Here is a 57,671-nt window from a genome sequence, read left to right as displayed (position 1 = left end):
ACCACGGCGTCGAGCCGGCCGTGCAGGTCGATGACCTCCGGGCTCCCGGCACGCTGGTGCAGCCGGTCGACGTTCTGGGTGACCAGCGTGTGCACCGGCCCGGCATGCCCAAGTTCGGCGAGCGCATGGTGGGCGGCGTTGGGCCGGGCGCTCTTGAACTTCGGCCAGCCGACGTGGCCGCGCGCCCAGTAGCGCCGGTACACCGCCGGATCACCGGTGAGCGCCTGGAAGGTGACCGGTGCGGGCCGCTTCCACTGGCCGGCCGCGTCGCGGTAGTCGGGAATCCCGGAACCCGTGCTGCAGCCGGCCCCGGTCAGCACGAACACGCGCTCGTACCGTGCCAGCCATTCGGCCAGCAGGGCGGCGTCGGCCCGGCTCTGTTCCCTCGTCGGTGTGGGCATGGACATGATGCAATGCTAGTCGTTGTGCGCGGTGGCAGGGCTCACCACATAAAGCCAACGCACAGGGTCACCACAAAAAAAACCGCCCGGATTCCTCCGGGCGGTTTTCGCTTCACGGCGTGATCGCGGGGATCAGTTCGACGGGTCGACCAGTCCGCGCTTTTCCAGCAGCGGCTGGATGTCCGGCTCGCCGCCGGAGAAGTCGCGGAACAGATCCAGCGCTTCCTTCGTGCCGCCGCGCGAGAGCAGGGTGGCGCGGAAGCGGTCGCCGTTCTCGCGGGTCAGGCCGCCGTTGTCCTCGATCCACTTGACCGTGTTGGCGTCCAGCACCTCCGACCAGATGTAGGCGTAGTAGCCGGCCGAGTAGCCGCCCATGATGTGGCTGAAGTAGGGCAGCTTGTAGCGCGGCGGCACCGGGGCGAAGTCGATGCCGGCGGCGGCAAGCGCGGCGGCCTCGAACTCCTGCACCTGGTCGGCCGAGGGGATGTCGCCGGTCGCGGCCTGGTGCAGCGCCTGGTCGATGATCGCGGCGCCCAGGTACTCGGTTGTGGCGAAACCCTGGTTGAACTTGGCCGTGGCGACGACCTTGTCCAGCAGTTCCTGCGGCATCGCCTCGCCGGTCTCGTGGTGCTTGGCGTAGTTGGCCAGGATCGACGGCCAGTCGGCCCACATCTCGTTGACCTGCGAGGGGAACTCGACGAAGTCGCGCGGTACGCTGGTGCCCGAGAAGTACGGGTACTCCACGTCCGAGAACATGCCGTGCAGCGCATGGCCGAACTCGTGGAACATGGTGGTGACCTCGTCCCAGGTCAGCAGGGTCGGCTCACCCGCCGGCGGCTTGGTGATGTTCTGGTGGTTGGCCACCACCGGCTTGGTGTCCTCCAGGTGCGACTGCGAGACGTACGAGTTCATCCATGCGCCGCCGCGCTTGGAGTCACGCGCGTACGGGTCGAAGATGAAGATCGCCAGCTGCGAGCCGTCGTGGTCGAACACGTCGTACACCCAGGTGTCGGCGTGGTACTTGGGCAGGTCGGTGCGCTCCTGGAAGGTGATGCCGTACAGCTCGGTGGCGGCGTGGAGCACGCCGTTTTCCAGCACGTTCATCATCTCGAAGTAGGGCTTGAGCTGGGACTCGTCGAAGTCGTACTCGGCCTGGCGCACCTTCTCGGTGTAGAACGACCAGTCCCAGGGCTCGAGCTGGAAGCCGGCTTCGCCCTTGGCGGCCTGCTCCTGGTCGATCATCGCCTGCAGCTTCTCCGCCTCGCGCCTGGCGTTGGCGACCGCGGCGGGGGCCAGCTGGCCGAGCATGTCGTTGACCGCCTCGGGGGTGCCGGCGGTGGACTGCTCGAGGCTGTAGGTGGCGTGGTTCGGGTAGCCGAGCATGCGGGCACGCTCGTCGCGCAGGGTCACCACCTGCGACAGGATTTCCCGGTTGTCCCACTCGTTGCCGCGCGCGCCGCGGATCACCGAGGCCTCGTGGACGCGCTGGCGCACGTCGCGGTTGGTCAGCGAGGAGTTCGGCGGCTGGCCGGTGGTGTTGAGCAGGGTGATGGCGTACTTGCCTTCGTGGCCGCGCGAGGCGGCGGCGTCGGCCGCGGCACTGATCTGCGCCGGGGTCAACCCATCCAGCTCCTCGGCGGTGTCGACGATGACCGCCGAATCATTGACCTCGGCCAGCACGTTCTGGCTGAACTGCGTGCCCAGGTTGGCCAGCTCGGCGTTGATTTCCTTCATCCGTGCTTTCTGGTCGTCCGACAGGGCGGCGCCGGAGCGGACGAAATCGGTGTAGTAGCGCTCGACCAGGCGCACGCCTTCGGCGTCCAGGCCCAGCGAGTCGCGCTGGTTGTAGAGCGCTTCGATGCGGGAGAACAGGGCCGGGTTGAGCGAGATCGCGTCGCGGTGGGCGGCGAACTTCGCCGAGTAGTCGGCCTGCAGCTGGCGGCGGGCGTCGTTGGTATCGGTGCCGACCAGGTTGAAGAACACGCGGGTGGCGCGGCCCAGGGTCTCGCCCGAGGTTTCAAGCGCCAGGATGGTGTTCTCGAAGGTCGGGTCTTCGGCGTTGTTGGCGATCGCGTCGATCTCGGCCAGCTGTTCGGCCATGCCGGCGTCGAACGCCGGGGCGAAGTGCTCGTCCTGGATCCGATCGAAGTGCGGGTACTGCAGGGGCAGCTCGCTCTTCACCGCGAACGGATTGTCCTGGTTGAATTCGGCCACCTGCTGCTCGTTCTGCCCGCTGGCGTCGCTGGTGGTGGCACTGTCGGCACTGCAGGCGCTGACGCCGAGTCCGAGGGCGGCGGCAAGCGCCAGGGTAAGGCCGGTCTTCTTCATGTGGTGCACATCCTGCGAAATGGACAACCCTTCCATTTTAGCGCAGCGGCGGCGGCTTCGTCCCGTGACCTATGGCACGGGCCCGTTGCCGCGGGGCGCGTACCCGGCGCGCCCCGGATTGGCGGAACGCCGGTTCAGCGCACGATGGTGACCGGGATTTCGCTCTGGGCGATGACTTTGCTCGACACCGAGCCCAGCAGCATGCCCTTGACCCCGCCGCGGCCGTGCGAGCCGAGCACGATCAGGTCCACGCGCTCCTTCTTGGCCACCGACAGGATGGTCGGCGCGATCTCGCCGACTTCGCCGCGCTCGTCGAGTTCGAGTTTGGCCCGCGAGAGCGAGCGCCGGGCGTCCTTGAGGCAGCGCTGCAGCGACTCTTCGTGCAGCTGGCGGGTGGCCGCGGCGCCGATGCGTGTTTCCACGCCCGGGAACGGCGGCGGATCGACCGCCAGCAGCGTCACCTTTGCGGGCTTGGCCAGCTCGCGGTTGAGGCTGATGACGAACTTCACGGCGCGCAGGCTGATCTCGCTGCCGTCCACGGCGACCAGGATCTTCATGTTGGGGAACCCCGCTTGTCTTGATGCGCGCAGTATAGCGGCGGCCCCGCGGGCCGCGCGCGCTACTTCTCCACGAAGGCGCGTTCGAACACGTACTCGCCGGGCACCCCGATGCGCGGCGCGGCGGTGAAGCCGCGTGCGTCCAGCAGGCTGCGGAAGTCGGCCAGCACCTGTGGGCTGCCGCAGATCATGGCGCGGTCGTGCTGCGGATCCAGCGGCTCCAGGCCCAGGGTTTCCATCATCTGCCCGCTGTCCATGAGCGTGGTCAGGCGGCCGCGGTGGTCGCGGCCGTTGAACTCGAACGGCTCGCGGGTCACCGAGGGGAAGTAATGCAGCTTGTCGGCGATCACCTCGCCCAGCAGCTCGTGGCGCGGCAGCTCGTTGACGATGTAGTCGCGGTAGGCCAGGTCGGCGGCGTGGCGCACGCCGTGGCACAGCACCACCCGCTCGAACCGCTCCCAGGTCTCCGGATCCTTGACCACCGCCAGGTACGGCGCCAGGCCGGTGCCGGTGCCGATCAGGTACAGGTTGCGGCCCGGGTGCAGGTCGTGGATGAGCAGGGTGCCGGTGGGCTTGCGCCCGATCAGCACCTGGTCGCCGGGCTTGATGTCCTTGAGCCTGGAGGTCAGCGGGCCGTTGGGCACCTTGATGCTGAAGAACTCCAGCTGCTCCTCCCAGTTGGCGCTGGCGATCGAATACGCGCGCATCAGCGGCTTCGTGCCGCTGCCGTCGGCGCGGGGCAGATCCAGCCCGAGCATGACGAACTGGCCGTTCTCGAAACGGAAGCCGTCGTCGCGGGTGGTGGTGAAGCTGAAATAGTCGTCCGTCCAGTGGCGGACATCCAGCACGGTCTCAGTGCCGTAGGGGGAGCTCATGCGGTACCGGCTTGTCTGACGCGGGGCCGACCATTCTATCCGTTCAGCGCGGGGCGTTCTCCTCCCGGGGCCTGGGTTTGCGGTCGCTGGCCAGGGCCCGGAACACGATTGCCAGCCCGATCCCGGCCGCCACCGTGAACAGCGCCAGGGCGATGGCCGGGTAGCCGAATAGCCGCGGCCCGCCCTCCACGCCCATCATCAGTGCCGCGCCCACGATCAGCGCCGCGGTTACCAGCCCGGCGGTGATGCGGTTGGCGATCTTGTGCAGGCTTTCCAGCAGGTGCGACTCCTCCAGCCCGGCCACCCGCACCTGCATGCGGTTGTCGGCCAGCAGCGACAGCACGTCGCCGACCTTGCGCGGCGCCTCGCGCACCAGAGCCTGCAGCTCCATCGCCTCGCTGGCCAGGTTGGCCAGCGAGAACGACTGCCGCAGGCGCGCGCTCATCACGTTCTGCAGGTGGCTTTCCACCACCTGCTTCACGTCCAGCTCCGGATCCAGCGCCCGCGCCACCTGCTCCAGGTTCAGCAGTGCCTTGCCCAGCAGGCTCAGCTCGGCCTGGGTGCGCAGCCCGCAGGCGGTGGACAGGCGCACCACGTCCAGCACCAGCCGGCCCTCCGACATCGACAGCGCGTCCGAGTGCGCGGCGTAGCGGGCCACCAGCTGGGAGATCTCGCGCACGTAGCGGGGCTCGTCGAAGTCCTCCAGCCGGGTGCCCATGGCGATCGCCTCGGCCGCCGCCTCCTCGCCGCGCCCGTCAACGGCCGCGAACAGCAGCTTGAGCAGGCGGTCGCGCTGGCGCGGCGGCACGTGCGCCACCATGCCCAGGTCGAACAGCGCCAGGCGGCCGTCGTCGGTCACCAGCAGGTTGCCCGGGTGCGGGTCGGCGTGGATCTCGCCGTGCACGAACACCTGATCCAGGTAGGCGCGCACCAGCGCCGATGCCAGCCCGCCCAGATCCTCCTCGGTTCGGCGCAGCCCGGAGATGTCGGTGGCCTTGGTGCCGTGCAGCAGCTCCATGGTCAGCAGCCGCGGCCGGGTCAGATCCCAGACCGGCCTGGGCACGAACACCTCCGGGTATTCGGCGAAGTGGGTGCCGAACCGATCCAGGTTCTGCGCCTCCATCCGGTAGTCCAGTTCGGCCAGCAGCGCGCGCCGGAACTCGCCCACCCAGTCGGCGAACTGCAGCCGGCGCCCCAGGTCGGTCATGCGATCGGCGCGCTCGGCCAGCCCGGCCAGCAGCGCCAGATCTTCGCGGATCAGCGCCTCGATGCCCGGCCGCTGCACCTTCAGCGCCACCTCGCGGCCATCGCGCAGCACCGCCCGATGCACCTGGGCCAGCGAGGCGCAGCCCAGCGGCTGCTCGTCGATGGAAACGAACACCCGCTCCGGCTCGACCCCCAGCTCCTCTTCAATCACCGCGTGCACGGCGTCCCAGTCCTCGGGGGCCACGTCGTCCTGCATGCGCTCCAGCGCCTCCAGGTACTCGGCGGGCACCATGTCCGGCCGCGTCGACAGCCACTGGCCGATCTTGACGAAGGTGGGGCCCAGCGCCTCCAGGTCTTCGACGAAGCGTTCCGGCCGGTCGTCGCCGGACTCCTTCGGCAGATCCACGTCCAGCGCCGACTCGTCCAGTTCAAACGAGAACACCCCCGCATTGCGGTACTTGAGCAGGAAACCGAGGATCTGCGCCTTGCGGGCCAGCCCCCCGGCGGGCTTCTTCGATTCCGGGCTTGCGCTGCTGGACATGCCGTTGACTCCCCTTCGACGACCATGGATGGACGAAGACGAGCATGCCGGGGCCGATGTGTCGACGCTGTGGAGCACCGGCCACTCCACCCCCACCGCGAACGTGAGGGCCCGGTGGGGCGTGCCCCAAAGCGGGACTGTTGGCGACATGGATGTCGCCAACAAGCCTACATGGACGTATTCACGGCGTGTCCCGCTTTGGGGCACGCCCCGCCGGGCCGCCCGCGCTACCGGTAGCCGGCGGCCTGGAGCTCGAACAGCTCCGCATACCGCCCGCCCGCCGCCATCAGCTCCTCGTGCGTCCCCGAGGCCTCAAGCTGCCCCTGTTCCATCACCAATATCCGGTCCGCCATCCGCACGCTCGAGAACCGGTGCGAGATCAGCACCGCCGTGCGCTGCTCCGACAGCTCCTTGAAGCGCTGGAACACCTCGAACTCGCTGCGCGCGTCCAGCGCCGCGGTCGGCTCGTCCAGGATCATCACCTGCGCATCGCGCATGTAGGCCCGGGCGATCGCGATCTTCTGCCACTGTCCGCCGGACAGGTCCACGCCGGTGCGGAAGCGCCGGCCGATCAGCTGGTCGTAGCCGCCTGGCAGTTCGTCGATCACTTCGTCGGCCATCGCCCGCCGCGCCGCCTCGCGGATCCGCGCCTGGTCGTCCATCGCGTCGATCTGGCCCACCCCGATGTTCTCGCCCGCGGTGAGGTGGTAGCGCACGAAGTCCTGGAAGATCACCCCCACGTTGGCGCGCACCTCGTCCAGGTCGTAGTCGCGCAGGTCGCGGCCGTCGAGCAGGATCCGGCCCTCGTCGGGGTCGTACAGCCGCGCCAGCAGCTTGACCAGGGTGGTCTTGCCGGCGCCGTTCTCGCCCACCAGCGCCAGCACCTCGCCCGCGCGCAGTTCGAAATCCAGGTTCCGCAGCGCCCAGCGCTCCGCGTCCGGATAGCGGAAGCCCACGTTCTCGAATACGAAGCCCTCGCGCACCGGCTTCGGGAATGGAATCGGGTTCTTGGGCGAGCGGATCTCCGGCTCGATCGCGAAGAACGAGAACAGGTCGTCCAGGTACAGCGCCTGGCTGGCCACCTGCGAAAAGCCCACCAGCAGCCCCTCCAGCAACTGGCGCAGGCGCCGGAAGCTGCCGGCCAGGAAGGTCAGGTCGCCGATGGTGAAGTCGCCGCGCACCGTGCGCCAGGCGATGTAGGCGTAGGCGATGTAGTAGCCCAGCGTGCCCAGCGCCGCCAGCAGCGTGCCCCAGAACGCGCGGCGGCGGGCGAGGGCGCGGTTGGCCCGGTAGAAGCCTTCGGCCAGGGTCCGGTAGCGCTCCACCAGGAACCGGTGGAGGTTGAAGATTTTGACCTCCTTGGCGCTCTCCACGCTGGCCCCGGTCTGGCGCACGTACTCCAGCTGGCGGCGCTCGGGGGTCCACTGGAAGTTGAGCGAATAGCCCAGCGCGTTGAAGTGCGACTCGCCGATGAAGGCCGGGATCAGCGCCACCGCCAGCAGCAGGATCAGCCACGGCGCGTACACCAGCAGGCCGATGGCGAAGCTGACCACGGTGATCGCGTCCTGCAGCTGGCCGAACAGCTGGGTCATCAGGTTGCTGCGGCCCATGGTCTGGCGGCGGGCGCGGTCCAGCTTGTCCTGCAGCTCCGGGTCCTCGAAGTCCTCCAGGTCCAGCGTGGCCGCGTGCTCCATCAGGCGGATGCTGGTGGCGTTGGTGAACAGTTCCGACAGCAGCGACTCGGCGTAGCTGACCAGCCGTCCGATCAGGTCGGACAGGATCGCCAGCGCGAACTCCGCCACCAGCAGCCACATCAGCGGCTGCAGCAGCCCGCCGCGCCAGGCGCCGCCCAGCGAATCGAACGTCACGCCCAGCCCGACCAGCCGAACCACCTCGTCGATGATCAGCTTGCCGATGTAGAGCATCACCACCGGCAGGAACGCGCGCACCAGGCGCAGGCCCAGGCTGGTGATGCTCAGCGCCGGGCTGGCGGCCCAGATCTGGCGCAGGAACGGCGGCACGTTGCGCATCGCGTTGAAGCGATCGCGCAGGCTGGGATTGGGACGCGGGCCGGAGGCGGTGGCGGGAGGCGCTGCAGGCATCGGCCGATTGTGCACCAAACCCGTGGAAGCGCCGGGAGGAGCGGGCCCCGCGGGCACTGATCTGTAAGGGCACCGGGCCGGCCGGTATACTGGCCGATGCCGCGCGCTTTGCTGCGTGGAGAAATTACCGCTGGATCAGCTGGTTATGGGCTGATCCTCACCTTGTTTCTATCCGAATGCGCGGCATCCGGCACCGCCGGCCGCCGCCCGAGGCATACCGACCGCCGCATGCGCCTGTCCACCATCAAGCTGTCCGGCTTCAAGTCCTTCGTCGACCCGACCACGCTGCACCTGCCGACCAACATGACCGGCGTGGTCGGCCCCAACGGCTGCGGCAAGTCGAACATCATCGACGCCGTGCGCTGGGTGATGGGCGAGAGCACCGCCAGCCGCCTGCGCGGCGACTCGCTCACCGACGTGATCTTCTCCGGCTCCTCGGCGCGCAAGCCGGTCTCGCAGGCGATGGTGGAGCTGATCTTCGACAACTCCGACCACGCGATCACCGGCGAATACGCCTCGTTCAACGAGATCTCGGTCAAGCGCACCGTCAGCCGCGACGGCCAGAGCAACTACTACCTCAACGGCACCCGCTGCCGCCGCCGCGACATCACCGACCTGTTCCTGGGCACCGGCCTGGGCCCGCGCAGCTACTCGATCATCGAGCAGGGCATGATCAGCCAGATCATCGACGCCCGGCCCGAAGACCTGCGCGTGTACCTGGAGGAGGCCGCCGGCATCTCCAAGTACAAGGAGCGGCGCAAGGAGACCGAGACCCGCATCCGCCACACCCGCGAGAACCTGGATCGCCTCAACGACCTGCGCGAGGAGGTGGGCAAGCAGCTGCAGCACCTGGCCCGGCAGGCGAAGCAGGCCGAGCAGTACACCGCCATCCAGGCCGAGCGGAAAACCCGCGACGCGGAGTGGAAGGCCCTCGAGTACCGCGAGCTGGACAGGAAGCTGGGCCGGATGCGCGAGGACCTGGCGCGCGAGGAGACCCGGCTGGAGCAGCTGGTGGCCGAACAGCGCGATGCCGAGCGCCGGATCGAGACCGGCCGGGTGCGTCGCCACGAGGCCGGCGAGGCGCTGGGCAAGGCCCAGGCCGAGGTGTACGAGGTCGGCGGCACGCTGGCCCGGCTGGAGCAGCAGATCGCCCACCAGAAGGAGCTGGGCGAGCGCCTGGTGCGCGCCCGCGAGGAGGCCGAGGGCGCGCTGGCCGAGATCGGCGAGCACATCAGCGGCGACCGGGAGCGCCTGGAGACCCTGCAGGAAGCGATCGTGGAGTCCGAGCCGCAGCTGGAAGAGCTGCGCCTGCAGGACGAGCAGCGCCAGGAGACCCTGGCCGAGGCCGAGGCGCGGCTGGCCGACTGGCAGCAGCGCTGGGACGCGCACGGGCGCGAGGCGTCCGAGGCCGCTCGCGCCGCGGACGTGGAGCGCACGCGCGTCGACTACCTGGACAAGCAGTCGCTGGACGCCGACCGGCGCCGCGAGCAGCTGGCCAGCGAGCGCCTGGGCCTGGACCTGGACGCGCTGGCCGAGCGCTTCAGCGCGGCGGCCGAGCAGCACGAGGAGCAGAAGGCCGCGCTGGAAACGCTCAACGAAGACCTTGAGGCGCGCAAGCAGTCGGCACTGGCCTTGCAGGAGGAGCAGCGCGACGCCCAGAACGAGGTTTCCGAGCTGCGCAAGCGGCTGCAGGAGCAGCGCGGCCGGCTGTCGTCGCTGGAAACCCTGCAGCACGCCGCCCTGGGCCAGGAGCAGGGGGCTGCGGTGGAATGGCTGCAGCGCCAGGGCCTGGACTCGGCCGCCCGCGTGGGCGAGCGCCTGCAGGTGGAAAGCGGCTGGGAGAACGCGGTCGAGGGCGCGCTTGGCCAGCTGATCGAAGGCGTGCTGGTGGACCAGCCGGAGGCGCTGGTCGCCGCCCTGGGTGACCTGGGTGAAGGCCGGCTGGCGCTGGTGTCGGCGGAGGAGGGCGAGGGCGACTTCGCCCCCACTTCACTGGCGGCCAGGGTGCGCGGGCCGCTGGCGATCCGGCGCCTGCTCGGCCGCCTGCACGTGGCCGAAACCCTGGAAGAGGCGCGCGCGCTGCAGGCCGGGCTGGGCGAGGGCGACTCCGTGATCACCCGCGCAGGCGAGCGCCTGGGCGCCGGCTGGGTACGGGTGCTGCGCTCGGGCGCGGCCAAGCAGGGCGCCCTGCTGCGCGAGCGCGAGATCCAGTCCCTGCGCGCCAGTATCGCCCAGCTGCAGGAGCGCGAGGCGCAGCTGGAGGAAGAAGCCGGCGCCCGCCGCGGCCAGCTGCTGGCCGCCGAGCAGCAGCGCGAGGAAGCGCAGCGGGCGCTGTACCTGGCCCACCGCAGCGTGTCCGAGCTGGCCGGCCAGCTGCAGAGCCAGCAGGGCCGGCTGGACTCGGCCCGCGACCGCCTGGCCCGGATCGATGCCGAACTGGCCCAGCTGGTGGAGACCATCGACGGCAGCGGCGCGCAGGCGCGCGAATCGCGTTCGCAGCTGGAAGACCTGGTCGCCCGCATGGCCGAACTGGAGTCCGGCCGCCAGGCGCTGGAAGCCGAGCGCCGCGGCCTGGTCGAAGCCCGTGACGCTGCCCGCGACGCCGCCCGCGGCTCGCGCGAGGCCGCGCACGCGCTGGCCCTGTCGCTGGAATCCCGGCGCGCCCAGGTCGTGGCCCTGACCCAGGCGCTGGAGCGCATGGGCGGCCAGCGCGGCCAGCTCGATTCGCGCCTGGAGCAGATCAGCGCCCAGCTCGCCCAGGGCGACGACCCGGTCAAGGGCCTGGAATCCGAGCGCCAGGCCGCGCTGGAACAGCGGGTGGTGGTGGACAGCGCGCTCAACCAGGCCCGCACCACGCTGGAGGGCATCGACAACGAACTGCGCGAGTTCGAACAGGTGCGCCAGCAGCGCGACGAACAGTCGCTGGCCCGGCGCGAGGCGATCTCCCAGCGGCGGGTGGATCAGCAGTCGCTGGTGGTGCGCGCCGAACAGCTGGCCCACGAAGTGGCCGCCGGCGGGCACGAGCTGGACGTGGTGCTCTCCAACCTGGATGACGACGCGAAGCCGGCCGACTGGGAAAAGATGGTCACCGACTTCGACGCAAAGCTGCGCCGGCTGGAGCCGGTCAACCTGGCGGCGATCTCCGAACATGCCGAGGCCGCCCAGCGCAAGGAATACCTGGACGCCCAGGACGCCGACCTCAACTCCGCGCTGGAGACGCTGGAAGACGCCATCCGCAAGATCGACCGCGAGACCCGCGGCCGCTTCAAGGACACCTTCGACCGGATCAACGCCGGCGTGCAGGAGATCTACCCGCGCCTGTTCGGCGGCGGCCACGCCTACCTGGAACTGACCGGCGACGACCTGCTCGACACCGGCGTGGCGATCATGGCCCGGCCGCCAGGCAAGCGCGTGTCCAACATCTCGCTGCTCTCCGGCGGCGAGAAGGCGATGACCGCGGTGGCCCTGGTGTTCGCCATCTTCCAGCTCAACCCAGCCCCGTTCTGCCTGCTCGACGAGGTCGACGCGCCGCTGGACGAAGCCAACGTGGGCCGCTTCACCGCCATGGTCAGCGAGATGAGCGAGAAGGTGCAGTTCCTGTTCGTCACCCACAACAAGGCGACGATGGAGGCCGCGCAGCAGCTTTCCGGCGTTACCATGCGCGAGCCGGGCGTCAGCCGCCTGGTGTCGGTCGACCTGGCCGAGGCCGCGCGCCTGGCCGGCGCCGCCTGATCCACCGCCCGCCGCCCCGCGTTACCCTGTCACTCCCCCGTCCCCGAACCCCCGCTGGAGGAACCCGATGTCCGACGTCAGGCTGATGCAGATCGCGATCGCGGTGGCCGGCATCATCCTCCTCGCCGCCATCTGGTATTTCGGCACCCGCCCGCAGCGCAATGCGCAGGGCCGCCGGATCACCCCCGAGCCGCGCAGCGACGAGCGCGTCGAACCGACCCTGGGCGCGCAGATCGAACAGGATCTGGCCGAAGCGGTGGACGATGAACCGGTGGAAGAACAGGCCGAGATGGATCTGTTCGACAGCGCCGTCGGTGACCCCGCCACCCCCAACGCCGAACTCGGACGCCGGGTCAGCAGCGAATTCGACAAGATCGTCACCCTCTACATCGCCGCCCGCGCCGGCCAGGTGCTGCGCGGCCCCGACATCCTCGTCGCCGCGGAAAAGGCCGGCCTCACCTACGGCCACATGAACGTCTTCCACCGCCTGGTGGAAGGGCGCCCCGAGCAGGGCCCGATCTTCAGCGTGGCCAACATCAAGAAGCCGGGCAGCTTCGAACTGGGCGAGATCCAGGAACTGGAAACCCCGGCCATCGCCTTCTTCCTGACCCTGCCCGCACCGGTGCCGGCCCTGGACGCCTGGGAGGCCATGCACCCCACCGCCCAGCGCATGACCGAACTGCTCGACGGCGTCCTGCTCGACGAACAGCGCAACGCCCTGGGCCGCCAGCGCGTCGCCCACCTGCGCGACGAACTGCGCGCCTACGACCGCGAACAGGAATCCCCTCCCATCACCCGCAGCCCGCGCTGGTAGCTGCATCGCCGGGTTGCCTGGTGACCTGACGGGCCCCGCCGCGGGCGGGGTTGGATAGAATCATCCGATGCCCGCCACGCCCGCTGACCGCATCGCCGAACTGCGTCGCCTGATCGACGACGCCAACCACGCCTACCACGTCCTCGACGCGCCCCGCATCCCCGATGCGGAGTACGACGCGCTCATGCGCGAGCTGGAAGGACTTGAAGCCGAACACCCCGGGCTGGCGAGCGACGACTCCCCGACCCGCCGGGTCGGCGCGGCGCCCTCGGCGAAGTTCGCCCAGGTCCGCCACGCCATGCCGATGCTCTCGCTCGGCAACGCCTTTGAAGAGGACGAAGTGCGCGACTTCGTCCGCCGCATTACCCAGAAGCTCGACCGCGACAACCCCGTCTTCTCCGCCGAACCCAAGCTCGACGGCCTCGCCGTCAGCCTGCGTTACGAGGATGGGGCCTTCGTCCAGGGCGCCACCCGCGGCGATGGAGCCACCGGGGAGGACGTCACCGTGAACCTGCGCACCGTGCGCGCCATCCCGCTGCGCCTGCGCGGCAAGGGCTGGCCGAAAGTGCTGGAAGTGCGTGGCGAGGTCTACATGCCGATCGTCGACTTCGACGCCTACAACCAGCGTGCCCGCGAGCAGGGCGGCAAGGTGCTGGCCAATCCGCGCAACGGCGCGGCAGGTTCGCTGCGCCAGCTGGATCCAGGCATCACCGCGCAGCGGCCGCTGTCGTTCTACGCCTACGGCACCGGGCTCGTCGAAGGCGGTGAATTGCCGGACACCCATTCCGGATCGATGGATATCCTGCGCGAGTGGGGCTTCCCGGTCAGCACGCTGGGCGAGGTGGTGGAAGGCTTCGACGGCCTGCTGGACTACTACCGCCGCATCGGCGAACGCCGTGCGCAGCTGCCGTTCGAGATCGACGGCGTCGTCTACAAGCTCGATGACGCCGAAGGCCGCGAAGCGATGGGCTTCGTCTCGCGCGCGCCGCGGTGGGCGCTGGCGCACAAATATCCGGCGCAGGAGCAGGCCACCGTGGTGGAGTCGATCGAGGTCAACGTCGGCCGCACCGGTGCTGTGACGCCGTGGGTGCTGATGCAGCCGGTGCACGTGGGCGGCGTCACCGTCACCCGCGCCACCCTGCACAACGCCGACCAGGTGGCGCGCCTGGACGTGCGCGTGGGCGACGCGGTGATCGTGCGCCGCGCCGGCGATGTGATCCCGGAGGTGGTGCGGGTGATTGCCGAGCGCCGGCCGGACGGCACGGAGCCCTGGCGCATGCCCGAGCGCTGCCCGGTCTGCGATTCGGAGATCGTGCGCGAGGAGGGCGAGGTGGTGGCCCGCTGCAGCGGCGAGCTGGTGTGCCCGGCGCAGCGGGTGCAGGCGCTGTTCCACTTCGCCTCGCGCCGGGCGATGGACATCGAAGGCCTGGGCGAGCGGCTGATCCAGGCGCTGGTGGACTTCGGTTTCGCCACCAGCGTGGCCGACCTGTACCGGCTGGGCGTGGACGATTTCGTGGAGATGAAGCGCCGAGCCGACGAGCGCGACGGCACGACCCCGGAGACGGTCAAGGCCGGCAAGGTGGCGACCAAGTGGGCCGAAAACCTGGTCGAGGCAATCGAGCGCAGCCGCGACTCGAGCCTGGCGCGGTTCCTGTTCGCGCTGGGCATCCAGCACGTGGGCGAGAGCACGGCCAAGGCGCTGGCGGCGTGGTTCGGTGAACTGGAGCTGGTGCGGCGCACGCCGTGGCCGCTGTTCAAGCGCGTGCCCGACATCGGCGGCGAGGTGGCGCGTTCGCTCGGCCACTTCCTCGACCAGCCGGGCAACCAGCAGGTGATCGACGCGCTGCTCGAACGCGGCGTGCGCATCAGCGATCAACATCCACCGTCGCCGAAGCTTGCCGAGGGCCTGAACCCGGCGACGCTGCTGGTCGACCTGGAAATCCGCGGCATCACCCCGGCGCGCGCGGAGCGGCTGGTGGGCGCGTTCTCCACGGCGGAGGCGCTGGCGACGGCCAGGGCGCACCAGCTGGTTGCCGCCGGCCTGCCGGCCGACGCCGCCCAATCGCTTGAAGCATGGATGGCGGATGAAACCAACCGGGCGCTGTACCTGCGCTCGCTCGCGGCCCAGCGCGACCTGCTGGCCCGGCTGCCGAAGGCGGAGGAGGTCGAGGTCGGGCCGCTGGACGGGAAGACCGTGGTGCTCACCGGCACGCTGGAGGCGATGACCCGCGACGAGGCCAGGCAGCGGCTGGAAGCGCTGGGCGCCAAGGCGGCCGGAAGCGTGTCGAAGAAGACCTCGTTCCTGGTCGCTGGCGAGGCCGCCGGCTCCAAGCTCGCCAGGGCGGAGGAGCTGGGCATTGAGGTCTGGGACGAGGCCGCGCTGCTGAAGTTTCTCCAGGCCCATGAGTGAGGCCTGGAGGCCGTCGGCCGGGCCGGAGGCGCTGCGCCTGCGCGCCCGGCTCAACGCGGAGATCCGCGAGCTCTTCCGCGAACGCGGGGTGCTTGAGGTCGAGACGCCGATCCTCTCGCACGCCGGCAACACCGAGCCCAACATCGCCTCGTTCCACGTTGAGTTCACCGGCCACGTCGACGCCGGCCCGCGCCGTCGCTGGCTGCGCACCTCGCCCGAATATCCGCTCAAGCGCCTGCTCGCCGCCGGGCTCGGCGACTGCTATGAGCTGGGGCGCGTGTTCCGCGACGGCGAGGCGGGCGGGCGCCACAACCCCGAGTTCACGATGCTGGAGTGGTACCGGGTGGGCTGGGATCACCTGCGGCTGGCGGAAGAGGTGATCGAAGTGGTGCAGCTGGCGCTGGCCCTGGTGGGCCGCACGGCGACGCCGGTGCGCAGCAGCTATCGCGACCTGTTCCGCCAGCACCTCGACCTGGATCCGATGCGGGCGCCGGAGGACGAACTGCGCGCGGCGCTGGCGATCGACATCGATCCGCAGGGGCTGGGCCGCGACGACTGGCTCGACCTGCTGATGACCCACCGCATCCAGCCCCGGTTGGCGCAGGATTCGATCCTGGTGCTGCACGGCTACCCGGCCTCGCAGGCGATGCTGGCGCGGGTCGGCGAAGACGACGGCGAGCCCGATCCGGCACCCGTTGCCGAGCGCTTCGAGCTGTTCCTCGGCCCGCTGGAGCTGGCCAACGGCTACCACGAGCTGCGCGACGCGAACGAGCAGGCCGCGCGCTTCGAGCGCGACCGGGCGCGGCGCAGCGGGCGCGGGGACGTGGATCCCGGGGTCGACGGCAACCTGCTGGCAGCGCTGGAGCACGGGCTTCCAGGCTGCGCCGGAGTTGCCCTGGGCGTGGATCGCCTGCTGATGGCCATGCTCGGCACCGACCGCATCGCCGACGTACTGGCCTTCGACTTTGCCCGTGCCTGAATGGCGCAGCGGCGCCGGTCAACCCGTCGTCCGGCCCCCGCGTTGACGGTCATGAAGGTTCGCTAGGGTCGAGCCGGGAATCGCGGAGGCGGATGATGAACTGGATGCTGCGAATCGGTGTTGCCGCGCTGGCGCTGGCCGGCGCGGGCTGCGTCAGCTACGGCGCGATGCCTGGTGGCGGATACGGCCCGTCATCGGGTGTCTACGGCCCGCCGCGTGGAAATCAGCCCGCCCGCGGCGGCCCCGGTTACGGCGAACGCAACCTCGTGCGCTGCGAGTCGCGCGACAACCGCCGCCACTACTGCGCGGCCGATACCAGCAGGGGCATGCAGCTGGTACGTCAGCTGTCCTCGGCGCGCTGCGTCCAGGGCAGCACCTGGGGCTATGACGGGCGCGGCGTCTGGGTGGTGTCCGGCTGTCGCGGCGAGTTCGCACCGGCAACCGGCCGACGCCAGGCCGGCCCCGGCGGGCCGTGGCAGGGGCAGGGCCAGCGGCCCGGACAGCGCCGCGGGCAGGGGCGCGATGCCGGCCACATCGTGCGCTGTGAATCACAGGACAACCGCCAGCGTCGCTGCAACGCCCGGGTCGAGCGCGACGTGCAGCTGGTGCGCCAGCTCTCGCGCACGCGCTGCGTGCAGCGGCAGAACTGGGGCTGGGATCGCAACGGCGTCTGGGTCAGGGGCGGCTGCGCGGCCGAATTCCGGGTGCGCTGAGCGGGACGGGGCAGCCGTTAGAATCGGCGCATGACCGAGCCCGCCATCGACTACGCCCGCTACGACCGCATCCGCCCGATCCGCTGGGCCGGAGAGGCGCTGGAGCTGCTGGATCAGCGCCGGCTGCCGTTCGAAACCGTTTACACCACCTGCCGCGGCAGCGACGAAGTCGCCGACGCGATCCGCGACCTCGTGGTGCGCGGCGCCCCGGCGATCGGCATCGCCGCGGCCTGGGGCGTGGTGCTGGCAGCGCGCGATGTCGAAGCGGCCGACGGGGCGGAAGCCGCGCGCGCGCTGCAGCCGGCGATGGACAGGCTCAACGCCGCGCGCCCGACCGCGGTCAACCTGGCCTGGTCGCTGGCGCGCATGCGCAGGGTGCTGGCCAGTGCGGGCGACGACTGGCGTGGAGTGCTGGAGGCCGAAGCGCACGCGATCGAAGCCGAAGACCTGGCCGCCAACCGCCGCATGGGCGAGTTGGGCGCGGCGCTGATCGCCCCCGGCTCGGGGGTGCTGACCCACTGCAACACCGGCTCGCTGGCCACCGCCGGCTTCGGCACCGCGCTGGGGGTCATCCGCGCGGGCGTTGCCCAGCAGCGGATCGGCCGGGTGTTCGCCGGCGAGACCCGGCCCTGGAACCAGGGCGCCCGGCTCACGGTGTGGGAGCTGCAGCAGGACGGCATCGACGCCACCCTGATCGCCGACGCTGCCGCCTCGCACCTGCTCAACGAGGGCGGGGTGGAATGGGTGGTGGTCGGCGCCGACCGCATCTGCGCCAACGGCGACGTCGCCAACAAGATCGGCACCTACCAGCTGGCGATCTCGGCCCGCTTCCACGGCCGGAAGTTCATGGTGGTGGCGCCGTCGTCCACCGTGGACATGGACACCGCTTCGGGCGATCTGATCGAAATCGAGGAGCGCGATCCCGGCGAGTTGCTGGGCGCCGGCGGTGCGCGCACCGTGGCGGACGGCGTGCAGGCCTGGAACCCGGTATTCGACGTCACCCCGGCCAGCCTGATCGACGCCATCGTGACGGAAAAGGGCATTGTCGAGCGGCCTGACGAGGCCTCGATGCGGGCGCTGTTCGCGGCCCCTGCGCCCGACCGCCAGGAGCGCCACGCGCACCGGCGCCGGAAAACCGGGTAAATCGGCGCGCAAGTTATTGATTTAATGCTGGAAAGACCCGCCTCGAAGGCCCCCGGCGTGGTATACTTCGATGTCTTTTTCAACGCGCTTTCCCGCAGCAACGTGAATGCGCCCCGGCGATGCCGGGGGCGTGCAGCGCTGCCGGCAGCCGCCAGGATGCGAACAGCCTAGATGGTCGATTCCACGCAAGAAATCATCCCCGTCAACCTCGAAGACGAAATGCGCCGCAGCTACCTCGATTACGCCATGAGCGTGATCGTGGGACGCGCGCTGCCGGACGTGCGCGACGGCCTCAAGCCGGTGCACCGGCGCGTGCTGTACGCCATGAACGAGCTGGGCGCGCACAGCAACAAGCCGTACTACAAGTCGGCCCGCATTGTCGGTGACGTGATCGGCAAGTTCCACCCGCACGGCGATTCGGCGGTCTACGACACGATGGTGCGCATGGCCCAGCCGTTCTCGCTGCGCTACATGCAGATCGACGGCCAGGGCAACTTCGGCTCCATCGACGGCGACTCCGCCGCGGCCATGCGCTACACCGAGGCGCGCATGTCGCGCCTGTCGCACGAGCTGCTGGCCGATATCGACAAGGAAACCGTCGACTTCCAGCTCAACTACGACGAGAAGGAACTTGAGCCGACGGTGCTGCCGGCGCGGGTGCCCAACCTGCTGATCAACGGGTCGGCCGGCATCGCGGTGGGCATGGCCACCAACATCCCGCCGCACAACCTGTGCGAGGTGGTCGACGCCACCATCGCCCTCATCGATGACCCGGACCTGGACATCGACGGCCTGATGGAGCACATCCCCGGCCCGGACTTCCCCACCGCCGGCATCATCAACGGCGTCAGCGGCATCCAGCTGGCCTACCGCACCGGCCGCGGCCGCGTGCGCATCCGCGCCAAGGCGGATATCGAGGTGGCCGACAACGGCCGCGAGTCGATCATCGTCACCGAGATTCCCTACCAGGTGAACAAGGCGCGGCTGATCGAGAAGATCGCCGAGCTGGTGAAGGAAAAGAAGCTCGAGGGCATCAGCGAGCTGCGCGACGAGTCCGATAAGGACGGCATGCGCATCTACATCGAGGTCAAGCGCGGGGATTCGGCCGAGGTCGTGCTGAACAACCTGTACCAGCAGACCCAGTTGGAGTCGTTCTTCGGCATCAACATGGTGGCCCTGGTGGACGGCCGCCCGCAGCTGCTGAACCTCAAGCAGATCCTGGAGGCGTTCATCCGCCACCGGCGCGAGGTGGTCACCCGCCGCACGATCTTCGAACTGCGCAAGGCGCGCGCGCGTGCCCACGTGCTGGAAGGCCTGACCGTCGCGCTGGCCAACATCGACGAGATGATCGAGCTGATCAAGACGTCGGCCAACCCCAACGAGGCGCGCGAGCGCATGCTGTCCCGCACCTGGGAGCCGGGCCTGGTGGCCACGCTGCTGGAGGCCGCGGGCGCCGAGGCCTCGCGGCCGGAAGACCTGCCCAAGGGCGTCGGCCTGGTGGACGGTGCCTACCAGCTCACCGAAACCCAGGCCCAGCAGATCCTGGAGATGCGCCTGCACCGCCTGACCGGGCTGGAGCAGGACAAGCTCACCGACGAATACCGCCAGCTGCTGGAGACCATCCGCGGCCTGATCGAGATCCTGGAGGATCCGGACGTGCTGCTGGAGGTGATCCGCACCGAGCTGCGCGCGGTGAAGGAAGAGTTCGGCGACGAGCGCCGCAGCGAGATCCGCCAGAGCGAGGAAGACCTGGACATCCTCGACCTGATCGCGCCCGAGGACGTGGTGGTCACGCTGTCGCACTCCGGCTACGCCAAGCGCCAGCCGGTCAGCTCCTACCGCGCCCAGCGGCGCGGCGGCCGCGGCCGCAACGCCGCCACGACCAAGGACGAGGATTTCATCGACCAGCTGTGGCTGGTCAATACCCACGACACCCTGCTGACCTTCACCAGCGCCGGGCGCGTGTTCTGGCTGCCGGTGTACCAGCTGCCCGACGCCGGGCCGAACGCGCGCGGGCGGCCGATCGTCAACTGGCTCGCGCTGGAGGAGGACGAGAAGGTGCAAGCGGTGGTGCCGGTGCGCGAGTACACCGATGACCAGTACGTGTTCTTCGCCACCCGCAACGGGACGGTCAAGAAGACCCCGCTCAAGGAGTTCGAATACCGCCTGGCCCGCGGCAAGATCGCGATCAACCTCGACGAGGGCGATGCGCTGGTCAACGCCGACCTCACCGATGGAAGCAGCGACGTGATGCTGTTCGCCTCCAACGGCAAGGCGGTGCGCTTCGACGAGAACGAAGTGCGCGCGATGGGCCGCACCGCCACCGGCGTGCGCGGCATCCGCCTGGCCGATGGCGAGCAGGTGTGCAGCATGATCGTGGTGGTGGCCGACGGCGACGGCGACATCCTCACCGCCACCGAGCACGGCTACGGCAAGCGCACCCCGGTGTCCGACTACCCGCGCAAGGGCCGCGGCATCCAGGGCGTGATCGCGATCCAGACCAGCGAGCGCAACGGCAACCTGGTGGGCGCGGTGCAGATCGCCGACGAGCACGAGGTGCTGCTGATCTCCGATGGCGGCACCCTGGTGCGCACCCGCGCCTCGGAGATCGCCCAGGTCGGCCGCAACACCCAGGGCGTGACCCTGATGCGGCTGGGCGAGGGCGAGACCCTGCAGGCGATCGAGCGCATCGACATCTCGATCGAGGAGAACGGCAACGGCGACGATGCCGGCGAAGACGGGGACGACGACATGCCGGCGGCCCGCGCGGATGCGCCGGCTCCGGGCGACCAGCCGGTGCCGTAACCGGCACGGCGGTGCGGCCGGATCCTGCCGCACCGCCATGTGTTCCATGCCGCTGTCTATACTGCCCGGGAACCGAATGAGGGCAGGCCATGCGCGAGCGGATGCGATCCAGGGAACAGGTCTCGGCGCGGCTGTGCCGGCCGCGATGGCTGGCGCTGCTGGCGAGCGCGATGCTGCTGGCGGCCTGCGGTGGCGACCCCTCCGGGCAGCGTCCTGCGCCCAGCGGCGAGGCGATCCAGAGCGAGCGGGTTGAAATCGAAGGCTTCGGCCTGGCCCGGGCCTGGGCCGACGAGCGCGGCGACGGGCTGGCGCTGGTGCTGGAGTTCTCGCAGCCGCTGGTGGCCACCCAGGACTTCGACCGGCTCGTCACCCTGGACGGGCCCGCGGCGCAGGAGGGTGGCTGGTCGCTGGACGAGGACAACAGCACCCTGCGCTTCCCCAACGCCGAGGCCAACCGCCAGTACGCGGTCACCATTGCCGCCGGGCTGACCGCGGCCGACGGCAGCGAGCTGGGCGAGCAGATCCAGCGCACTATCCATACCGGCGACCTGGAGCCGCTGGCAGGCTTCGCCTCCCAGGGCAGCGTGCTGCCGGCGCGCGGCAGCCGCGGCCTGCCGGTGGTGTCGCTGAACGTGGCCGAGGTGGACGTCGAATTCCTCAGGGTGCGCGAGAACGACGTGCCGCGCTTCCTCAACCAGTACCAGCGCGGCGGCCGCCGCGGCAGCTGGGATCTGGAGGCGAGTTACGGCGGGCGCACGCCGCTCTCGCGCATGGCCGAGCCGGTGTACGTGAACCGCTTCGTGCTGGGCGGCGAGCGCAACGAGCGGCTGCTGACCTACCTGCCGGTGCAGGACATACCCGAGCTGCAGGAACCGGGCCTGTACTTCGCGGTGATGAAACGGGCCGGCGCGTTCGAAAGCGAGTTCGAGACCGCGTTCTTCACCGTCAGCGATATCGGGCTGCATGCCCGGGCCTACGGGGAGCGGCTGTTCGTGCACACCGCCTCGCTGGAAACCGGGGCGGCCAACGGCGGCGTCGCGCTGCGGGTGCTGGATGGCAAGGGCGAGACGGTGTACCGCGGCGAGACCGACGGCAACGGCAACGCGGTGTTCGACTACACCCTGGATGCCGCCCACGTGCTGGTGGCCAGCCGCGGCCGCGACGTGTCGCTGCTGCCGTTCAACCAGCCGGCGCTGGACCTGTCGGAGTTCGCGGTGGCCGGGCGGGGGCAGGCCGGGTTCGACGTGTTCGCCTGGTCGGGGCGCGATCTGTACCGGCCCGGCGAGACCGTGCGCGTGTCGGCGCTGCTGCGCGACCATGACGGCCGCCCGGTGACGGCGGGCGAGGGCGGCGGACAGCCCCTGTTCGCGCGGCTCAAGCAGCCGGACGGGCGCACCTTCTTCGAGACCCGGCTGGAGCCGGGGCCGCAGGGTTATTACCGGATGGAGCGGGAAGTTCCCGTCGATGCGCCGACCGGGCGCTGGCAGGTGGAGTTCCGCACCGACCCGGGCAGCCGCGAGGCGGTGCAGGGGATGACGCTGCGGATCGAGGAGTTCCTGCCCGAGCGGATGAAGCTGGAGCTGGACAGCGCGGCGCCGCGGCTGGCGCCGGGTGAACCGCTGCGGCTGCAGGTTGCCGGCGCGTACCTGTACGGCGCCCCGGCGGCGGGCAACCGCTTCAGCGCGACGATGGCCCTGTCCGTGGAGCAGCATCCGGTGGACAGCCTGCCGGATCACTTCTTCGGCGATCCGACGGTGGAGCTGCCGCGCGAGGCGCGCGACGTGGTCGAGGCCGAGCTGGACGACGAGGGCCGCCTGCAGCAGGACATCGCGCTGCCCGAGGAGGCGCGCCCGGTGACGCCGATTGCCGCGCTGGTGACCGGCAGCCTGTACGAAAGCGGCGGGCGCAGCGTCAACCGCAGCCTGGAGCGGGTGCTGTGGCCGGCCGATGCGCTGGTCGGGCTGCGGCCGCTGTTCGACGACGCCGAGGGGGCGGCCGCCAACGCCAGCGCCGGCTTCGAGCTGGTGCGCGTGGACGCGCAGGGCACGCCGCGGCCTGCCGACGGATTGAAGGTCACCCTGGTGCGCGAGCACCGCGACTACCACTGGCGGCACGACGACGAGGGCGGCTGGAACTACGACTTCACCCGTCGCTTCGAGAACGTCGAGACCCGCATGCTGGACGCGGGTGAAACCGCGGTGCGCTTCGACTTCCCCGTGGAGTGGGGCGAGTACCGGGTCGACGTGGAGGATCCGCAGACCGGGCTGGTGATGCGCTATCCGTTCCGCGCCGGCTGGAGCTGGAACGACCAGAACCGCGGCCTGGACGCGCGCCCGGACAAGGTCAAGCTGGCCCTGGACAAGACCGCCTATCGCGCGGGCGACACCCTGGAGGTGACGGTGACGCCGCCGCATCCGGGCAGGGGCCTGCTGCTGGTGGAGAGCGACGAGCTGCTGTACGTGCAGGCGATCGAGGCCGAGCCGGGCAGCACTTTCCGCATCCCGGTCACCGAAGACTGGGAGCGGCACGACGTGTATGTGACCGCGCTGGTGTTTCGCGGCGGCCGCGCCGTCGACGTGACCACGCCGGCACGGGCGGTGGGCGTGGCCCACGTGCCGATGGATCGAAGCGACCGCCGGGTTGCGGTGGGCCTGAGGGTGGCCGATCTGGTGCGGCCTGAGCAGCCGCTGCGGGTGACCCTGAGCGCGCCCCAGCTTGCGGGGAAGCAGGCGCACGCCACCGTGTCTGCGGTGGACGTGGGCATCCTCAACATCACCCGCTTCCCGGTGCCGGATGCGGTGGCGCACTTCTTCGGCCAGCGGCGCCTGGGCATCGACGCCTACGATGTCTACGGCCGGGTGATCGAAAGCCACGAGGGCGGCACCGCGCGCATCCGCTTCGGCGGCGACATGGCGCTGGACGCCCTGCCGCAGGCGCGGCGGCCGACGGCGCGGGTGCAGACAGTGGATCTGTTCTCCGGCCCGGTGCGGCTGGATGCGGACGGCAACGCCACCGTTGAGCTGCCGGTGCCGGACTTCAACGGCACCCTGCGGGTTTCCGCGCTGGTGTGGTCGGATGATGCCTACGGCAACCGCGATGCGGAAACCGTGGTGCGCGCGCCGATCGTGGCCGAGGCCAGCATGCCGCGGGTGCTTGCGCCGGGCGACCGCAGCACGCTGACCCTGGATCTGACCAACTTCACCGGCCGCGAGGGCGAGTTCCGCGTCCGCGTCGAGGGCGAGGGGCCGCTGGCGGTGGGCGAGGGCACGCGTACGGTCGGGATCGGCGTGGAAGACAGCGTCACCCTCAACTTCCCGCTGACCGCGGCCAACGACTACGCCACCGCCAGCGTGCGGGTGCGGGTGGAGGGCAACGGCGAGGACGTGGATCGCAGCTACGACCTGCCGGTACGCGCGGCGTGGCCGTCGGTGCTGCGGGCCGAAACGCGGGCGCTGGACACGCTGGCGCCGATCAGCCTGGGCGCGTCGTTCGCCGACGGACTGATGCCAGGCTCGGTGCAGGCGCAGATGAGCGTCAGCGCGTTTCCGCCGGTGCCGTTCGCGGCTGCGTTGAAGGGCGCGCTGGACTATCCCTACTGGTGCACGGAGCAGACCACCAGCCGCGGCTATGCGGCGCTGATGCTGGACGAGGCGACGGTGTCCATGCTCGGCCTGGAGGACGTGGACGCCGCGCGCCGCCAGCGCACGGTCGAGGCCGCGTTCGGGCGGCTGGCGTCGATGCAGGCGGCCAACGGCCACTTCTCGATGTGGGGCAGCAGCGGCCCGACCGACCCGATGCTCACGCCGTACGTGGCCGAGTTCCTGCTCGACGCCCGCGAGGCCGGCTTCGCGGTGCCCGAGGCGGTGCTGCAGAACGCGCTGGAGCGGCTGAACGAGGATCTGCTGGCCGGCGGCCAGGAGTTCTACGGACGCGACCACCGCCAGTACCTCAAGCTGACCTATCAGGCCCATGCCGGCTTCGTGCTGGCGCGGGTGAACCGTGCCCCGCTGGGCACGCTGCGGGCGCTGTTCGACAACCATGCCGAGGCCGCGCTGAGCGGCCTGCCGCTGGTGCGCCTGGGCCTGGCGCTGCGGCTGCAGGGCGATACGGCCCGCGGCGACAAGGCCATCGCCCAGGGCTTCTCGCTGCGGCGCGAGCGCCCGCGCTGGCTGGGTGACTGGTCGACCCCGCTGCGCGACGCGGCGCTGTCGATCGCGCTGGTGCACGAGCAGGACGCCGCCAAGCCCGAATACACCGCGCGCGCGATCGACGTCGGCCGCGAGCTGGACGCGCGGCGCAAGCAGCGCTGGATGTACCTGAGCACCCAGGAGCAGATCGCGGTGGCGCGGCTGGGCAAGGCGCTGGCGGCGGATGGATCGCGGCGCGTGTCCGGCGCGCTGCGCACGGGCGGCAGCGAGGAGGCGGTGACGGACGTGCGCGTGTTCGGTCGCCGGTTCGACCACGCCGAACTGGTGGCCGGGGTGCGCTTCGAGCCCGCGGGCGAGCCGCCGCTGTACGCCAGCCTGGAAGTGGCCGGCGTGCCGCGCAGCGCGCCGGAGGCGGACTTCACCCATCTCAAGGTCGAGCGCAGGCTGTACCGCATGGACGGCACGCCGTGGGAGCCGGGGCCGCTGGCCGAGGGCGAGGCGCTGATCGTGGCGGTGTCGATCACCGCCGACCAGGCCATGCCGGACGCGCTGCTGACCGACCTGCTGCCGGCCGGCCTGGAGATCGAGAACTTCAACCTGGCCGACAGCGAGCAGTGGGGCGAGGTGACGGTGCAGGGGGTGAACCTGGCCGAGCGCGGCGGCGCCGCCGACCTGCGCCACGAGGAGTTCCGCGACGACCGCTACGTGGCCGCGGTCAACCTGTCCCGCGGCGGCACCGCGCGCCTGTTCTACATGGTGCGTGCGGTCACCCCCGGCACCTACACCGTGCCGCCGCCGATGGTGGAGGACATGTACCGGCCGGAGCTGCGCGGGGTGGGGCGGGCCACGCCGGAAACCATCACGGTGGTGCAGCCGTGACCCGCCGCACCGGCTGAGGTGGGCGCGCAACGGCCGGCACGCCGGCGCCGCGCCCTTGCGTGGCTGCGCTGGGGCACGGTGGCGGCGCTGGTCTCGCTGCTGGCGCTGGATCTGCTGTTCCCGCCGCCGCTGCCGGCCGCGCGCGACACCAGCAGCGTGGTGGTGGCGCACGACGGCACGCCGCTGCGCGCGTTCGCCGATGCCGAAGGGGTGTGGCGGCATCCGGCGGACCTGGACGCGGTGTCGCCGCTGTACCTGGAGGCGCTGCTGACCTACGAGGACCGGTGGTTCCACCGGCACCCGGGAATCAACCCGATGGCGCTGGCGCGGGCGGGCTGGCAGTGGCTGCGGGCGGGCCGGATCGTGTCCGGCGGATCGACCTTGACCATGCAGGTGGCGCGGATCCTGGAGCCGCACTCGCGCACGCCCTGGGGCAAGGCGCGGCAGATGCTGCGCGCGCTGCAGCTCGAGGCGCACCTGTCCAAGCGCGCGATCCTCACCCTGTACCTGGAGCGGGCGCCGTTCGGCGGCACCATCGAAGGGGTCGAGGCGGCGAGCTGGGCTTACCTGGGAAAGCCGGCTTCGCGCCTGTCGCGGGCCGAGGCGGCGCTGCTGGCGGTGCTGCCGCAGGCACCGAGCCGGCTGCGGCCCGACCGGCATCCGCAGCGCGCCCGCGCCGCGCGCGACAAGCTGCTGGAGCGGATGGTGGCGCAGGGCGCATGGAGCCGCGCCGAGGTCGAGGACGCCCGCATCGAGCCGGTGGTCTCGCGTGCGCTGCGCCAGCCCATGCACGCGGCGCTGCTGGCGCAGCGGCTGCGCAGCGCGGATCCGGCCGCCGAGCGGATCGAGTCAACCATCGACGCCGGCCTGCAGCGGATGCTGGAGGCGCGGGTGGCCGGATACTTCGCCGGCCTGCCCGAGCGCACCTCGGCGGCGCTGCTGGTCATCGACAACGCGACCCTGCAGGCGCGCGCCTACATCGGCGCCGCCGAGTTCGGCGACCGCGCGCGGCTGGGGCACGTGGACATGGTGCAGGCGGTGCGCTCACCGGGCTCCACGCTCAAGCCGTTCCTGTACGGCATGGCGCTGGATGACGGCCTGATCCATTCGGCCAGCCTGATGGTGGATGCGCCGCAGTCGTTCCACGGCTACCGTCCGGGCAATTTCGGCATGGCGTACAGTGGGCCGGTGTCGGCGGCCGAGGCGCTGCGGCGTTCGCTCAACGTGCCGGCGGTGGACCTGCTGGACCGGGTCGGGCCGGGGCGCTTTGCGGCGCGCCTGGATCACGCCGGGATCCGCCTGCGTTTTCCGCGCGGCGCCGCGCCGGGCCTGCCGCTGATCCTGGGCGGCACCGGCGCGACCCTGGAAGACCTGGTGGGCGCGCATGCGGCGCTGGCGCGCGGGGGCCGCGCCGGGCGGGTGCGCCTGACCGCCGATGCGCCGCTGCTGGAGCGTCGCCTGATGTCGCCGGGCGCGGCCTGGATCGTGTCCGAAGCCCTGGCCTCCAACCCGCGGCCGGGCGAGCGCGCCGACACCTTCGACCAGCGCGACCGCCCGCGCGTGGCCTGGAAGACCGGCACCAGCTACGGCTTCCGCGACGCCTGGGCGCTGGGCGCGACCCGGCGCCATACCGTTGGGGTCTGGGTGGGCCGCCCGGACGGCACGCCGCTGCCCGGCCAGTACGGTGCCATCACCGCGCTGCCGCTTCTGTTCGAGGTCATCGACAGCCTGCCCCGGGCGCGGGCGGACGCGATCCGGATACCGCCGCCGGACGGCGTGGAGGAACGGGAAATCTGCTGGCCGCTGGGTCTGGCGGCCGCAGACCAGCCGGCATCGCTGTGCCGGCGCCGGCTGGACGCGTGGGTGCTGGACGGCGCGATCCCGCCGACCTTCGCCGAGCGCGATGCGCGGCTGTGGAGTGCGGGCCGGGTGCGCTACCGGGTGGATGCCGGTACGGGCAGGCGGCTGTCGTCCCAGTGCGCCCGGTCGCACGAGTCGCGCGAGGCGGAAATTGCGCGCTGGCCGGCGCTGCTGTCGCCGTGGCTGCCGGCCGCCGACCGCGCCGCGGCGCGGCTGCCGCTACTGGCCGAGGACTGCGCCGACGACGGCCGCGCGGCGCTGGGCGAGCTGCGGATCGAGGGCGTGCAGGACGGCGCGCGCCTGGCGCGGCCGCCGGGCAGCCCGCGCGGGGTGCGGCTTTCATTGCGCGCGCTGGGCGCGCAGGGCGGGGTGCAGTGGCTGCTGGACGGCCGCTGGCTGGCCGAGACCACGGGTGCGCGCCCCTTCATCCACCAGTTCGACCAGCCGGGCGCCTACACCCTGACCGCGCTGGCCGACAGCGGCGCCTGGGCGCGGGTGGAGTTCAGGGTGTTGCGCTAGGACTCCAGATCGGCGAGCACGTGCTCGGCGCTGGAGACCTTGAACTCGCCGGGCGCCTCCACGAACAGCTTCCTGACCACGCCGTCCTCGGCATACAGGGCGAAGCGCTTCGCGCGCAGGCCCATGCCGTAGGCGCTGCCGTCCATCTCCATGCCCAGCGCCCTGGTGAGGTCGCCGTTGCCGTCGGCGAGCATGCGCAGGCCCTGCGGCACGTCCTGGCTTTCGCCCCAGGCCTTCATCACGAACGGGTCGTTGACCGACATGCAGGCCACCTCGACGCCGCGCGCGCGGAACTTCTCGAAGTGCTCGACGAAGCCGGGCAGGTGGCGTTCGGAACAGGTGGGCGTGAACGCGCCGGGAACCGCGAACAGCACCACGTTGCGGCCTTCGAACAGGGTCGGGGTGTCAATGGCCTGGATGCCGTCGTCGATATGCTTGAGGACGACTTCGGGAATGGGATCGCCGATCTGGATGGGCATGGCTGGCTCCGGGAGGGGGCGGGTTGGCGGAGTCTATCCGGTTCGGCGCGGGTGCTGCGTGCAGGGTTTGAAATCCCCGCGCGGAGCCGCCAGATAGCGGGCATCGGAGCCGGGGCGGGGAGCCGCGCCCGGGAGGCTTCGGCGCTGGGGTCTAGACTACGTCCGGAAGGCCCGCTCGCAGACTATTCCAGTTGCCGCCGCCGCTGCAACATCGCGCATATATCCAATCAGGTGAACGATGCAGTTCAAGGACTACTACGACACGCTCGGGGTCGACCCGGGCGCCGGTGAAACCGAGATCAAGGCCGCCTACCGCCGGCTGGCGCGCAAGTACCACCCGGACGTGAGCAAGGAGGCGGGCGCCGAGGACAAGTTCAAGGCCGTCAACGAGGCCTACGAGGCGCTGCGCGACCCGGCCAAGCGCAAGGCCTACGACCAGCTGCGCGCCGGCGGCTACCGGCCCGGTGACGAGGTGCGGCCGCCGCACGGCGGGTTCCGGCACGGCGGGGCGGACGGGTTCGATTTCGAGGAGGTATTTGCTGGCGGCGGTGCCGGCGGGGGGTTCAGCGACTTCTTCGAGGAGCTGTTCGGTCGCCGCCGCGGCGGGCCGGGGCCGCAGGCGGGCCCCGGGCCTCATCCGCGTGGCGACACCCGGGCCAAGGTGGCGGTGCCGCTGGAGGCGGTGCACGCAGGCGATTCAGTCCGCATCGGCCTCAACGGCCGCACCCTGGAGGTGAAGGTGCCCCGGGGTGTGCGGCCGGGCCAGGTGATCCGGCTGAAGGGGCAGGGCGGCGGGCCGGCGGGGATGCCGGGCGACCTGCTGCTGGAGGTCGAGTACGCGGCCCATCCGCGGTTCGAGGTGGACGGCGACAACATCATCTACGTGCTGCCGGTGGCGCCGTGGGAAGCGGCGCTGGGGGCGACGGTGGAGGTGCCCACCCTGGGCGGCGCGGTCGGGCTGAAGGTGCCTGCGGATTCAGACTCCGGGCGCAAGCTGCGCCTGCGCGGACGCGGCCTGCCGGGCGTGCGCGGCGGCCGCGACGGCGACCAGATCGTGATCCTGGAGGTGATGGCCCCGCGCGCGGGGGATGAAGCGCAGCGGCAGGCCTACCGCGACCTGCAGCAGGCGTTCGGGGAAGGCTGGCGCCGGGTCTGAAGCCCCGGCGCCTCAGCCGGCCGCGGGCGCGGCCGGGTCGCCGCTGGCCGAAGGCCCCAGCAGGCCGGCGATGACCTCCGACAGCTCCTTCTCGCTGAAGGGCTTGGTGAGGTAGCCGCGTGCGCCTTGGCGCATGCCCCAGACGCGGTCGGTTTCCTGATCCTTGGTGGTCACCAGGATCACCGGGATGTGGCTGGTGGATGCGTTGCGGGAGATCGAACGGGTGGCCTGGAAACCGTTGAGGTTGGGCATCACCACGTCCATCAGGATCAGGTCGGGCAGTTCGCGCGCGGCCGTGTCCACCCCGGCCTGGCCGTCTTCGGCGGTGAGCGTTTCGTGGCCGAGCTTTTCGACGATGCGGCGGATCCCGGCGAGCTGGGAGGGCGAGTCGTCGACGATCAGGATGCGGGCCATGGAATTCCCCAAAAGTGAACGGCGATTGTATCGGCGGCAGGCGTCGCCGCAAGCCGCGCCGGAGGTCGGCGCGGTGGGGCTGATCAGGAAAGTGTGACCACCGTCCGGCCGAGTGAGCCGCCCGCGAGCATGCTGTCGAAGACGTCCGGGAGCTGTTCCAGCGTCGCCTCGCGGGTGCAGATGCGGTCGAGGTGGCGCGGCCTCCAGTCGCCCGACAGGCGCTGCCAGACCTCATCGCGCAGCTCGGCTGGCGGCTCGGTGGAGGCCACGCCCAGCAGCGACACGCCGCGCAGGATCAGCGGCATCACCGTGGCGTCCAGGCGGTGGTCGGCGGCCAGGCCGGCGCTGCCGACGTTGCCGTAGGGGCAGGTCTGCGCCAGCAGGCTGGCGAGCATGGGCCCGCCCACGTTGTCGATGCCGCCGCCGAAGCGCGCTGTTTCCAGCGGACGGCTGGTCTGGAGCGCGTCGCGGCCGAGCACCTGGCTTGCGCCCAGTTCCTTCAGGTAGCCGGCCCGGTCGGCCTTGCCGCTGACGGCGTGCACCTCGAAGCCGGCGGCGGTGTAGATGTCCACGGCCAGCGAGCCGACCCCGCCGGTGGCGCCGGTGACCGCCAGCGGGCCCATTTCCGGCACCTGCCCGTTGCGGGTCATGCGCACCAGCGCCAGCGCGGCGGTGAAGCCGGCGGTGCCCAGGATCATGCCCTCGCGCAGATCCAGGCCCGACGGCAGCGGAACCGCCATGTCGGCGTCCACGCGCACGTACTGCGCGTAGCCGCCGTCGCGGGTTTCGCCCAGTCCGCGGCCGGTGACCAGCACGGCGTCTCCCTCGCGAAAGCGCGGGTCGGTGGAAGCCGCTACGTGCCCGGCCACGTCGATGCCGCCCACGAGCGGGAAGCTGCGCAGGATCTTTCCCTTGCCGGTGCCCGCAAGGGCGTCCTTGTAGTTGACCGAGGAGTGGGTGGCGCGGATGACCACTTCGCCCGGCGAAAGCTGGTCGAGTGAAACCGGCTCGATGCCGGCGCGGTAGCCGGCGTCATCGCTGTGGATGCGGAAGGCGGGAAACGTAGCGGGAATGGCAGTCATGGCAGCATCCTATCGCAGGGCATTGTTGCGGGCTTCGTGGGGACGCCGCGCCCTGCCGGTGGGGGTGTCGCTTTCCGCGCGGCGGGACATCCTGTCCCGACGCGCGCGCAATACATCCATGTATTGCTTGGCGCGACACCCCCACCGGCAGGGCGCGACTCACCGGCGCGTCATTGGCGGCTCTTCGACAGCTCGGGGTTACGCTTCCGAAGCTCTGCTATCGCAGGGCATTTCGGTGCTTCTCGTCCAGCCACTTCGACGCCTGGACGGGCTCGTACGCGTTCATCCAGCCCAGCATGGTGTCGATGTCGTCGCCGATCCACAGATCCCGGCGCTGATCCGGGTGGAGGAAGCGGTCGGCGACCATCCGATCCATCATCGCCGCCACGGCAGACCAGTAGCCGGCCACGTCCAGGAACGCGCAGGGCTTGTTGCCGATGCCCAGCTGGCGCCAGGTGAGCATCTCGATGATTTCCTCCAGGGTGCCGAAGCCGCCGGGCAGGGCGACGAAGCCGTCGGCCAGTTCGAACATGCGCGACTTGCGCTCGTGCATCGAGCCCACGACCTCCAGCCTGGTCAGCCCGCGGTGGCCGACTTCCCATTCCATGAGCTGCTCGGGGATGACCCCGGTGACCTCGCCGCCGGCCTGCATCACCGCGTCGGCCACGGCGCCCATCAGGCCGATGTTGCCGCCGCCGTAGACCAGGCCGATGCCGTCCTTTGCCAGCCGGGTGCCCAGCGCGATCGCCTGTTCCAGGTAGATCGGCTGGCTGCCGGTGTTGGAGCCGCAGTAGACGCAGAGGTTCTTCATCGATCGTCCTTCGAAGGCCCGGATTCCCGGGCTGGAAACGGCGACGCCGGGCGCTGGGGCCCGGCGTCGCAACGGCTGCCCGGCAGGAGCCGGGCGGCAGGCCTCAGTTGGCCTTGTGGATGGCGCGCTTGTGCACCGCCATGGCGGCGTCGTGGACGGCCTCCGACAGGCTCGGATGGGCGTGGCAGATCCGTGCCAGGTCGTCGGCCGAGCCGCTGAACTCCATGGTCAGCACGCCCTCGTGCACCAGCTCGGAGACGTTGGCACCGACCAGGTGCATGCCCAGCACGCGGTCGGTTTCCGCGTGCGCCAGCACCTTCACGAAGCCCGCCGGCTCGACCATCGCCACCGCGCGGCCGTTGGCGGCGAACGGGAAGCTGCCGGCCTTGTACGGGATGCCTTCTTCCTTCAGCTGCTGCTCGGTCTTGCCGACCCAGGCCAGCTCCGGCTCGGTGTAGATCACCCAGGGGATGGTGTCCATGTTGACGTGGCCGGGCAGGCCGGCGATCAGCTCGGCCACGGCCAGGCCTTCCTCGAAGCCCTTGTGCGCCAGCATCGGCCCGCGCACGCAGTCGCCCACGGCCCACACGCCGTCCACGCCGGTGTGGCAGTGCTCGTCGACCTCGATCTGGCCGCGCTCGTTGAGCTTCACGCCGCTGTCGTCGGCCAGCAGGCCCTTGGACGCGGCCTTGCGGCCCACGGCGACCAGCAGCTTGTCGACGGTGATGGTCTCCTCGCCCTTCTTGTCCTCGAAGGTGACCTTCACTTCCTTCTTCTTGCCGCGGCCGGTGACTTCGGCCTTGGAGACCTTGGCGCCCAGGCGGATGTCCAGGCCCTGCTTCTTGAACTCGCGCGCGGCGACCTTGGACACCTCGGCGTCGGCCGCGGCCAGAAAGTCCGGCATGGCCTCCAGGATGGTGACCTCGGCGCCCAGGCGCTTCCACACGCTGCCCAGCTCCAGGCCGATCACGCCGGCGCCGATCACGGCCAGGCGCTTGGGAACCTCGGCGAAGTCCAGCGCGCCGACGTTGTCGACGATGTTCTCGCCGTCGAACTTGGCGAACGGCAGCTCGATCGAATCCGAGCCGGCGGCGATGATCACGTTGGTGCCGGACAGCTCGACCTCGGTGTCGTCATGCTGCTTGACCTTGACCACGCGGTTGGCGTGCAGGGTGGCGAAGCCGTAGTACGGCTTGACCTTGTTGGCCTTGAACAGCTGCGCGATGCCGCCGGTGAACTGCTGCACGATCTTGTCCTTGCGGCCGACCATCGTGCCGACGTCGATCTTGGGATCCTTCGCCGAGATGCCGTGCTGCTCGAACACGTGCTGCAGGTTGTGGAACTGGCGCGAGGAGTCCAGCAGCGCCTTGGACGGGATGCAGCCCACGCGCAGGCAGGTGCCGCCCAGGGCGGGCTTGCCGTCCTTGCCCAGGCCGGCGTCGATGCAGGCCACGCTCATGCCCAGCTGGGCGGCGCGGATGGCGGCGTGATAGCCGGCGGGGCCGGCACCGATGACGACGACGTCGAATTGTTCAGCCATGTCGGTTTCCTTGTTGCTCACAGGCCCAGCAGCATGCGGCCGGGGTTCTCGAGCTGGTTCTTGATGTCGACCAGGAACAGCACCGCGTCCTTGCCGTCGATGATGCGGTGGTCATAGGACAGCGCGATGTACATCATCGGCGCGGCCACGACCTGGCCGTTCTCGACGACCGGGCGCTCCTTGATGGTGTGCATGCCCAGGATCGCGGACTGCGGCGGGTTGACGATCGGCGTGGACATCAGCGAGCCGAAGGTGCCGCCGTTGGTGACGGTGAAGGTGCCGCCCTGCATGTCCTCCAGCTTGAGCTTGCCGTCGCGCGCGGCCACCGCGTAGTCGGCGATGCCCTGTTCGATCTCGGCGAAGCCCATGCGCTCCACGTTGCGCAGCACCGGGGTGACCAGGCCGCGGTCGGTGGAGATGGCCACCGAGATGTCGGCGTAGCCGTGGTAGATGATGTCGTCGCCGTCGACCGAGGCGTTGACCACCGGGTACTTCTGCAGCGCGTTGGCGGCGGCCTTGGCGAAGAAGCTCATGAAGCCGAGCTTGATGCCGTGCTCCTTCATGAACTGCTCGCCCATCTCCTTGCGCATGGCCATCACCTTGCCCAGGTTGACCTCGTTGAACGAGGTCAGCATGGCGATGGACTCCTTGGAGTGCATCAGCCGCTCGGCGATGCGCTTGCGGATGCGGGTCATCGGCACGCGCTCTTCCGGGCGGGCGCCGCCGGACACGCCGGAGGTCTTGCCGGCGGCGTAGTTGACCAGATCTTCCTTGGTCACCGCGCCGCGGCGGCCGGTGCCTTCCACCTGCGACGGGTCGATGCCCTCGCTGCGGGCGGTGAAGCGCGCGCCCGGCGGCAGGTCGGCGCTGGAGGAGACGGCCGGCTGCGGCTTGGTCGAGGCCGGGGCCTTGTCGTCGGCGGCCTTGGCGCTGTCCTTGGACTGGACTTCCTCGGCGCCGGCGGCGGGCGCCTTGCTGTCCTGGCTGCCCGATTCGGCCTTCGGCGCCTCGGCGGCCGCGCCTTCCTCGATGATCGCCAGCAGCTGCTGGCTGGTGACGGTGTCGCCCTCGGCGAACTTGAGCTCCTTGATCACGCCGTCGACGGTCGAGGGCACCTCGAGCACGACCTTGTCGGTTTCCAGGTCGACGATGTTCTCGTCGCGGCTGACGGCGTCACCCACCTGCTTGTGCCAGGCGGCGATGGTCGCGTCGGCGACGGATTCGGGGAGGACGGGAACCTTGATTTCAGTGGCCATGTTGCGGCTTCCTGGCAGTAAATTCGGAATGGGGAGGGGTTATTCGGCAGCCATGCCCTTGGGCGGGTTGACCAGGGCATCGGCGATCAGCGCCGTCTGCTCCTCGACGTGCCCGTTGAAGTGGCCCACGGCGGGCGAGGGCGAGCGCGCACGGCCGGCGTAGCTGAGCTTCTGGCCGTCGGCCAGGCAGAACTCCAGGTGGTGCTTGATCTGGTACCACGCACCCTGGTTCTGCGGCTCTTCCTGGCACCAGATCACGTCGGTGTCCTTGCCGAAGCGGGCCAGTTCGGCCGCCAGCAGCTTGCGCGGGAACGGGTACAGCTGCTCCACGCGGATCAGGGCGACGCTGTCGTCCAGCTCCTGCTTGCCGCGCTCTTCCAGCAGGTCGTAGTAGACCTTGCCCGAGCACACCACCACGCGCTTGCTCTTGGCCGGCTTCACGCCGGCGTCGGGGATCAGGTGCAGGAACTCGCCGTTGGCCAGCTCGTCCAGGGTCGACACCGCCAGCTTGTGGCGCAGCAGCGACTTGGGCGTCATCACCACCAGCGGCTTGCGGGTGGTCATGCACAGCTGGCGGCGGATCATGTGGAACGCCTGGGCCGGGGTGGTCGGCACGCAGACCATCATGTTGTCCAGCGCGCACAGCTGCAGGAAGCGCTCCAGGCGCGCCGAGCTGTGCTCGGGGCCCTGGCCTTCGTAGCCGTGCGGCAGGAACAGCGCCAGCCCGGACAGTCGGCCCCACTTGGCCTCGCCCGAGGACACGAACTGGTCGATCACCACCTGGGCGCCGTTGGCGAAGTCGCCGAACTGGCCTTCCCAGATGCACAGGGTGTTGGGCTCGGAGGTGGAGTAGCCGTACTCGAAGGCCATCACCGCCTCCTCGCTGAGCAGCGAGTCGATGATGGTGGCGTCCTCGGGATTGTCCACCAGCTGGCGCAGCGGCAGCACGTCTTCGCCGGTCTTCTGGTCGTGCATCACCGCGTGGCGGTGGAAGAAGGTGCCGCGGCCGGAGTCCTGGCCCACCAGGCGCAGGCGGTTGCCGGCGTCGAGCAGGGTGGCGTAGGCCAGGTTCTCGGCGAAGCCCCAGTCGCCCGGGATCTCGCCGGCGGCCATCTTCTGCCGATCCTGGTAGATCCGCGCGACCCGCGAATGCAACTGCATGCCCTCGGGCACGGTGGTGATGGTGGCGGCCAGCTCCCGCAGCTTCCTGCCGTCGACGGTGGTATCGACCTCGTCGGCCAGGGTGCCCTTGAGGTAGGTGTCCCAGTCGATGGTCAGGTCGTAGTCGTCCGGGGCGGCGTCGACCAGGTCGGTGGTGACCTCGCCGGCGTCGAGCTTGTCGCGGTAGCCGTCCACCAGCGCCTTGGCGCCGGCCTCGTCGATGGTGCCGTCGGCGACCAGCTGCGCGGCGTACAGCTCGCGCGGGGTCTTGTGCTTGCGGATGACCTGGTACATCAGCGGCTGGGTCGCGGCCGGCTCGTCGGCCTCGTTGTGGCCGTGGCGGCGGTAGCAGACCAGGTCGATCACCACGTCCTTGCCGAACTTCTGGCGGAAGTCGAACGCCATCTGCATGCAGAACACCACCGCGTCGGGATCATCGGCGTTCACGTGCAGCACGGGCGCGGCGACCATCTTGGCCACGTCGGTGCAGTACAGGGTGGAGCGGGCGTCCTGCTGGTCGCTGGTGGTGAAGCCGACCTGGTTATTGATCACGATGTGCACGGTGCCGCCAACGGCGAAGCCGCGCGCCTGCGACATCTGCATCAGCTCCATCACCACGCCCTGGCCGGCGAAGGCGGCGTCGCCATGCAGCAGCACCGGCAGCACGCCGGTGCGGTCGTCGTCGCGGCGGCGGTGCTGGCGCGAGCGCGCGCTGCCGGCCACCACGGGCCCGACGATCTCCAGGTGCGAGGGGTTGAACGCCAGCGCCAAGTGAACCGGGCCGCCGTCGGTGCGCACGTCGGCCGAGAAGCCCATGTGGTACTTCACGTCGCCGGTGTGGGCGCGGTCGGTGGGCTGGTCGAACTTGCCCTCGAACTCGTCGAACAGCTTGCGCGGGCTCTTGCCCAGGGTGTTGACCAGCACGTTGAGGCGGCCGCGGTGGGCCATGCCGATCACGATGTCCTTGACCCCGTTGCTGCCGGCGCGCTGGACCATGGCGTCAAGCGCCGGGATCAGCGAGTCGCCGCCTTCCAGCGAGAACCGCTTCTGGCCCACGTACTTGGTGTGCAGGTAGCGCTCCAGGCCCTCGGCGGCGGTCAGCCGCTCCAGGGTGCGCAGCTTTTCCTCGGCGCTGCGGTGGAAGTTGCCGCCGGCGTCCTCCATGCGCTGGTACAGCCACTGGCGCTGGGTGGCGTCGGGGATGTGCATGAACTCCGCGCCGATGCTGCCGCAGTAGGTGCTCTGCAGCAGGCCGAGCAGGTCGCGCAGGCGCATGTGCTCGGGGCCGCCGAAGGTGCTGGTGCTGCCGCCGCCCGGGCCGGTGCGGAACTGCTCGTCCAGGTCGCCGTCGGACAGGCCGTGGAAGGGCAGGCCCAGGTCGGGCGCGTCCAGCTTCTCGAGCATGCCCAGCGGGTCGATGTCGGCCTGCAGGTGGCCGCGCGAGCGGTAGGCGGTGATCAGCTTGAGCACCGAGCCCTGCTTGCGCGAGGTCTCGCTGTCGGCGACTTCGGTGGCGGCGCCGTCGCGCGCGGCGCGGCCGGCGGCGGCGACGCGATCCATGATCGCCGAGTGCGGGACATCGCCCGCCTCGCGTCCCTGGAAACCGTCGAACCAGCTTTTCCACCTGGCGTCGACGCTGTCGGGGTTGACCAGGTACTGCTCATACAGGTCTTCGATGTAGGCAGCGTTGGCGCCGAGCTGCGAAGACTGGGCAAACTTCTTCAGGAGACTATCCACGTCTGGGTCGGGACTCGGAAAGAATGTGGGGGTGGGGGGCCGCGACGGGCGTTGTGCCGCCATCGGCATGGATCGCCGGAGTTGCGTGACGAAACCTGTTCAATTATAGCCCTTGCCGCTGAACAGGGCGACCGGCCCGGGCATCGCGCAGGCCCGCGATGGCGGCCGTCGGGATCGGACCGGGCCCGGCCTCACAGGCCCAGTGCGCGCAGCTCGCTGCAGGCGCGCGAGCGCTCCCAGACCGGCTTGAAGGCCTCGGCGAGCTGGCGCGCGCGGCCGGGGTCGGTGGGATCCCATTCACCGTCGAAGCGGTGGCCCAGTCGACGAAAGTAGTAGCCGCCCGAATCGCTGGCCAGGAACGCCGACGAGTACGCATGGTCGACCGGGTCGTCGACGGTGCGGAACTGGAACACGCTTGGCAGCCGCTGGGCCAGGCCGAGGAGGGGCGCATGGGCACGCTGCGGCGCCGCAGGGTCGTGGAGGATGATCCGCACTTCGCGCCCGCGGCCGCCGGTGGCGAACGCGCGCAGCGCTTCCAGGACGGGCTCGGTGTCGTACAGGCCCGGGTCCAGCTCGCGGCTGTGGATCCAGACCCGGCTGCGGGCGCCGGCGATGACCGCGGCGGTGGCGGCGACCGCGGCGTCACGCGTTTCCACCGCGCCGGGGCGGGGCGGCTCGGAGGATGGAGGGGAGGTGCTCATGGCGGTTCGGGCTCCATGTCGTCGTCGGCAAGCTGCAGCCGGTAGTGGCCCTGCGCGAGCAGGGACATCAGCAGATCCCGGCCGGCGTCGGAAAGGCCCTGGTACAGCCCGCCGTCGATGGCGGGCGCGGCGCAGATGCGGCTGGCGTCGGCGGCCGGCAGCGGGTGATCCGCGCCGGCCACGTACAGCCTGGCCTGGCCGGCATCGGCATCGGCCGCCTGGCGCCAGGCCATCCGCGTCCACGGGTGGCGCTGCAGGGTGCCGCCCTGCTGCAGGTCCCACTCGATCTCGATCCGCGAACGGGTCTCGTTGCCGGGCGCCGCGGTGGCGCCGACGCGGTAGGTGGTGATGAAGCGCCCGAACCAGTCGCCCAGCCGATCCGGATCGCGCATGCGCAGCAGGTTGAGCGCTTCCACCACCCGGTTCATCGCGGCCACGTCGATCTCGTTGGCGTCGGCCGGCAGGCCGAGATCCGGGTCGCGGTAGCGCAGATCCTCGTCGGCGCCGGTGATCATCGCCTCCACCCAGTCGCCCATCAGCTCGGCCGCCGAGGGCGCGCGCATGCCGACCGAGAAGGTCAGGCAGGCGTCCTCGGCCACGCCGTGGTGGGGCACGCCCGGCGGCAGGTAGAGCATGTCGCCGGGGCCCAGCACCCATTCATGGGTCGGGTCGAAGCGCTGCAGCAGCCGCAGCTCGGTGTCCAGGCGGTAGTGCACCGGCGGGTCGGCGCGGTCGTCGATCTGCCAGCGGCGGCGGCCCCGGGCCTGGAGCAGGAACACGTCGTACTGGTCCACGTGGGCGCCGACCGAGCCGCCCGGGGCGGCAAAGCTCACCATGACGTCGTCGATCCGCCAGCGCGGGATGAAGTCGAAGTGCGGCAGCAGGGCGGCGATGTCGGCATCCCACTTGTCCACGTCCTGCACCAGCAGCGTCCAGTCGTGGTCGGGCAGTTCGGGGAACATTTCCTCCGGGAACGGCCCGTGGCGCAGCATCCATTTGTCCTGCGCGCGCTCGTGCGCCACGATCCTGGCCAGCACGCCGTCTTCGCAGGCCAGGCCGGCCAGGTCCTCGGGGGCGATCGGCGATTCAAACCCCGGGAAGGCGTTGCGGATCAGCAGCGGCCGCTTCTGCCAGTAGTCGCGCAGGAAGGTCTCGGGCGGCATGCCCAGCGGCGGCAGGCCGCTGGCGTCGATTTCGATGGCGGGGGCACTCATGGGCAGAGCCTAGCGCGATCCGGTGCCGCCGTGCCGTCAGATGTCGCGGGCCAGCCGCTCCGCCAGCCCGGTATAGCCGGCCGGCGTCAGTTCCAGCAGCCTCTGCCGGTCGGCCTCCGGCAGCTCCAGCGATTCGATGAACCCGCGCATCGATTCGGCGGTGATGCCCTGGCCGCGGGTCAGCGCCTTGAGCTGCTCGTAGGGGCTGGGCAGGCCGTGGCGGCGCATGACCGTCTGTACCGCCTCGGCCAGCACCTCCCAGGCCGCGTCCAGATCCGCCTGCAGGCGGTCGGGATTGACGCTGAGCTTGTCCAGCCCGCGCTGCAGGGCATCGAAACCGACCAGGGCGTGGCCGAAGGCGGTGCCCAGGCCGCGCAGCACGGTGGAGTCGGTGAGGTCGCGCTGCCAGCGGCTGATCGGCAGCTTGGCGGAGAAGTGGCCGAACAGGGCGTTGGCCACGCCGAAATTGCCCTCGGCGTTCTCGAAGTCGATCGGGTTGACCTTGTGCGGCATGGTCGAGCTGCCGACCTCGCCCTCCTTCAGCGCCTGGCGGAAGTAGCCCAGCGAGATGTAGCCCCAGACGTCGCGGCACAGGTCGATGCAGATGGTGCCGATGCGCGCCTGCGCGTCGCAGGCCTCGGCGATGCCGTCGTGCGGCTCGATCTGGGTGGTGTAGGGCTGCCAGTCCAGGCCCAGCGAGCGCACGAAGCGCTCGGAGAACGCCGGCCAGTCCACGTCCGGGTAGGAAACGGCGTGGGCGTTGTAGTTGCCCACCGCGCCGTTGATCTTGCCCGGCATCGGCAGCCCGGCCAGCACCTCGCGCTGGCGCGCCAGGCGCGCGACCACGTTGGCCAGCTCCTTGCCCAGGGTGGTGGGCGAGGCGGTCTGGCCGTGGGTGCGCGAGAGCATCGGCAGGGCGGCGTGCTCGTGGGCCATGCCGCGCAGCCGGTCGACCAGGGCGTCGAGGCGGGGAACCATCACCTCGTCGCGCGCCTGGCGCAGCATCAGCGCATAGGACAGGTTGTTGATGTCCTCGCTGGTGCAGGCGAAGTGGACGAACTCCAGCGCCCCGGCGAGCTTCGCGTCGTCGCCCAGGCGTTCCTTGATGAAGTACTCCACCGCCTTGACGTCGTGGTTGGTGGTGCGCTCGATCTCCTTCACCCGCGCGGCGTCCTCGACGCTGAACCCGTCGGCCAGCCCGCGCAGAGTGGTCACCGCGTCCTCGTCGAAGGCCGGCAGCTCCGCGATCCCGGGCTCGGCCGCCAGCGCCAGCAGCCATTCGATCTCCACCCGCACCCGGGCGTGGATCAGCCCGAACTCGGAGAACACCGGACGCAGCGGATCGACCTTGCCGGCGTAGCGGCCGTCGAGCGGGGACAGGGCGAGGAGGGTGGCTTGGGACATGGCAGGCGGGACAGGACGGCGGACGCGCATTCTAGCGTTCCACGGGCGGCACCGGTGGGGCGCGACTGCTGGCGTATCCTTCCAGCAGTGTCGGCACCGTCGCGCCGCGGGCCGGCCGCCTCCCCCTTCTTCCAGGAGCCGGTGATGTCAGGATCCTTCCGTATCGAACACGACAGCATGGGCGAGCTGCAGGTTCCCGCCGACGCCCTGTGGGGCGCGCAGACCCAGCGCGCGGTGCAGAACTTCCCGATTTCCGGCCGGCCGATGCCGCGCGGCTTCATCCGCGCGCTGGGCCTGGTCAAGGCCTCGGCGGCCGAGGCCAATGCCGGCCTGGGCCTGCTCCCCGAAGCGCTGGCCAAGGCCGTGCGCCGGGCCGCGCTGGAGGTGGCCGAGGGCCGCCTGGACGACCAGTTCCCGATCGACGTCTACCAGACCGGCTCGGGCACCTCGTCGAACATGAACGCCAACGAGGTGATCGCCGCGCTGGCCTCCACCGCGCGCCGCCGGGTGCACCCCAACGACCACGTCAACCTGGGCCAGAGCTCCAACGACGTCATCCCGACCACGCTGCGGGTGTCGGCGCAGCTGGCCGTGGTCGAAGACCTGCTGCCGGCGCTCAAACACCTGCGCAAGACCATCGACCATCGTGCGCGCGGGCTGAAGAAGGTGGTCAAGACCGGCCGCACCCACCTGATGGACGCGATGCCGCTGACCTTCGCCCAGGAGTTCGGCGCCTGGTCGTCGCAGCTGGCCTCGGCCCAGCAGCGGATCGAGGACAGCCTGAAGCGCCTGCGCCGGCTGCCGCTGGGCGGTACCGCGATCGGCACCGGCATCAACGCCGATCCGCGCTTCGGCGCCAGGGTGGCCAAGCTGCTGTCGGCGTGTACGAAGGTGAAATTCGAGAGCGCCAAGGACAAGTTCGAGGGCATCGCCTCGCAGGACGACGCGGTGGAGCTGTCCGGCCAGCTCAACGCGCTGGCGGTGGCGCTGATGAAGATCGCCAACGACCTGCGCTGGATGAACTCCGGGCCGCTGGCCGGGCTGGGCGAGGTGGAACTGCCGGCGCTGCAGCCGGGCAGCTCGATCATGCCGGGCAAGGTCAACCCGGTGATGCCCGAGGCCGTGTGCATGGTCTGCGCCCAGGTCATGGGCCATAACACCGCGATCACCGTGGCCGGGCAGAGCGGCAACTTCCAGCTCAACGTGATGCTGCCGCTGGTGGCGGCCAACCTGCTCGATTCCATCCAGCTGCTGGCCAACGGCATGCGCCTGCTGGCCGACGACAGCATCGCCGGGCTGAAGGTGCGCAGGGACAACGTGGCCGCGGCGCTGGATCGCAACCCGATCCTGGTGACCGCGCTCAACCCGGTGATCGGCTATGAGAAGGGCGCGGCGATCGCCAAGCGCGCGTATGCGGAGGGCCGGCCGGTGTTCGAGGTGGCGCTGGAGGACAGCGGGCTGGAGGAAGGCGAGCTCAGGCGCCTGCTGGATCCGGCCGCCCTGACCCGGGGCGGGATCCACGGCAGGGGTGGCTGAAGCAGGGCCCCGATCCTGACCGCGCCATCACGGGCCCCCAGTAAGCTTCGTGACGCCGCCAGCCGGCGGCGTGCACGAGGAGATCCAAGATGCGGGTAGCTTTCTTTGTCATCGGCGCCATCCTGGCGATCGCGGGCGTGCTCATGTTCACCGGCATGTTCCAGATCGGCAGCGCCGATGAAGTGCTGCAGATCGGCGACGCCGCGGTCGAGATCGGCGAGGGCGGCATCCAGGTGACGGACAAGGGCGAGAACAATCGCGTCCTTGGCATCGCACTGATGGTGATTGGCGGCATCGGCATCGCGGCCGGCGCGTTCTTGAAGAAGTGATCGCAGCAGCCGGGCCGTTCGCGGCCCGGCTGCAACTGCGGGTGGGGCCGTCAGCGGCGCCGGGGCACGTCGACCTGGCCGGTGACGCCTTCGTGGCGCACGTCGCCGCTGCCTTTGCCAAGCACCGTGAGGTCGCCGCCGACGCCGCGCACCTCCAGGTCGCCCGAGCCGATGCCGTTGACGGTGACGCTGCCGCCCACTTCGCGCAGCTCGACGTCTCCCGAACCGATCGATCCGATCGATACGCTGCCCTGCACGTGGTGCAGGCTGGCGTCGCCCGAGCCGACCGATTGGATGCCGGCGTTGCCGCCGATGGCGTGGATCTCCAGGTCGCCCGAGCCGATGCTGCCGATTTCCACGTCACCGCGTACGTTGCCGGCCTCGACGTCGCCGGAGCCGACCGAAAGCACGTGCAGCGTGCCGATGTCGTCCAGGTCGATGTCGCCCGATGCGACCTTGGCGGTGACCAGGCCGGCGATCCGCCGCGCTTCGACGTCGCCCGAGCCGACGTCGGCGCTCATCGACGAGGCGCCGGTGAGCCATGCATCGCCGGCCCCGACCTGCAGCTGGACGAGCACGTCATCCGGGATGCTGCCCGACAGATCCAGCCGGGCGTAGTTGCGGCCCAGGGAGAGGCCGCGGATCGTGCGGTCGTAGTAGAGGCGTACGTGCAGGCGGTCGCCATCGCGCCGCTGCTCGACCTTCAGGTCTTCCAGCCAGTCGGCATCGGAGGCGCAGGCCCGGCCCTGCAGGGCACCGGTGGCGCCGGGCGAAGCATCCAGCCGCAGCTTGTGGGGCCCGACGTCGAACATCACCCGGCTCACGCCGTCCATGTCCAGGGTGAGCTGGCGCGGGTCGGAGTGCCGGCAGTTGGCGTTGTCGGCGTCGTCGGCGTGGGCCGAAAGCGGCAGCGCCAGGGCGCAGGCGAGCAACAGGAATCGGGTCATGGGAAGTTCCTTTCGGTGCCTGGTATTCAGGTGAGGATCGAGGGTTCGGGGTTGGCGTCCGTGTCCTTGCCGCAGTCGTCGATGTCCTCACGGGTCATCGTCGCGTAGGGTTCGAACTCCGGCAGCGCGGCGGCCAGCGCCTGCTGGCTGTCGTACAGGCCCGGCAGCAGGGCGCACAGCTTCATCGCCTCGTCCTCGATCCGGGCGGCTTCGGCCTCGATGCGCTCTTCGTAGGCCTTGCGGCCTTCCTCGCCGCCGAAGATGGCGTGGCCGATCCCGGTCAGCGCCACCCCGGCGATGTCGGCGCCCTGGATGCCGAGCGCCATGCCGGCGTGGGCAATGCCGATCAGCTGTTGCCGGTGCTGGAGCAGCAGTTCGCGCTGGGCATCGGTCACCGGGACCGCCTCGCCCTGGATCAGGAAGTCGCCCTGCGGGCTGATTTCGGCCCGGGGCAGGTCGTCGGGCTTGCTGGTGCCATAGCTGCGCCCGTTGATGTTGAAGCCGGAGCCCTCGCCAACGGGAATGTTCTCCGTCTCCAGCTCACGCTGCGCCGCGGCGATGCCGGCGGCGGCCTGGCGCCCGATCCAGGAGCGCTCCGTCGTCGTGTCCGCGGACTCGGCGGAAGGCTGCGCCGCCGGTGGTTCGGAGCCGCTGCAGCCGGCGGCGAGCAGTGCGGCCAGCACGAGGCCGGACGCGGTGGAGAAGAGGGTGCTGTTGTTCATGGACGGTCTCCCCGGGAAGTCGATGGGTCAGCCTTCGTCGCGCCAGCGGCGCAGGCGCACGGCGACCAGCAGCATCACCACGCCCGCCGCGGCGCCGATCCAGGTCGCGGGCTGGAGCAGGTTGGAGTACACGCCAGCCGGCTCGATGAGCGGCAGGATCCCTGCGCTTTCGATGCTGGCACCACCCATGCGCTCGGTGTCATGCGCCGATATCGGCACGGTACCCAGCAGCATCCGGCCCACGATGTTCGTCCAGAACCAGCTGGCATCGAGGTTGAACAGCCTCATCACGCTGAACATGGAGACGAACACCCCGGACAGCACCGGAACCAGCACCGCCCACAGGAACGGCACGCTGCGCGCCCAGGCCGAGCACAGCATCAGCCAGCCGACGGTGGGCAGGGCCCAGATGGCGTAGACCGGGATCGCCGCCAGCACCGAGAGCGAGATCGCCAGCGGGTTGCCCGGGCCCCAGATCAGCTCCCAGGGATTGCCGCCGTGAACCATCACGCCCAGGCTCAGCATGAGCAGGAACCCGAACATCGTGGCGATGGCCGCGAGCGTCGCCAGCAGTGGAATCGTGACCACGGCGCTGACCACCTTGGACAGCACGGTCTGGCCATCGGAAACCGGCATCGATTTCCAGAACAGCACGCTGCGATCCTTGCGCTCGTCGTACAGCGCGCCCAGGCAGTAGAAGAACATCACGAAGACCATGACGATGTAGGGCCAGGCCGAGGCCAGCAGCATGGTCAGGTCGATGCCGGAGGCGAGCTGGGCCTTGTCCTCGGCGCTCATCTGCGCGGCAAGCACGCCCAGGTCGAGGCCGTTGATGGACATGCTGCTGCCATCGTTGAGGTGAACCCTGGCGTCGTCGTCGGCGTTGCGCATGCCGACCAGGGCGATCACGAAGAACACCGCCGTCAGCAGCAGCGAGATCGCACCGGCGACCAGCGGCGTCCACAGGAAGCCGCCGCGGTGCTCCCAGTACTCGCGCCTGAGCAGCATCGCGAAGCGGCGGGGGAATGTCACCGGTGCCTTCGCCACCGGCAGGTTTTCGGCTGTGGCGTTCATCAGTAGGTTCCCTTCATGGTGGCGACGAAGAGGTCGGCGAGGCCCGGGGTGCGGGTTTCGCCGAGCGGGGCGAGGGTGGCCCGCTCGACGCCGTCGAACAGCATCACGGTCTTGCCGAAGGGCAGGCTGCGCTCGTCGATCGGGCCCAGGGCGCGCGCGGCGTCGGCCTGGCCGGCGTCGACCAGCAGTTCGGTGAAGCGCTCCGCCAGCTCGTCCATCGGCGCGTCCACCACGATCTGTCCGTCGCGGATGAACAGGGCGTCGGTGAGGATGTGCTCCACCTCTTCCACCTGGTGGGTGGTGATGATGATGGTCTTGTCCTCGTCGAAGTAGTCCTCCAGCAGGCGCTGGTAGAACTGCTTGCGATACAGCACGTCCAGGCCCAGGGTGGGTTCGTCGAGTACCAGCAGGCGGGCGTCGATGGCCATCACCAGGGCCAGGTGCAGCTGCACGATCATGCCCTTGGACATCTGCCGCACCCGCATCTTCGGCGTCAGCTTGGTGTTGGCCAGGAAGCGCTCGCAGCGGGCGCGGTCGAAGCGCGGATGCACGCCTTCCACATAGGCGATCGCCTCGCGCACCCGCATCCAGCGCGGCAGCACCGCCACGTCGGCGATGAAGCACACGTCGGTCATCAGCTCGTCGCGGCGCCGGCGCGGGTCGCGCCCGAGCACGTCCAGGTCGCCCTGGAACGGCACCAGGCCCAGGATCGCCTTGAGCGCGGTGGTCTTGCCGGCGCCGTTGGGGCCGATCAGGCCGACGATACGGCCGGGCTGGATCTGGAAGTCGGCGCCGCCCAGGGCCACCGTCCTGCCGTAGGCCTTGCGCAGCCCGCGGGCGCGCACGACCGGCCCCTGGATGTCCGGGGCCTGCATGTCAGCAATCATTTCGAATCTCCGGTCGGTGCGGATGACAGAAGCTCTTCGGGCGTCAGGCCCAGCAGGCGGATGCGCTCGAGCACCTGCGGCCACTCTTCGGTGAGGAAGCGCTCGCGCTCGCTGCCCAGCAGCTTGCGCGAGGCCTCCTCGGTCACGAACATCCCGAGGCCGCGGCGCTTTTCCACCAGCGCCTCGTCCACCAGCTCCTGGTAGGCGCGCGAGACGGTGATCGGGTTGAGCTGGAAGTCGGCGGCGACCTGGCGCACCGAGGGCAGCGCGTCGCCGGGCTTGAGTTCGCCGTCGAGCATCATCGCGATCACGCGCTCCTTCAGCTGGCGGTAGATGGGAGCGTTGTCGCTCCACTGGACGGGGCTCATGGCTTACTCCCCATAGGCGCGGGCCGTGCCGCTGGCGGTTGAGAAATAGGGCATCGCCATCGCGCTGCGGCTGCGGGCCGCGATGTCGGCCTTCGGGACGTCCTCGGCGCGGGCGGCCGGGATGGCTGCCTGGTGGCTTCCGAGCCCGTCGAGCACAGCGGCCAGGGTGGCCTCCATGACCGAGCTGGCCATCGCGGCGGAGGCGATGGCCAGGGCCTCGCCCGCGGGGCCGGCGGCGGCCATGTCCGATTCGAACCGGCGCGCGCGCCGATCCAGGTCGTGGGACAGATCCCGGCGCAGGCCGCCGACGATCTGGCCCGGGGCCGCGAAGACCACGGGGCCTGCCTGCACGTCGTGGCCATGGGAGGCCGGTTCAGCGAGCAGCAGCATGCCCAGCAGTGCCGTTGCCGTGATCGCGCCCGCCAGCGTGGTGTTCTGGAGCTTCTGGCTCATGGTGAACCTCCTGCCCTGGGTAGTCGGTGTTGTATGTGACTATAACACCAGAACACGGGCGGTCAAGTCCGTCATAACCCAACTGAAGTCACAGAAGCGGCATCGGCCGACGCCAGCGCCCGATTGCCCGCACACCGCGATGCCGCGACAATAGGCGGCTTGCGTCGCGTGTCGGCGCCCATCCAAGCCGGAGTCCCCCATGTCCAAAGCGATGCGTGGCGCGGTCGCGCTGTGTCTTGCTGTCGCCAGTCTTTTCGCCCTGCCCGCGATTGCCCAGCAGCTGCAGGGCGAGCGTGAGCGGGTCAGCTACATGATCGGCATGGACGTGGGCCAGTCGCTGGAGCCGATCGGCCCGGATCTGGACTACGAGGCCTTCGAGCGCGCCCTGGCCAACGCCTTCCAGGGCGGCGAGCCGCTGCTGGACGCGGAGGCCGCCCAGGCCGTGGGCATGGTGCTGATGCTGCGTGCGGCCGAGCGCGCCGGCCAGCCGCTGCAGGGCCTGCCGCCCGGCACCCCTGCGCCGGAAGTGGATCGTGAACAGGTCGGCCTGATGGTCGGTGCCGACGTGGGCCGTTCGCTGAGCGCGGTCGGCGATGAAATCGAGCTGCCGGTGATGATGCGCGCGCTGCGGACCCGGATCGAGGGCGGCCAGCTGCTGCTCGACGAGCAGGAAGCCGAGGCGCTGCGCACCGCGTTTTCCGCCCGTATCCAGGAGCGTACGCGCGCCGAGGCCGCCCAGCTGGGCGAGCGCAACCGCGCCGAGGGCGAGGCGTTCCTGGCTGAAAACCGCGCCAACAAGGGCGTGATCACCACCGCGTCCGGCCTGCAGTACATGGTCATCCGCCAGGGCTCGGGCCAGCGCCCGCTGCCCAGCAGCCGGGTGCGCGTGCATTACCATGGCACGCTGCTGGACGGCACCGTGTTCGACAGCTCCTACGAGCGTGGCGAACCCACCGAGTTCGGGCTGAACCAGGTTATTCCGGGCTGGACGGAAGGCGTGGCGCTGATGCCCGTTGGCGCCAAGTACCGGTTCTGGATCCCCGGCTCGCTGGCCTACGGCGCGGCCGGCACCCGCGGCGGGCCGATCGGCCCCAATGCCACCCTGATCTTCGACGTCGAGCTGCTGGACGTCCTCTGAGGAGTTGCCAATGAAGTTCTTCCCGTTGACCGGAACCACCGTCGCACTGGCCGCCGCACTCGCGCTGGCCGCCTGCAAGCCCATCGGTGACGACGCCGCCAGCCAGCGCTCGGCCGGCGATCCCGAAGTGGCTTCCACCCCCGGCATCGAAGGCATCGAGGGCCTGGACACCGCCCAGCAGCAGGCCGGCTACGTAATCGGCCTGGAGCTTGGCGGCACCCTGGTGCCGGTGCGCGGCGAGGTGGATCTGGACACCATGATGGAAGGCATCCGCGACAGCCTCGCCGGGCGCGAGCCGAAGGTGAACGAACAGCAGTTCATGCAGGTCATGCAGGACCTGGGCGAGCGCATGCAGGCGGCGCGCGCCGAAGCCGGCGCGCGCGCGGCCGAGGAGGGCGCGGCCTTCCTGGCGGAGAACGCCGGGCGCGAAGAGGTGCAGGTGACCGAATCGGGCCTGCAGTACGAGGTGCTGGAGCAGGGCGAGGGCGACGACCGGCCCGGCCCGGGCGACCGGGTGCGGGTGCACTACGAGGGCAGCCTGCTTGATGGCGAGGTGTTCGACAGCTCGCGCGAGCGCGGCGAGCCGGCCGAGTTCACCCTCGACCAGGTGGTGCCGGGCTGGCAGGAAGGCGTGCAGCTGATGGCGCGCGGCAGCCGCTACCGGCTGTGGATCCCGTCCGCGCTGGGCTACGGCGAGGAGGGCACCGTCGGTGGCCCGATCGGGCCCAACAGCACCCTGGTGTTCGACGTCGAGCTGCTCGACTTCGAGCCGGCCCAGTAGTCGCCGTGGACGGCACGGCCGCGGAGCTGGAGGCGCGCGTGGTGGAGCTGGAGACCCGGCTGGCCTTCCAGGACCACGCCCTGGCCGAGCTGAGCGACGCGCTGGCGGAGCTGCGCGCCGAATCCGCCCGCCACGCCGAAGCCCTGCGGCGCGGGCTGGAAGAACTCAGGCAGGGACGCGACGCCTTCTTTGCCGATCCCGCGCAAGAGCCACCGCCACCGCACTACTAGAAGACACATGACCGACTCACTGCGCGACCAGCTGCTGGGCCTGGGCTTCAAGGCCTCCAAACCCGAGCGCAAGCCGGACGCCCGGCGCCGCAAGGATGGCGCGCCGGCCAAGGGCGAGGGCGCCCGCAAGGGACAGGGCAAGCAGGGTGGCCAGCGCCAGGAGCGCAAGCCCGGGCGCAGCCGCGAGGACATCGACCTGGCCAAGGCCTATGCGATCCGCGCCCAGCGCGAGAAGCAGGAGCGGGTCGAGGCCGAGCGGCAGAAGCAGGAGGAAGCCCGCAGGCGCCGCGAGGCGCGGGCGAAGCTGGCGGCCATGCTGGAAGGCAAGGTGCTGAACGTGGAGGAGGCCGACATCGCCCGCCACTTCGAGTACGGCGGCAAGATCAAGCGCATCTACGTGACCGCCGACCAGCTCAAGGCGCTCAACGCCGGTGAGCTGGGCGTGCTGCAGCAGAACGGCCGCTACCTGCTGGTCACCGCGGCGGTGCTGGCCGAGGCCGAAGCCATCTTCGCCCCGGCCGTCGCGCTCAGGATCGATCCCGGCGCACCCGCCGAAGACGACCCCTACGCCGACCCCCGCTACCAGGTGCCCGACGACCTGGTCTGGTGACCCGCCGCGCCTAGCGGGCGGCGTAGTCGCTGACGGGGCCGGAGACCTGTTGGCCGGCCTGCCACACGGCAACGATGCCGCGGGTGTTGCGGATGTCCAGCAGCGGGTTGGCCTCCAGCACGATGAAGTCCGCGCGCCGGCCCACGGCCAGGGTGCCGCGGTCGTCCAGGCCGAGCAGGCGCGCCGAGTCGCGGGTGGCGACTGCAAGCGCCTGTTCCGGGGTGAACCCGGCTTCGGTCATCAGCTCCAGCTCGCGATGCTCGGCGAAGCCGATCAGCCGTTGCGGCATCGCGCCCGAGTCGGTGCCGAAGCCGATGGCGACGCCGCCTTCGTGGGCCGCGCGCAGGTTGGCCAGGTTGGTGTCCACCGCCGCCTTTTCGCGGGCGATGGCGCCACCGGACAGCACCCCGTCGCGCCATGCGGGATCGGCGAACTGTTCGCGCAGCGCCGGCTGAAGGGCGTTGGCCACGAAGGGTTCGTCCAGGCGCTCCGCGTTCTCGGCGAACCAGTAGTTGGCCTCGTTGATGAACACCGTCGGCACGTACCAGGTGCCGGCGGCGGCCATGGCCTCCACCAGTTCCGGATCCAGCGGCCGGTCGCGCACGCCGTGGGCGATGACATCCACGCCCGCGTCCACCAGGCCGGCGGCCGGCGCCATGTCGTGGATGTGGGCGGCCACCTTGACCCCGTACCGGTGGGCCTCCTCGATCGCGGCGCGGTAGACCTCCGGCGCCATCTGCGGCGCGCTGCCGCCCAGGTCGTCCACCCACAGCTTGACCAGGTCGATGCCGGCGTCGACCTGGGCGCGGATCGCCTGGCGGGCCTCGTCGGCGTTCGCGGGGCGGGCCACCGGGTCGTTCTCCAGGCCCATGCCCGCTGCGGGCGGCGCGCCGTCGACCACGCCGATGCCGGGCCCGGCACCGTAAAGCTGCGCGCCCAGCTTCGGATCCGCGTTGACCTCGGCGCGGATATCGAAGAAGCCTTCGCCGTTGAGGCCGAGCGAGGTGACCGTGGTGACCCCGTAGGCCTGGAACTGGCGCAGGTTCCGCACCACGTGGTCGCGGGTGTAGAAGCGGTCGCCGTGCTCCGTGCCGTCGGTGTTGCCGACGTGGGAGTGGGCGCTGACCAGGCCGGGGATGATGTAGCGCCCGCCGTAGTCGACGCGCCCGGCATCGGCGGGCAGGCCGTCCTCGTCGCCGGCCTCGACGATCCGCGCGATCCGGCCGTCCTCGACCACCAGGCTGACCGAACCCAGCTCGCCGTGGCCGTCGAACACGCGCGCGCCTTCGATCACGATGGTCTCCGGCGTGGTCGCGGGTGAAGGGGCGGCGGCGGCCGTTTCCGGTTCGGCGGAAGGAGCGCAGCCGGCGGCGAGCGCGGCGGCGGCACACAACAGCAGCGGGCGAACAACCTGCATCCGGGCACCTGTTTGATGGGGAACGCGGCCAGCCTACCAGCCGCGCTGTGCACATCCTGCCAGCGCCTTTCGCCTCCGGCGTCGGACGCGCTCCTACGGGTGCCGTTACGTCGCAGTCAGATGGGTTATTCGGGGTCGTAGTCGAGGTTGGAGGCGAGCCAGCGTTCGGCCTGGGCCAGCTCGACGCCCTTGCGCCTGGCGTAGTCGGCCACCTGTTCCTTCGACACCCGGCCGACCACGAAGTACTGGCTGCGCGGATGGCTGAAGTAGTAGCCGGAGACCGCCGCGGTGGGCAGCATCGCGAAGCCTTCGGTCAGCTCCATGCCGGCGTTGCCTTCCGCGTCGAGCAGGTCGAACAGCCTGCGCTTCTCGCTGTGCTCGGGGCAGGCCGGGTAGCCGGGGGCGGGGCGGATGCCGCGGTACTTCTCGGCGATCAGGGCGTCGTTGTCCAGCGCCTCGTCGGCGGCGTAGCCCCAGTACTGCGTACGTACCCGCCGGTGCAGGTGTTCGGCCAGGGCCTCGGCCAGGCGGTCGGCCAGGGCCTTGAGCAGGATCGCGCTGTAGTCGTCGTGGTCGGCCTGGAAGCGGGCCACGTGTTCGTCGATGCCGATCCCGGCGGTGACCGCGAACGCACCGATCCAGTCCTGGCGCCCCGAATCCTGCGGCGCGATGAAGTCGGCCAGGCAGAAGTCCGGCCGCTCCGGCGGCTTGTCGGCCTGCTGGCGCAGGAAGTGCAGGCGCCGTTTCTCACCGTCCGTGGTCACCAGCTCCACGTCGTCGCCGATGCTGTTGGCCGGCCAGATGCCGAACACCGCCTTCGCCCGCAGCCACTTCTCCCCGATGATCCGGTCGAGCATCGCCCGCGCGTCGGCGTACAGCTCGGTCGCCTGCTTGCCGACCACCTCGTCGTCGAGGATCTTCGGGAACCGGCCCGCCAGCTCCCAGGCCTGGAAGAACGGCGTCCAGTCGATGACCTCCAGCAGGTCGGCGAGCGGGTAGTCGTCGAACACGACCAGGCCGGTGGTGTTCGGCCGCGGCGGCACGTAGTCCTCCCAGCCGCCGTCGAAGCGCTGGCCGCGCGCCTTCGCCAGCGGCACCAGCCGCTTGCCATCGCCGCGGTTGCGGTGGCGCTGGCGGATCTCGGCGAAGTCGGCGTCGTTGGCGGCAATGAACTTGCCGCGCAGCTCCGGGCTCACCAGCGACTGGGCCACGCCCACCGCGCGCGAGGCGTCCTTCACCCACACCGTCGGCGCGTCGTAGTGGGGCGCGATCCGCAGCGCGGTGTGCGCGCGCGAGGTGGTGGCGCCGCCGATCAGCAGCGGGGTGCTGAAGCCCTGGCGCTTCATCTCCCCGGCAACGCTGCCCATTTCCTCCAGCGACGGCGTGATCAGCCCGGACAGGCCGATCAGGTCGGCGTCGATCTCGCGCGCCTTGTCCAGGATCTTCTGCGCCGGAACCATCACCCCGAGATCCACCACCTCGAAGTTGTTGCAGGCCAGCACCACGCCGACGATGTTCTTGCCGATGTCGTGCACGTCGCCCTTGACCGTGGCCAGCACCACCCGGCCGTTGGACTGGCTGGCGTCGCCGCTCTTTTCCTTCTCGGCCTCGATGAAGGGCAGCAGGTGGGCGACCGCCTTCTTCATCACCCGCGCCGACTTGACCACCTGGGGCAGGAACATCTTGCCCGAGCCGAACAGGTCGCCGACCACGTTCATGCCGTCCATCAGCGGGCCTTCGATCACCTCCAGCGGGCGGTCGAACTGCAGCCGCGCCTCCTCGGTGTCCTCGACCGCGTACTGGTCGATGCCGTGCACCAGCGCGTGGCTCAGGCGCTGGGCCACCGGCGCCTGGCGCCAGGCCAGGTCTTCGGTCTTTTCCGCGCCCTTGCCGCCGCGGTAGCGCTCGGCGATCTCCAGCAGCCGCTCGGTGGCGTCGGCGCGACGGTTGAGCACCACGTCCTCGACCCGCTCGCGCAGCTCCGCGTCCAGGTCGTCCATGATCACCAGCGCGCCGGCGTTGACGATGCCCATGTCCAGGCCTGCGCGGATGGCGTGGTAGAGGAATACCGCGTGGATCGCCTGGCGCACCGTCTCGTTGCCGCGGAAGGAGAACGAGACGTTGGAGATGCCGCCCGACACGTGGCAGTGGGGCAGGGTGCGGCGGATCTCGCGGGTGGCCTCGATGAAGTCGACCGCGTAGTTGTTGTGCTCCTCGATCCCGGTGGCGATGGCGAACACGTTGGGGTCGAAGATGATGTCCTCGGGCGGGAAGCCGACCTCTTCGGTCAGCAACCTGTAGGCCCGCTGGCAGATCTCGACCTTGCGTTCCTTCGTGTCCGCCTGGCCGGTCTCGTCGAAGGCCATCACCACCACGGCCGCGCCGTAGCGCAGCACGGTGCGGGCGTGCTCCAGGAACTCCGCCTCGCCCTCCTTGAGCGAGATCGAGTTGACCACGCCCTTGCCCTGCAGGCATTTCAGGCCGGCCTCGATCACCGTCCACTTGGACGAGTCCACCATCACCGGGATCCGGGCGATGTCGGGCTCGGCGGCGATCAGGTTCAGGAACCGGGTCATCGCCTTTTCCGAATCGATCAGGCCCTCGTCCATGTTGACGTCGAGGATCTGGGCGCCGTTGGCCACCTGCTGGCGGGCGACCTCGACCGCCTCGTCGAAGCGATCGTCCTTGATCAGCTTCTTGAACCTGGCGCTGCCGGTGACGTTGGTGCGCTCGCCGACGTTGATGAAGTTCAGCTCCGGCGTGATCACCAGCGGCTCAAGGCCGGACAGGCGGGTGTGGCGGGGCAGGCTCATGCGGCCTCCCCTGCGACCGCGCGCGGAACCCGCGGCGGCAGGCCGTCCACCGCGGTGGCGATGGCCTGGATGTGTTCGGGCGTGGTGCCGCAGCAGCCGCCGACGATGTTGAGCAGGCCGGAACCGGCGAACTCGGCCAGCACCGGAGCCATCTCCTCCGGCGTTTCGTCGTATTCGCCGAACGCATTGGGCAGGCCGGCGTTGGGGTGCGCGCTGACCGCGCAGTCGGCCACCTCGGCCAGCGCCTGCACGTGCGGACGCAGGTCGCGCGCGCCCAGCGCGCAGTTCAGGCCGATCGCCATCGGCCGCGCGTGGCGCACCGAGTACCAGAACGCCTCCGCGGTCTGGCCCGACAGGGTGCGGCCGGAAGCGTCGGTGATCGTGCCCGACACCATCACCGGCAGCCGCGCGCCCAGGGCGTCGAAGCACTCGGTGATGGCGAACAGCGCCGCCTTGGCGTTGAGGGTGTCGAACACCGTTTCCACCATCAGCACGTCGGCGCCGCCTTCCACCAGGCCATCGGTGGCCTCGCGGTAGTCGCGGACAAGATCGTCGAAGGTCACCGCGCGAAAGCCCGGGTCGCTCACGTCGGGGCTGATCGAGGCGGTGCGGCTGGTCGGCCCGATCACGCCAACCGCGAACCGGGGCCGCCCGGGCGTGCGCTGCCCGGCGGCGTCGCAGGCGGCCCGGGCCAGGCGCGCGCCTTCGCGGTTGAGTTCGCGGGCCAGGTGCTGCAGGCCGTAGTCGGACTGGGAGACCGCGGTGGAGTTGAAGGTGTTGGTTTCCACCAGATCCGCGCCGGCGTCCAGATAGGCGGCGTGGATGGCGCCGATCAGCTCCGGGCGGGTCAGGCTGAGCAGGTCGTTGTTGCCTTTGAGGTCGCGGGGCTCGCGCGGCGCGGCGTCGTGCGCCGAGTCGAAGCCTTGCGCGAAGCGCTCGCCGCGGTACTCGCCTTCGCCCAGCCGCTCGCGCTGGATCATGGTGCCCATCGCGCCGTCGAGCACCAGGATGCGCTGCTCCAGCGCCTCGGTCAGGGCGCGGACGCGGTCGGGCGCGTGCCAGGGCAGGGCGCTCATGCCGGCTTCCCGGCGATCAGCGAAATCACCTCGAAGTGGGGCGGGCGCTTTTCCCGGGTCACGGTTTCGATGTGCTGCAGCTCCAGGCCGGCCTTGTCGACGAAGCGGCGCAGCTCGCGCGGGGTGAAGCCCAGGTTCACGTGGCCGTAGGACTCCACGATGCTGCGGTGTTCGTGCCGGGCCAGGCTGGTCAGCAGCAGGCGGCCGCCGGGGCGCAGCACGCGCGCGGCCTCGGCCACCGCCTGGGCCGGGCGTTCGGAATAGGTGAGCGCGTGCATCATCGCCACCAGGTCGAAGCTCCCGTCCTCCAGCGCCAGCGCATGCATGTCGCCCTCGCGCACCTCCACGTTGCGGTGCCGGCGCAGGCGCTCGGTGGCGGCATTGACCACCCGCCGGCTGGCGTCGATGCACACGTAGCGGTGGGCGTGCGGGGCCAGCAGCTCGGCCAGCACGCCGTCGCCCGAGGCGATGTCGAGCACGTCGCCGGTTTCGAACAGCGGCAGCACGCTGCGGGCCATGGCTTCCCAGGTGCGGCCCGGCGAATAGTGCCGCTCCATGTCGCCGGCCACCGAGTCGGCCCAGTTCTGGTCGGCCGCACGCATCGCCAGCACCTCGGACAGGCGCTCGGCATCCTGGCGCAGCAGCGGGTCGTCGCTGCCGTCACGCAGGGTGCGCCACAGTTCGCGCAGGGCGGGGTCGAGCGGATCCTCTTCGAAGCGGTAGTAGGCGGAGACGCCCGCGCGCCGGTCGCGCACCAGGCCGACCTCCTTCAGCCGCGCCAGGTGGGTGGAGACCCGGGGCTGGGCCAGGCGCGTCACCGCCGACAGTTCGGCCACGGTCAGCTCCTCGCGTTCGAGCAGGGCGAGCAGGCGCACGCGCGTGGCGTCGGCCAGGACCTTGAGCCGCACCGACCAGGATTCCAGATCCACAAATATCTCCGCATCGCGATATAGAGATAATGATGGAGGCCGCTCCGGGTGGCGTCAAGCAAGCGCCGGTGTTGATGCGGCCGATGCCTGCCCCCGGCTACAATGGGCGCCTTGTCCAATTCATCCCGGGAGCAGTGGAGCGTGGAGTTCGGATTCAGCGAAGAACAGTTGATGATCCAGGACGTGGCCAGGCGGATCGCGCAGGAAAAGATCGCGCCCAGCGCCGAGAAATTCGACCGCTCCGGCGAGTTCCCGCTCGACAACATCCGCCTGCTCGGCGAGAACGGCCTGATGGGCATCGAAGTGCCGGAAGCGTACGGCGGCGCGGGCATGGATCCGGTGGCCTACGTGCTGGCCATGATCGAGGTGGCCGCCGGCGACGCCGCCCACTCGACCATCATGTCGGTCAACAACTCCCTGTTCTGCAACGGCATCCTCACCCACGGCACCGAGGAGCAGAAGCAGAAGTACGTGCGGGCGATCGCCGAGGGTGCCGAAATCGGCGCCTTCGCGCTGACCGAGCCGCAGTCCGGCTCCGACGCCACCGCCATGCGCTGCCGCGCGGTGAAGCAGGATGACGGCAGCTATGTCATCAACGGCAAGAAGAGCTGGATCACCTCTGGCCCGGTGGCCAAGTACTTCGTGCTGTTTGCCATGACCGAGCCGAACAAGGGCGCGCGCGGGATCACCGCGTTCCTTGTGGACGGCGAGCGCGCCGGTTTCCACCGCGGCAAGACCGAGCCCAAGCTGGGCATCCGCGCCTCGGCCACCTGCGAGATCGAGTTCCAGGACTACGTGGCGCAGGCCGACGAGGTGCTGGGCGAGGAAGGGCAGGGCTTCAAGATCGCCATGGGCGTGCTCGACGCCGGTCGCATCGGCATCGCCAGCCAGGCCATCGGCATCGCCCGCGCCGCCTACGAGGCCACCCTGGAATACGTGAAGGAGCGCAAGGCCTTCGGCCAGCCGATCGGCGCGTTCCAGATGACCCAGGCCAAGATCGCCGACATGAAGTGCAAGCTCGACGCCTCGCTGCTGCTCACGCTGCGCGCGGCGTGGACGAAGGGCCAGGGCAAGCGCTTCACCAGCGAGGCCGCGATCGCCAAGCTCACCGCCTCCGAGGCGGCGATGTGGATCACCCACCAGGCGGTGCAGATCCACGCCGGCATGGGCTATTCGAAGGAAATGCCGATCGAGCGCTATTTCCGCGACGCCAAGATCACCGAGATCTACGAGGGCACCAGCGAGATCCAGCGGCTGGTGATCGCCCGCAACGAGACCGGGCTGCGCTGACGGAGCAGCCGCTGCACGCCCTCATCCTACCCCCGACCCACTGGCCCGCGCCCTGCGCGGGCCTCATTGCATCCGAAGACCCGACATGACCACATCCCGCAAGA

The 57,671-nt window shown here is 70.3% G+C and carries 44 protein-coding genes (2 of these 44 only partly in view); 18 read left to right on the top strand and 26 right to left on the bottom strand.

What is annotated here, in order from left to right; all coding sequences use genetic code 11:
- From ACOZ90_RS01815 to ACOZ90_RS01790, 6 genes are all read right to left on the bottom strand, one after another.
- A protein-coding gene (locus ACOZ90_RS01815) for an NAD-dependent protein deacetylase (protein ID WP_422891909.1) crosses the window boundary here: on the bottom strand, nt 1–407 show its beginning. It extends 484 nt beyond the left edge of the window; only the first 407 of its 891 coding nucleotides appear in the window; it begins with the start codon at nt 405–407; its stop codon lies beyond the left edge, outside the window.
- Nucleotides 408–533: 126 nt separating this feature from the next.
- Nucleotides 534–2,729, bottom strand: a complete 2,196-nt coding sequence (locus tag ACOZ90_RS01810) for a M3 family metallopeptidase (protein WP_422891908.1) — start codon at nt 2,727–2,729, stop codon at nt 534–536.
- 134 nt (nt 2,730–2,863) lie between these two features.
- Nucleotides 2,864–3,286 carry a universal stress protein gene (locus tag ACOZ90_RS01805; RefSeq protein ID WP_422891907.1) on the bottom strand — a complete coding sequence of 141 codons (423 nt, stop codon included), beginning with the start codon at nt 3,284–3,286 and terminating at the stop codon, nt 2,864–2,866.
- Nucleotides 3,287–3,348: 62 nt separating this feature from the next.
- On the bottom strand, nt 3,349–4,161 hold the full coding sequence (locus tag ACOZ90_RS01800; protein WP_422891906.1) for a ferredoxin--NADP reductase: 813 nt from the start codon (nt 4,159–4,161) through the stop codon (nt 3,349–3,351).
- A 43-nt stretch (nt 4,162–4,204) separates the two neighbouring features.
- Nucleotides 4,205–5,908, bottom strand: coding sequence for an ABC1 kinase family protein (locus tag ACOZ90_RS01795; protein WP_422891905.1), 1,704 nt, complete (start codon nt 5,906–5,908; stop codon nt 4,205–4,207).
- Between the two features lie 227 nt (nt 5,909–6,135).
- On the bottom strand, nt 6,136–8,010 hold the full coding sequence (locus ACOZ90_RS01790; RefSeq protein ID WP_422891904.1) for an ABC transporter ATP-binding protein: 1,875 nt from the start codon (nt 8,008–8,010) through the stop codon (nt 6,136–6,138).
- Between the two features lie 228 nt (nt 8,011–8,238).
- Here ACOZ90_RS01790 and smc point away from each other — a divergent pair, with 228 nt between their 5' ends.
- The 9 genes from smc to pbpC all read left to right on the top strand — a co-directional run bounded on the left by smc (nt 8,239) and on the right by pbpC (nt 28,012).
- Nucleotides 8,239–11,742, top strand: coding sequence for a chromosome segregation protein SMC (smc, locus tag ACOZ90_RS01785; RefSeq protein WP_422891903.1), 3,504 nt, complete (start codon nt 8,239–8,241; stop codon nt 11,740–11,742).
- Between the two features lie 67 nt (nt 11,743–11,809).
- Nucleotides 11,810–12,556: a cell division protein ZipA gene (gene zipA, locus ACOZ90_RS01780; protein ID WP_422891902.1), complete on the top strand. Its 747-nt coding sequence runs from the start codon at nt 11,810–11,812 to the stop codon at nt 12,554–12,556.
- 67 nt (nt 12,557–12,623) lie between these two features.
- On the top strand, nt 12,624–14,966 hold the full coding sequence (gene ligA / locus ACOZ90_RS01775) for an NAD-dependent DNA ligase LigA (RefSeq protein ID WP_422891901.1): 2,343 nt from the start codon (nt 12,624–12,626) through the stop codon (nt 14,964–14,966).
- Nucleotides 14,959–15,945, top strand: a complete 987-nt coding sequence (gene epmA / locus ACOZ90_RS01770; protein WP_422891900.1) for an EF-P lysine aminoacylase EpmA — start codon at nt 14,959–14,961, stop codon at nt 15,943–15,945. Before ligA ends, epmA begins: the two co-directional genes overlap by 8 nt.
- A gap of 95 nt (nt 15,946–16,040) precedes the next feature.
- Entirely contained in the window at nt 16,041–16,658 is a 618-nt protein-coding gene (locus ACOZ90_RS01765; RefSeq protein WP_422891899.1) for a DUF3011 domain-containing protein, read from the top strand.
- Between the two features lie 30 nt (nt 16,659–16,688).
- Complete coding sequence (gene mtnA, locus ACOZ90_RS01760; protein ID WP_422891898.1) at nt 16,689–17,801, top strand: S-methyl-5-thioribose-1-phosphate isomerase; 1,113 nt, start codon at nt 16,689–16,691, stop codon at nt 17,799–17,801.
- 171 nt (nt 17,802–17,972) lie between these two features.
- On the top strand, nt 17,973–20,606 hold the full coding sequence (gene gyrA / locus ACOZ90_RS01755; protein ID WP_422891897.1) for a DNA gyrase subunit A: 2,634 nt from the start codon (nt 17,973–17,975) through the stop codon (nt 20,604–20,606).
- Nucleotides 20,607–20,707: 101 nt separating this feature from the next.
- Nucleotides 20,708–25,633, top strand: a complete 4,926-nt coding sequence (locus tag ACOZ90_RS01750; protein ID WP_422892000.1) for an alpha-2-macroglobulin family protein — start codon at nt 20,708–20,710, stop codon at nt 25,631–25,633.
- 18 nt (nt 25,634–25,651) lie between these two features.
- Nucleotides 25,652–28,012: a penicillin-binding protein 1C gene (pbpC, locus tag ACOZ90_RS01745; protein ID WP_422891896.1), complete on the top strand. Its 2,361-nt coding sequence runs from the start codon at nt 25,652–25,654 to the stop codon at nt 28,010–28,012.
- Here the strand turns inward: pbpC and ACOZ90_RS01740 are convergent.
- Nucleotides 28,009–28,491, bottom strand: a complete 483-nt coding sequence (locus ACOZ90_RS01740; protein ID WP_422891895.1) for a peroxiredoxin — start codon at nt 28,489–28,491, stop codon at nt 28,009–28,011. The genes pbpC and ACOZ90_RS01740 overlap by 4 nt on opposite strands.
- 238 nt (nt 28,492–28,729) lie before the next feature.
- Here ACOZ90_RS01740 and ACOZ90_RS01735 point away from each other — a divergent pair, with 238 nt between their 5' ends.
- The gene (locus ACOZ90_RS01735) at nt 28,730–29,647 is read left to right on the top strand and encodes a DnaJ C-terminal domain-containing protein (protein ID WP_422891894.1); all 918 of its coding nucleotides are present in this window, start codon (nt 28,730–28,732) and stop codon (nt 29,645–29,647) included.
- 12 nt (nt 29,648–29,659) lie between these two features.
- Here ACOZ90_RS01735 and ACOZ90_RS01730 read toward each other — a convergent pair whose 3' ends face one another.
- The 9 genes from ACOZ90_RS01730 to purB form a co-directional block, all read right to left on the bottom strand.
- Complete coding sequence (locus ACOZ90_RS01730) at nt 29,660–30,061, bottom strand: response regulator (protein ID WP_422891893.1); 402 nt, start codon at nt 30,059–30,061, stop codon at nt 29,660–29,662.
- An 83-nt stretch (nt 30,062–30,144) separates the two neighbouring features.
- Nucleotides 30,145–31,143, bottom strand: a complete 999-nt coding sequence (locus ACOZ90_RS01725) for a YhdH/YhfP family quinone oxidoreductase (RefSeq protein WP_422891892.1) — start codon at nt 31,141–31,143, stop codon at nt 30,145–30,147.
- A 217-nt stretch (nt 31,144–31,360) separates the two neighbouring features.
- On the bottom strand, nt 31,361–31,954 hold the full coding sequence (locus tag ACOZ90_RS01720) for an LOG family protein (RefSeq protein WP_422891891.1): 594 nt from the start codon (nt 31,952–31,954) through the stop codon (nt 31,361–31,363).
- Nucleotides 31,955–32,057: 103 nt separating this feature from the next.
- Nucleotides 32,058–33,494 carry a dihydrolipoyl dehydrogenase gene (gene lpdA, locus ACOZ90_RS01715; RefSeq protein WP_422891890.1) on the bottom strand — a complete coding sequence of 479 codons (1,437 nt, stop codon included), beginning with the start codon at nt 33,492–33,494 and terminating at the stop codon, nt 32,058–32,060.
- 17 nt (nt 33,495–33,511) lie between these two features.
- Nucleotides 33,512–34,750 (bottom strand): dihydrolipoyllysine-residue succinyltransferase, encoded by a 1,239-nt coding sequence (gene sucB, locus ACOZ90_RS01710; RefSeq protein ID WP_422891889.1) that lies wholly within the window; start codon nt 34,748–34,750, stop codon nt 33,512–33,514.
- A gap of 39 nt (nt 34,751–34,789) precedes the next feature.
- Nucleotides 34,790–37,648, bottom strand: coding sequence for a 2-oxoglutarate dehydrogenase E1 component (locus ACOZ90_RS01705; RefSeq protein ID WP_422891888.1), 2,859 nt, complete (start codon nt 37,646–37,648; stop codon nt 34,790–34,792).
- A gap of 191 nt (nt 37,649–37,839) precedes the next feature.
- Nucleotides 37,840–38,349 (bottom strand): DUF7931 domain-containing protein, encoded by a 510-nt coding sequence (locus tag ACOZ90_RS01700; RefSeq protein ID WP_422891887.1) that lies wholly within the window; start codon nt 38,347–38,349, stop codon nt 37,840–37,842.
- On the bottom strand, nt 38,346–39,563 hold the full coding sequence (locus tag ACOZ90_RS01695; protein ID WP_422891886.1) for a ribosomal protein uL16 3-hydroxylase: 1,218 nt from the start codon (nt 39,561–39,563) through the stop codon (nt 38,346–38,348). The genes ACOZ90_RS01700 and ACOZ90_RS01695 overlap by 4 nt, the downstream gene beginning before the upstream one ends.
- A 36-nt stretch (nt 39,564–39,599) precedes the next feature.
- Nucleotides 39,600–40,967, bottom strand: a complete 1,368-nt coding sequence (gene purB, locus ACOZ90_RS01690; RefSeq protein WP_422891885.1) for an adenylosuccinate lyase — start codon at nt 40,965–40,967, stop codon at nt 39,600–39,602.
- 144 nt (nt 40,968–41,111) lie between these two features.
- On the opposite strand from purB, the gene ACOZ90_RS01685 reads away from it, so the two are divergent.
- Both ACOZ90_RS01685 and ACOZ90_RS01680 read left to right on the top strand, forming a co-directional pair.
- On the top strand, nt 41,112–42,503 hold the full coding sequence (locus ACOZ90_RS01685) for a class II fumarate hydratase (protein ID WP_422891884.1): 1,392 nt from the start codon (nt 41,112–41,114) through the stop codon (nt 42,501–42,503).
- Nucleotides 42,504–42,592: 89 nt separating this feature from the next.
- Nucleotides 42,593–42,832, top strand: a complete 240-nt coding sequence (locus tag ACOZ90_RS01680; RefSeq protein ID WP_422891883.1) for a hypothetical protein — start codon at nt 42,593–42,595, stop codon at nt 42,830–42,832.
- A 50-nt stretch (nt 42,833–42,882) separates the two neighbouring features.
- Here the strand turns inward: ACOZ90_RS01680 and ACOZ90_RS01675 are convergent, their stop codons facing one another.
- From ACOZ90_RS01675 to ACOZ90_RS01650, 6 genes are read right to left on the bottom strand one after another with little or no spacing between them, the layout of a single operon-like run.
- The gene (locus tag ACOZ90_RS01675) at nt 42,883–43,779 is read right to left on the bottom strand and encodes a DUF4097 family beta strand repeat-containing protein (RefSeq protein ID WP_422891882.1); all 897 of its coding nucleotides are present in this window, start codon (nt 43,777–43,779) and stop codon (nt 42,883–42,885) included.
- A 26-nt stretch (nt 43,780–43,805) separates the two neighbouring features.
- Complete coding sequence (locus ACOZ90_RS01670) at nt 43,806–44,501, bottom strand: YggN family protein (RefSeq protein WP_422891881.1); 696 nt, start codon at nt 44,499–44,501, stop codon at nt 43,806–43,808.
- A 27-nt stretch (nt 44,502–44,528) separates the two neighbouring features.
- The gene (locus ACOZ90_RS01665; RefSeq protein ID WP_422891880.1) at nt 44,529–45,575 is read right to left on the bottom strand and encodes a hypothetical protein; all 1,047 of its coding nucleotides are present in this window, start codon (nt 45,573–45,575) and stop codon (nt 44,529–44,531) included.
- Nucleotides 45,575–46,450 (bottom strand): ABC transporter ATP-binding protein, encoded by an 876-nt coding sequence (locus tag ACOZ90_RS01660; protein WP_422891999.1) that lies wholly within the window; start codon nt 46,448–46,450, stop codon nt 45,575–45,577. Before ACOZ90_RS01660 ends, ACOZ90_RS01665 begins: the two co-directional genes overlap by 1 nt.
- A gap of 8 nt (nt 46,451–46,458) precedes the next feature.
- Nucleotides 46,459–46,830 carry a GntR family transcriptional regulator gene (locus ACOZ90_RS01655; protein WP_422891879.1) on the bottom strand — a complete coding sequence of 124 codons (372 nt, stop codon included), beginning with the start codon at nt 46,828–46,830 and terminating at the stop codon, nt 46,459–46,461.
- 3 nt (nt 46,831–46,833) lie between these two features.
- On the bottom strand, nt 46,834–47,283 hold the full coding sequence (locus ACOZ90_RS01650; protein ID WP_422891878.1) for a hypothetical protein: 450 nt from the start codon (nt 47,281–47,283) through the stop codon (nt 46,834–46,836).
- 199 nt (nt 47,284–47,482) lie between these two features.
- Between ACOZ90_RS01650 and ACOZ90_RS01645 the strand changes: the two genes are divergently transcribed.
- The 4 genes from ACOZ90_RS01645 to ACOZ90_RS01630 are packed head-to-tail and all read left to right on the top strand — an operon-like array spanning nt 47,483 to nt 50,042.
- Nucleotides 47,483–48,421 (top strand): FKBP-type peptidyl-prolyl cis-trans isomerase N-terminal domain-containing protein, encoded by a 939-nt coding sequence (locus ACOZ90_RS01645; protein WP_422891877.1) that lies wholly within the window; start codon nt 47,483–47,485, stop codon nt 48,419–48,421.
- Nucleotides 48,422–48,431: 10 nt separating this feature from the next.
- Nucleotides 48,432–49,202, top strand: coding sequence for a BamJ family beta-barrel-assembly machinery protein (gene bamJ / locus ACOZ90_RS01640; RefSeq protein WP_422891876.1), 771 nt, complete (start codon nt 48,432–48,434; stop codon nt 49,200–49,202).
- A 5-nt stretch (nt 49,203–49,207) separates the two neighbouring features.
- Entirely contained in the window at nt 49,208–49,432 is a 225-nt protein-coding gene (locus tag ACOZ90_RS01635) for a SlyX family protein (protein WP_422891875.1), read from the top strand.
- A gap of 7 nt (nt 49,433–49,439) precedes the next feature.
- The gene (locus ACOZ90_RS01630; protein WP_422891874.1) at nt 49,440–50,042 is read left to right on the top strand and encodes a DUF2058 domain-containing protein; all 603 of its coding nucleotides are present in this window, start codon (nt 49,440–49,442) and stop codon (nt 50,040–50,042) included.
- A gap of 10 nt (nt 50,043–50,052) precedes the next feature.
- Here ACOZ90_RS01630 and ACOZ90_RS01625 read toward each other — a convergent pair whose 3' ends face one another.
- The 4 genes from ACOZ90_RS01625 to ACOZ90_RS01610 all read right to left on the bottom strand — a co-directional run bounded on the left by ACOZ90_RS01625 (nt 50,053) and on the right by ACOZ90_RS01610 (nt 56,277).
- Entirely contained in the window at nt 50,053–51,459 is a 1,407-nt protein-coding gene (locus ACOZ90_RS01625) for an amidohydrolase family protein (RefSeq protein ID WP_422891873.1), read from the bottom strand.
- Between the two features lie 125 nt (nt 51,460–51,584).
- Nucleotides 51,585–54,272, bottom strand: coding sequence for a methionine synthase (gene metH, locus ACOZ90_RS01620; RefSeq protein ID WP_422891872.1), 2,688 nt, complete (start codon nt 54,270–54,272; stop codon nt 51,585–51,587).
- On the bottom strand, nt 54,269–55,348 hold the full coding sequence (locus ACOZ90_RS01615) for a homocysteine S-methyltransferase family protein (protein WP_422891871.1): 1,080 nt from the start codon (nt 55,346–55,348) through the stop codon (nt 54,269–54,271). Before ACOZ90_RS01615 ends, metH begins: the two co-directional genes overlap by 4 nt.
- Entirely contained in the window at nt 55,345–56,277 is a 933-nt protein-coding gene (locus tag ACOZ90_RS01610; RefSeq protein ID WP_422891870.1) for a metalloregulator ArsR/SmtB family transcription factor, read from the bottom strand. Before ACOZ90_RS01610 ends, ACOZ90_RS01615 begins: the two co-directional genes overlap by 4 nt.
- A gap of 102 nt (nt 56,278–56,379) precedes the next feature.
- Between ACOZ90_RS01610 and ACOZ90_RS01605 the strand changes: the two genes are divergently transcribed.
- Nucleotides 56,380–57,567: an acyl-CoA dehydrogenase family protein gene (locus ACOZ90_RS01605; RefSeq protein WP_422891869.1), complete on the top strand. Its 1,188-nt coding sequence runs from the start codon at nt 56,380–56,382 to the stop codon at nt 57,565–57,567.
- A gap of 85 nt (nt 57,568–57,652) precedes the next feature.
- Nucleotides 57,653–57,671 carry the start of an NAD-glutamate dehydrogenase gene (locus ACOZ90_RS01600; protein WP_422891868.1) on the top strand. The gene runs 4,976 nt beyond the window's last position, so only the first 19 of its 4,995 coding nucleotides appear in the window; it begins with the start codon at nt 57,653–57,655; the stop codon falls past the right edge of the window.

Source organism: Luteimonas dalianensis (assembly GCF_049339425.1).
GTDB lineage: Bacteria > Pseudomonadota > Gammaproteobacteria > Xanthomonadales > Xanthomonadaceae > Luteimonas > Luteimonas dalianensis.
Note: the sequence above shows the minus strand (reverse complement) of the source record. Positions and strands in the feature narration are given on the sequence as shown.

Excerpts from the sequence above, each read along its gene's own strand:
- sucB (WP_422891889.1), bottom strand. The coding sequence starts at position 34,750 with ATGGCCACTGAAATCAAGGTTCCCGTCCTCCCCGAATCCGTCGCCGAC.
- ACOZ90_RS01625 (WP_422891873.1), bottom strand. The coding sequence starts at position 51,459 with ATGCAGGTTGTTCGCCCGCTGCTGTTGTGTGCCGCCGCCGCGCTCGCC.
- ACOZ90_RS01800 (WP_422891906.1), bottom strand. The coding sequence starts at position 4,161 with ATGAGCTCCCCCTACGGCACTGAGACCGTGCTGGATGTCCGCCACTGG.
- ACOZ90_RS01740 (WP_422891895.1), bottom strand. The coding sequence starts at position 28,491 with ATGCCCATCCAGATCGGCGATCCCATTCCCGAAGTCGTCCTCAAGCAT.
- ACOZ90_RS01750 (WP_422892000.1), top strand. The coding sequence starts at position 20,708 with ATGCGATCCAGGGAACAGGTCTCGGCGCGGCTGTGCCGGCCGCGATGG.
- ACOZ90_RS01795 (WP_422891905.1), bottom strand. The coding sequence starts at position 5,908 with ATGTCCAGCAGCGCAAGCCCGGAATCGAAGAAGCCCGCCGGGGGGCTG.
- zipA (WP_422891902.1), top strand. The coding sequence starts at position 11,810 with ATGTCCGACGTCAGGCTGATGCAGATCGCGATCGCGGTGGCCGGCATC.
- ligA (WP_422891901.1), top strand. The coding sequence starts at position 12,624 with ATGCCCGCCACGCCCGCTGACCGCATCGCCGAACTGCGTCGCCTGATC.
- ACOZ90_RS01725 (WP_422891892.1), bottom strand. The coding sequence starts at position 31,143 with ATGACTGCCATTCCCGCTACGTTTCCCGCCTTCCGCATCCACAGCGAT.
- gyrA (WP_422891897.1), top strand. The coding sequence starts at position 17,973 with ATGGTCGATTCCACGCAAGAAATCATCCCCGTCAACCTCGAAGACGAA.
- ACOZ90_RS01615 (WP_422891871.1), bottom strand. The coding sequence starts at position 55,348 with ATGAGCGCCCTGCCCTGGCACGCGCCCGACCGCGTCCGCGCCCTGACC.
- ACOZ90_RS01665 (WP_422891880.1), bottom strand. The coding sequence starts at position 45,575 with ATGAACGCCACAGCCGAAAACCTGCCGGTGGCGAAGGCACCGGTGACA.
- epmA (WP_422891900.1), top strand. The coding sequence starts at position 14,959 with ATGAGTGAGGCCTGGAGGCCGTCGGCCGGGCCGGAGGCGCTGCGCCTG.
- bamJ (WP_422891876.1), top strand. The coding sequence starts at position 48,432 with ATGAAGTTCTTCCCGTTGACCGGAACCACCGTCGCACTGGCCGCCGCA.
- ACOZ90_RS01675 (WP_422891882.1), bottom strand. The coding sequence starts at position 43,779 with ATGACCCGATTCCTGTTGCTCGCCTGCGCCCTGGCGCTGCCGCTTTCG.
- ACOZ90_RS01685 (WP_422891884.1), top strand. The coding sequence starts at position 41,112 with ATGTCAGGATCCTTCCGTATCGAACACGACAGCATGGGCGAGCTGCAG.
- ACOZ90_RS01790 (WP_422891904.1), bottom strand. The coding sequence starts at position 8,010 with ATGCCTGCAGCGCCTCCCGCCACCGCCTCCGGCCCGCGTCCCAATCCC.
- smc (WP_422891903.1), top strand. The coding sequence starts at position 8,239 with ATGCGCCTGTCCACCATCAAGCTGTCCGGCTTCAAGTCCTTCGTCGAC.
- ACOZ90_RS01810 (WP_422891908.1), bottom strand. The coding sequence starts at position 2,729 with ATGAAGAAGACCGGCCTTACCCTGGCGCTTGCCGCCGCCCTCGGACTC.
- ACOZ90_RS01720 (WP_422891891.1), bottom strand. The coding sequence starts at position 31,954 with ATGAAGAACCTCTGCGTCTACTGCGGCTCCAACACCGGCAGCCAGCCG.
- ACOZ90_RS01605 (WP_422891869.1), top strand. The coding sequence starts at position 56,380 with ATGGGCGCCTTGTCCAATTCATCCCGGGAGCAGTGGAGCGTGGAGTTC.
- ACOZ90_RS01700 (WP_422891887.1), bottom strand. The coding sequence starts at position 38,349 with ATGAGCACCTCCCCTCCATCCTCCGAGCCGCCCCGCCCCGGCGCGGTG.
- purB (WP_422891885.1), bottom strand. The coding sequence starts at position 40,967 with ATGTCCCAAGCCACCCTCCTCGCCCTGTCCCCGCTCGACGGCCGCTAC.
- ACOZ90_RS01680 (WP_422891883.1), top strand. The coding sequence starts at position 42,593 with ATGCGGGTAGCTTTCTTTGTCATCGGCGCCATCCTGGCGATCGCGGGC.
- ACOZ90_RS01765 (WP_422891899.1), top strand. The coding sequence starts at position 16,041 with ATGAACTGGATGCTGCGAATCGGTGTTGCCGCGCTGGCGCTGGCCGGC.
- ACOZ90_RS01670 (WP_422891881.1), bottom strand. The coding sequence starts at position 44,501 with ATGAACAACAGCACCCTCTTCTCCACCGCGTCCGGCCTCGTGCTGGCC.
- ACOZ90_RS01805 (WP_422891907.1), bottom strand. The coding sequence starts at position 3,286 with ATGAAGATCCTGGTCGCCGTGGACGGCAGCGAGATCAGCCTGCGCGCC.
- ACOZ90_RS01645 (WP_422891877.1), top strand. The coding sequence starts at position 47,483 with ATGTCCAAAGCGATGCGTGGCGCGGTCGCGCTGTGTCTTGCTGTCGCC.
- ACOZ90_RS01650 (WP_422891878.1), bottom strand. The coding sequence starts at position 47,283 with ATGAGCCAGAAGCTCCAGAACACCACGCTGGCGGGCGCGATCACGGCA.
- ACOZ90_RS01695 (WP_422891886.1), bottom strand. The coding sequence starts at position 39,563 with ATGAGTGCCCCCGCCATCGAAATCGACGCCAGCGGCCTGCCGCCGCTG.
- ACOZ90_RS01630 (WP_422891874.1), top strand. The coding sequence starts at position 49,440 with ATGACCGACTCACTGCGCGACCAGCTGCTGGGCCTGGGCTTCAAGGCC.
- ACOZ90_RS01660 (WP_422891999.1), bottom strand. The coding sequence starts at position 46,450 with ATGCAGGCCCCGGACATCCAGGGGCCGGTCGTGCGCGCCCGCGGGCTG.
- metH (WP_422891872.1), bottom strand. The coding sequence starts at position 54,272 with ATGAGCCTGCCCCGCCACACCCGCCTGTCCGGCCTTGAGCCGCTGGTG.
- ACOZ90_RS01655 (WP_422891879.1), bottom strand. The coding sequence starts at position 46,830 with ATGAGCCCCGTCCAGTGGAGCGACAACGCTCCCATCTACCGCCAGCTG.
- mtnA (WP_422891898.1), top strand. The coding sequence starts at position 16,689 with ATGACCGAGCCCGCCATCGACTACGCCCGCTACGACCGCATCCGCCCG.
- ACOZ90_RS01735 (WP_422891894.1), top strand. The coding sequence starts at position 28,730 with ATGCAGTTCAAGGACTACTACGACACGCTCGGGGTCGACCCGGGCGCC.
- lpdA (WP_422891890.1), bottom strand. The coding sequence starts at position 33,494 with ATGGCTGAACAATTCGACGTCGTCGTCATCGGTGCCGGCCCCGCCGGC.
- ACOZ90_RS01730 (WP_422891893.1), bottom strand. The coding sequence starts at position 30,061 with ATGGCCCGCATCCTGATCGTCGACGACTCGCCCTCCCAGCTCGCCGGG.